Origin of the sequence: Nonomuraea sp. NPDC049695, from assembly GCF_040674955.1 — a bacterium.
In the GTDB taxonomy this organism is placed as follows: Bacteria; Actinomycetota; Actinomycetes; order Streptosporangiales; family Streptosporangiaceae; genus Nonomuraea; species Nonomuraea helvata.
Window position 1 is genome coordinate 57,672 of the sequence record NZ_JBFANV010000025.1, and the last position, 57,671, is coordinate 115,342.

Genomic DNA, 57,671 nt, shown 5'->3' on the forward strand with positions numbered 1-57,671 from the left:
GGTCATGGCCGAGGCGCACCGGCGGCGCAGGCCGGGCACGCTCTCGGCGGAGGCGGAGGAGGACTCCGCGCTGACGTTCGGGCCGACGGGCGGGCTGCTGGAGGGCCGCAGGCTCAGCGTCGGCTCAGTGCGCGGCCTGACGATCCTCGTCGACTTCCCCGACCAGGCCACGACGGTGACCCCGGCGCAGGTGGACGCGCTGCTCAACGCCCCCGGCTATCACGAGAACGGCAACGCGTGCTCGGTCAACGAGTACTACAAGACCATGTCGAGCGGCCTGCTGGACTTCACCAACGACGTCGTGGGCCCGTTCAGGATGAGCCACGACATCACCTTCTACGCCGACCCCGCCAATTTCGACGTGCTGGTGCCGGAGGCGCTGCGGGCGGCCGTCGACTCGGGCATCGACCTCACCCGGTACGACTCGCTCGGTCAGCAGGTAGTGGACGCCCTGATCGTCCTGTACGCCGGCAAGACGCAGTACATCAAGGACAGCGTGCTGTGGCCGCACAACAGCGTCGTCGAGCTGGAGTTCGGCGACATGCGCACGCACTTCTACCTGGTGACGAGCATGGGCGAGAGCCCCGAGCAGCTCACGATCGGCACGTTCTGCCACGAGAGCGGGCACCTGCTGTGCCGCTTCCCCGACCTGTACGACTACGGCCGCCGCGACGGCGACGACTTCACCAGCTCGGGCCTCGGCCTGTACTGCCTGATGAGCGCCGGCAACCACCTGGACGGCGGCAAGACGCCCGCACCTGTCAGCGCCTACCTGCGCGACCTGGCCGGCTGGTGCCCTGAGAAGACGGATCTCAACCTTGGAGGCGTGTTCCAGGCCGAGCACGGCGACTATCGCAAGGTGTTCCGCTACTCGACCGGGACGGACGAGGAGTACTTCCTGGTGGAGAACCGCTCCAAGCTCGGCTTCGACCTCCACTCGCCGGCCGGCGGTCTGGCCGTGTACCACTGCGACACCCGCGGCTCCAACGAGCTGCAGGACGGGACGCCGCTGCACCACTACCAGATCGCGCTGCTGCAGGCCGACGGCCACCTCGACCTGGAGAACAACCTCAACTCGGGCGACAGCCGCGACCTGTACGGCCGGGTGGACGGCACGGCGCTGTCGCACTCGACCGTGCCCGCCAGCCTGCTGTGGAGCGGTGCCGAGTCGGGGTTGACGCTGTCGGCGATCAGCGACCCCGGCCAGACCATCCGCTTCAGGGCGGGCCCGGTGGGCGTGAACGGCGCCGCGTTCAGCTCGGTGTCGCGCCCGGCACTGCGCATTCCCGACAGCGATCCGCACGGCGTGGCCGACACGATCACGATCGAGGCCGAGGGGACCGTACGGACGCTGAAGATCCTCATCGACCTCGACCACAACCACCCCGAGGACCTGCGGATCGTGCTCCACTCGCCGACCGGCCGGCGCATCGTCCTGGCGCACCGGGAGGCCGCCCTGGACACCTCGAAGCTGCTGGAGTACGCGACCGAGCCGCCGTCGGCCGTCACTCCGCTGGTGGGCCAGCCGGCAGGGGGCGGGTGGACGCTCCTGGTGAGCGACCTCGCCCCCTCGCACGCCACGGCCGGGATCCTGAGCGCCTGGCGGCTGGACATCGTCACGGGCACCTGACCACGTACGGTCCCGGAGCGCGCGTCATGGGCGGCCTGACGCGCGCTCGACAGAGTGACCTGAGATATTCCTTGACGAGAATATTCGTCATAGTGAATACTTCTGGGCATGGACGCAATCCTCACCGCTCTGGCCGACCCGGCCCGCTGGCGGCTCGTGGGCCTGCTGGCTGAGCGGCCCCGGCCGGTCGGCGTTCTCGCCCAGCTCGCTGAGGCGCGCCAGCCGCAGACGACCAAGCACCTGCAGGCGCTTGAGCGTGCCGGCGTCGTCACCTCCCAGCGCTCCGGCCAGCGCCGCGTCTACGCGCTCCGGGCCGCACCCCTGCGGGAGCTGGCGGCCGCGCTCACTCGGCTGGCCGACACAGCTGAGCAGGCCGGTGGCCCGCGCGAGACCTACGACCGCTACGAGCTCAGCCTCCACGCGGAGCGGCTCGCCGCCGAGAAGCCGGGCTGGGCCGACGGCCGCTCGTTCCGGTTCCACCGGTCGCTGGCGGCGGGACCGGAGAAGGTCTGGCGCCACCTGACCGAGGCCTCGCTGCTCGCCCACTGGTGGACGCCGGATGACCTGCGCGTCTCCGAGCTCGTCTTCGAGGCACGACAGGGCGGGCGAATCGTGCATGAATACCGCGATGCCGAAGATGTCGACGGCTCCGACCTGATCGCCGGGCGCGCGCTGGGAGTCGTCGAGGACGTACGCCCCGGTGAACGCCTGGTCTACCGGCTCTCCCCGCAGCTCGCCGACGGCAGCCCCGCCTTCACCGCCCACCTCGCCCTGGACCTCCGGCCCACCGAGACCGGCACAGAACTCGACGTTCACTTCCGCATCACCGACAGCACGGTCGAGTCCGCGGACTTCATCGCAGGCGTCGAGATCGGCTTCGGCCAGAGCCTCGACAAGCTCGCGGCGACCCTCGCCGCGGACACGCACACCACTCACACCAGGAGCACCGAATGACCAACTCGACCGGGCGCAGGGTGACCGCGAACCTGAGCCTTACCCTCGACGGGCGTTACAACGGTCCCGGCGGACCGGGCGATTTCGCCGCGTTCGCCCCTTATGTGACCAGCGAGGTCGCCCGAAACCACATGAACCGCATCTGGGAGAGCGCGACGACGGCGCTACTCGGCCGACTCAACGCCGAGGGATTCATGGGCTACTGGCCATCGGTCGCCGACAACGACAACGCCGACCCTCGTGATCGCGGATACGCCACATGGCTGGTCAACACGGAGAAGGTGGTCTTGTCGACCACCTTGACCGAGGCCCCGTGGGAACGCACCCGCGTGGTGAACGCCCCCGCCGCCGACGTCGTCGCCGAACTCAAGGCCACCGGTGAGGGCGACATTCTCGTCAACAGCAGCGCGAGCATCATCAAACCGCTCCTGGCGGCAGACCTGCTCGACCGGCTCTACCTGATGATCTTCCCCGAGATCGCCGGGGGCGGGCGGCGACTGTTCGACGACGGCCTGCCGGCGACCAAGTGGACGCTCACCCACCAGCAGAGCGGCGAACTTGGCGAGATCGCCATGGTCTACGACAGAGCCCGCTGAGCCCGGCCGATGGCGGCGCACGCCCCGATGAGCGGCAACGGACAGCTTCGCCTCATGCGCCGTGAGGCTGCCCGATAGGGTCTCTACAGTGCGATGGATCATACACTTCCGAAAGAGCGGAAAGTAATGCAGGCGTACTACCCCGAACTCATAGCGCCGGTGCGAAGGATCGGGAGGCGAGAGTTCGATTTTGCGCGGCACATCGTCGTGATGGGAATTGTCAATCGCACCCCGAACAGCGGTTTGGATCCGAACCGGTCGATGGCGGTCACCGAGGCGGTCGGGAGAGCGGAGCAGGCGCTACGCGAGGGTGCGGAATGGATAGACGTCGGAGGGCGAGCGTTCCGGAGCGACCAGCCGCCTTTGTCCCCGGCTGAAGAGATAGACCGTGTGGTCCCGGTGATCCGGGGCATTCGGGAACTGAGTGATGCGGTGATCAGCGTGGACACGCATCTGCCAGAGGTAGCGGAAGCGAGCTACAAGGCAGGGGCGGACGTGATCAACGATACACACGGGCTCCGCTCTCCCGGCATGGCGGGGCTGATTGCCGAAACGGGAATGAGCGTCATCATCACGCACAGCCTGGGAGGGCCGGGCGAAAAGGTCGTGAGGCCGACCTATGACGACGTTGTCTCAGAGGTGGCGGACTTCCTGCGACAGCGAGTCGACCATGCGGTCGGGTCGGGAATCGAGCCGGGGAAAATCATCATCGATCCGGGGCATGACCTGAACAAGAACACCGAGCACTCGAACGCGCTGAGTCGCCGGCTCGGAGAGATCACGGCCATTGGCTACCCGACTCTGGTGGCGTGCAGCAACAAGCATTTCATCAGAGAAAGCCTGGGTGCGGAGCGAGGCAGCGAAGAACTGAGAACGGGGACGATCGCCGCCAACACCATGTGCGTATATCAGGGGGCGCGGATCGTGCGCGTCCATGATGTGGCGGGGAATGTCGCGGCAATGAAGGCGGCGGAACTGGTCTTGGGCTTGACGGAAAGGTAGAGCCGGCGCTCGCCTCCTCAGAGCCGGGCGCCGAGGGCGACGGTATCGCCGGTGAGACGGATGTCCGCGCGCAGCGGCCGCTCCTGCGCCGACGGCCCGGCGGTGAGCACGATCGTGCCCGGCTCGACGATGCGGCGCAGGTCGATCCCGGTGTAGGAGAACGCGTGCGCGGGCACGTCGAACGCCACCACGCGTTCCTCCCCCGGCTCCAGCGCCACCCTGGCGAACCCGATGAGCTGGACGACGGGCCTGGCGACCTGCGCGACCGGGTCGGAGGCGTAGAGCTGCACCACCTCCTCGGCGGGCCTGGAGCCGGCGTTGCGGACCGTCACGCGGGCCTCGATCGAGCCGCTGGTGGCGCATTCGGCCCGGTCCGTGGTCAGGGCCACGTACGCGATGGCGGAGTACGACAGCCCGTGCCCGAACGCGTACGCCGGGGTGGGGTCGACCGACGTGATGCCCTCGGTCCTCCCGCCGAGCGGCGGCTGCAGGTAGGTGGACGGGTTGACGAAGGGTGTCTCGGGAATCTGCACGGGCAGGCGGCCCGACGGGTTCACCCGGCCGCTCAGCACGCCGGCCACGGCGGCCCCGCCCTCCACGCCGGGGAAGAACGCCTGGACCGCGGCGGCGACCCGGTCCTTGTACGCGCCGAGCGCGTACGGCCTGCCGGAGACGACGACCAGGACGGTGGGTGTGCCGGTCGCCAGGACCGCCTCGACCAGGTCCGGCTGGAGGCCGGGCAGCCGCAGGTGGGGCGCGTCGCATCCCTCGCCGGACGTGCCGCCGCCGAACAGCCCCGCCCGGTCCCCCACGAACACGAGCGCGAGGTCCGCCTCGGCCGCGGCCTCGGCGGCCCCGGCGATGCCCGACCGGTCGTCGCCCGACACGTCGGCGCCCTTCTCGTACCGCACGTCGGCGTAGGGGAACTCGACCCCGAGGCACTCCCTGATGGACGCGACGGTCAGCCCCATGCCGTGCTCCGGGTAGCGGTCGAGCACGTGGTTGGGGAAGGCGTAGCAGCCCATCAGGGTACGCGGGTCGTCGGCGCACGGCCCGATGACCGCCAGCCGGGCGGTCGTGCCGGGGCCGATGGGCAGCAGGCTGTCGGGGTTGCTCAGGAGCACGACAGAACGTTCCGCGATCTCGGCGGCTGTCTTGCGGTTGCGCGGGCTGTCCAGATCGACGCCGTCCGCGCCCTCGGGGACCAGTGGGCCGCCGTCCAGCAGGCCGAGCTCGATCTTCTGGCGCAGGATCCGGCGTACGGACTCGTCGACCGCCGACTCGGCCACCCGGCCGGCGCGGACGTTCGCGACCAGGTGGGGGCCGTACGAGATCGTCTCGGGCAGATCCACGTCGACGCCCGCGGTCAGCGCGACGGCGCCGGCCCCCGCGGCGTCCTCGGCCACCTGGTGCATGGAGGCCAGGAAGGGGATGGACCAGTAGTCGGACACCACGGTCCCCTCGAACCCCCAGTCCTCGCGCAGCAGCCGACGCAGCAGGTCGGCGCTGGCCCCGACGGGCACGCCGTCGAGGTCGGTGTAGGAGACCATGACCGAGCGGGCGCCGCCCTCGCGCAGCGCGATCTCGAACGGCGGCAGGATCACGTCGGCCAGCTCGCGCGGCCCGATGCTGACCGGGGCGTGGTTGCGGGCCGCGCGGGAGGCCCCGTACCCGGCGAAGTGCTTCAACGTGGCGATGACCCCGGCCCCCTCCAGGCCGCGTACGTAGGCCGTGCCCAGCCGGCCCACCAGGTGCGGATCCTCGCCCAGGGACTCCTCCACCCGCCCCCACCGATAGTCACGCACCACGTCCACGACCGGCGACAGCCCCTGGTGCACCCCCGCCGCCCGCAGGTCCGCGCCGATCGCCGCCGCCATCCGCTCGACCAGATCGGGGTCGAACGTCGCCGCCCACGCCAGCGGCGTCGGATACGCCGTCGCCCCGAACGTGGCGAACCCCGTCAAGCACTCCTCGTGCGCGATCGCCGGAATGCCCAGGCGGTTGGCGGCCACCACCCGTTCCTGAAGCTCCCGCAGCCGGGCGGCGCCCTCGGCGACGGACACCGGCGCGGTGCCGTAGACGCGGGTGAGGTGGCCCAGGCCGTGACTCAGCTGCTCTTCCAGCGTCTCCGCGGCCTTGAACCGGTCCTGCAGGGGCGCCACGTTGCCGTCTCCGCCGACCTGGAGCCAGATGGAGCCGAGCTGCGCGACCTTCTCCTCCAGCGTCATCTCCGCGAGGAGTGCCTCCACGCGTTCGCCGACCGTGCGTGCGCTGTCCCGCCAGGGCGCGAGGCCCGGAGCGTTCACTGATGTCATCGCATTCCTTCTGAAACTTTCGAAGGCCCAAACCGATCACTGATTTCGGACTCTAGATGTCCCTCTCAGAGGCCGTCAAGAATATTTCGGAGAGCTACCGAAACTTTCGGACACTACCGGGCCGCCCCGGTCATGCGGAGGCGCCCGCTCCACTGCGCTGAGAGCGGGCGCCTTTCGTGCAGCGGAGAAGGTCAGGCCACGTGCTCCTCGGCCTCCCGGTGGAGCGCCTCAAGGTCGAACGCGCCCGACTTGACCGCTGCGGTGAACGCCACCCAGTCGCGGCGCGGGACCTCCAGCACCAGGTCCGGGTTGTCCTCGTGGATGATCTCCACGTGGTCGTTGATCCGCTTGGCCGCGACGCGGCCGGCGTCTTGAGTCATGCCGCACTCCCTTCCAGTGCACTGCGGGTTTCCGCCCCTGTCTCCTTCGCAGGACGACCGAGGCGGCTTCGGGCAGCCTTCCATCCCGACCGTGGCCTCGGCCACTGGTGGGGGCGGGAGTGCGGATGGAAAAACCCACTCGCGGGGGTCCATCTCTTGACCTGGGATGCAAGATTGACGCACCCGCGCGGCCGGTGACTGCAAGAGCCTTGAAAGCGGGGAGTTAGTGGCGGGGCCTAAGTTACGCATAAATCGAAGACCGGCACCCTATAAAAGGACATGTCATGAACTTGACCCCAGAGCGGCAAACGCGGGTTTTCGGAACGCGGAGCGTCCGCATCACGTAGGCATCCACTTCCCGGCCGATCACGCGCGAGCGACGTGCCGGGCGATCAGGGCGAAGCGGTGGGCGTTCGCTCGCAGCGGGCGGCCGCCCGCCATCTCCGCGTGCAGCGCGCGGAGCCGGTCCTCGTACTCCTCGACGGTGAAGCCGGGAATCTGCCACGAGACGACGCGGAGGTAGAGGACGAGCGCGCCCACGTCGTTGATCGTGACGGGACGGCTCGACTCCCGGCGCCAGGTGACGTCGAGCCCGGCCTCGGTGAGGGCGGCGGACGCGGTCGCGAGGTCCCAGCCGTGGTCCTCGTGCGGCGGCGCGTCCAGGGCCTGGTTGATCTCTTCCAGGTCGCGCCCTCCCACCTGCTGGGTGACGTACGTGCCGCCCGGGGCGAGGAGGCGGCGGATCTCGCGCGGTTCGTACGCCTCGTGCCGGTTGACGATCAGCTCGAACGAGCCGTCGGGGAACGCGGAGCTCACCTCGGCCACCTCGACACCCAGGGGCTCCAGACGGCGCCGGGCTATCGGGACGTTGGGCGCGTACCCCTCGGTGGCGGCGGTACGGGGCGGGAGCGGGGCCAGGGACGACAGCAGCTCGCCGCCTCCGGTGCCGAGGTCGAGCAGGGACGCCGCCTTCGGCAGCCGCTCGCGCACCAGCTCCTCGTAGTCCCACGGCAGGTCGTCGGCGGTGGTCATCCGACCGCGGAAGACGGCCCAGTCCCAGCCTTGGAACGGCGTGGTCAGCGCCTCGCGGATCAGCTCCTCATAGCCCATGCCGCGATCATGCTTCGTGGCGGGACCGTCTCGCACGCCCTTTTCCGTGGCGGGGCGGGGTGCTCTCGCGCAGGACGACCCGTGCCGGGAGCGGCACGTCCGGCGCACCCTCGTCGTCGGAGAGCGCGAGCCGCACGGCGGTCAGGCCCGCCTCCTCCAGCGGCACGGACACGGAGGTGAGAGCGGGCACGACGTCCAGCGCCGAGCCGATGTCGTCGAAACCCGCCACCGCGATGTCCACTCCCGGGACCACCCCGGCGTCACGGAAGGCCGCCATGGCGCCGATCGCCATCACGTCGTTGACCGCGAACACCGCCTCCACATCGTCGAAGCCCCGCTCCACCAGCCTGCGGGCCGCGTCGTAGCCGCCCGCGCGGGTGAACGCGGTCTCGATCGCCACCGTCTCGGCCACACCGGCACCGGCCAGGCCCGCGCGGAAGCCGTCGTGACGCTCGCGGGACGTGCGGATCTCGCCAGGGGCGTGGAAGACGGCGAAGCGCCGGTAGCCCGCGTCCAGCAGCGCACGGGCGAGGTCGCGCGCACCGCCGTGGTTGTCGATCGTGACAGTGCCGAACGGCAGGTCCCGCTGGCTGATCATCACGACCCGGCCGCCCGCCGTACGGTACTCCTCCAGCTCCTCGATCAGCGCGTCCCTGGTCGCGGAGCCCGCGACGCGGCTGCCCGCGACGATGATGACGCGCGGCCGCTGCCCCCGGAGCGTCCTGACGATCTCCAGCTCGCGCTCGGGCGACCCGTCCGCCACCGCCATGGTGACGATGAGCCGCGCCGCCTCCGCCGCCCGGGTGACGCCGGCGGCGATGGAGGCGAAGTAGGGGTCGGCCACGTCGCCTATCACCAGCGCGACGGTCCTGGTCGAGCCCTTCGCGATGGCCTGCGCCGACAGGTGCGGCTCGTAGTTGAGCTTGGCCGCCGCCGCGCGCACCCGGCGGGCGTTCTCGGACCTGACGTTGCGCGAGCTGCCGTTGAGCGCGCGCGAGGCGGTCGCGATGGACACGCCCGCCTCACGGGCGACGTCATGGAGGGTGGGCGGGGCCTTGCCGGGGCGCACCGGCCCGCTGTCCATGCCGGTCATCCTGCCGTTACGGTCAACGGGTCGCTCCTGGTCACGCCCGCCGCGTTCGCCAGCTCCGCCACGTACGTGTGCCGGCCCGCCTGCCGGCCCGTGAGCACGGTGGCGGCGCTCTGCGCGGCCGGGGTGGCGGCGTCGAGCGGCTGGGAGTCGACGAGCACGCCGTCCTCGTAGAGGCGGTAGGAGGTGGCGTTGGTGCCCCACCACATGTTCATGCGGATGGTGTAGTCGCCGTCGCCGTCCCAGTTGTCCGAGCTGAGTACGGGCCTGCCGGGATTCGCGTCGGCCACGACGACCTGGGCGGACGTGGTCGCGGTGCGGCCGGCCTGGTTCAGCAGCTCGCCGGTGTAGACATAGGTGCCGTTCCGGCGGCCGGTGACCGCGACGGTGGCCTTCTGGGCCGACGGCGTCTTCGGGGTCAGCTCCCGCCTGGCGATCTCCTTGCCGTTCTCGTACAGGACGAACACGCTGGCGTTGACGCCGTACCAGAGGTTCATGGTCACGTCGTACGTGCCGTCGTGGAGGCCGTTCTTCCAGCCGCTCGTCGTCGAGAGCGCCGCACGCGCGGGCGGCGCGGTGGCGCCGTCCTGCGGCAGCTCGGGCTCCGGACGGGTGACCTTGACCGTGTACGTGGCGTCCGCCGTGCCGTCCTCGGACACCACCTTGATCGCGACCTCGGTGTCACCGACGGGCACCGGGATCGGCGGGGACGCGGCGCCGCTCGCCACCGCCTGGCCCTGGACGGTGATGGCCGCCTTCGGGTCGAGCGCGGTCGGCGTGAACGCGACCCGGTCCTCCGGGGCGGTCAGGGCGTATGCGTGGACGTCGGGGTCGAAGGCCGGTTCGAGCGTGCCCGCGCCGGGGACGAGGCCGGTCAGGGTGGTGTCCTGGGCGAGCGGGCTGCGCCTGATCCGCAGGGTGTGGGTGGCCTCGGTGCCGTCCTCCGCCGTGACCACGATGGGCACCTCGGCCCCCGCCGCCCCCAGCGTGATCGTCCGCGTCGCCTGCGCGCCCTCCGTACGCTCGCCGGAGATGCTCACCGACCTGGCGAACGGGCTGCGCGCCACGGCGGTCACCTCCACCTCGGTCACCCGGGCGGGGACGTCCAGCACGCCGTCCGCCGGCGCGCCCTGACTGGTGTCGACGCCGAGCAGGCCGGTGTCGTCGCGGGCGAGGCCGACGCCCTGGGCGACCCGGATGTCGTCGAGGTGGATGCTGCCGTAGTTGGTGCTGTTGGCGTAGTAGTCGATCTGCGCCACGCCGTCCATGGCGGTCCTGAACGCGGCGACTTGGAGCACCTTCCGGCCGTCGATCAGCAGGTCGAAGCGCTGGTTGACGGTGTCGATCACGGCCGAGACGTGGTACCAGCGGCCTGGCTCGTACGCGCCCACCGTGCGGGTCGTCGTGCCCGCGTAGGCGACGATGGTGTTCTTGGTGAAGGCGAGGCTGACGGCGTTCTGACCGGCGGCGTTCCTGACGTAGGGAACGGCCCACCAGTGGTTACCGGAGGTGTAGGGCTGCTCGCTCATGACTCGTGCCTCGACGGTCACGACGCCCTTCAGCGCGAACGCCTGGGAGACGCTGGTGCTGCCGCTGTTGGCCGTACGCGTGAGCTTCAGGCTCCTGCCGCCCGGCGTCTCGACCACCTCGACGCTCCCGCCCGCACCGCTCACCACGAGCCCGTCGCCGCCGGTCAGGGGTCCTGCCGGCAGGTCGTCGAAGTCGTGCACGGCCACGTAGTCGGGGACCGGGCGGACGAGCAGCAGCGCGCCCGCGTCGGTCGCCGTGGCCGCCGTCACGGTCAGCCCGGACCGGGTGGCGGCCACGTATCCGCCGGACGAGGCGCGGATCTGGTACCCGTCCCCGGCCGGGACGTTCTCGACGGTGAAGGCGCCGTCGGCGCCGGTGGTCGCGGTGCCGAGCGTCTGGTCGCCGTCCTTGACGGTGACCGCCGCGCCGGGGAGCGGGCGGGCGGCCTGGTCCAGGACGCGCCCGGTGACCGTGCCGACCGTGCCGGCGGGGGCCATGGCCAGGTGGACGGTGGCGGTGTTGCCCGGGCGCACGTCCACGGTCTCGGTGGCCGTCGCATAGCCGTTCCTGGTGGCGGTCACCACGACGTCCTCGGCGAAGGGGAGGTCGATGATCGCGAAGCGTCCGTCGGCTCCGGTGGTCGCGCTCCTGCCCGCCGCCGTCACGGCCGCCCCTGCGACGGGGGTGCCCGCCGGGGTGCGTACGGTGCCGATGACGGACTCGGTCGTGGCGCCCTCGGCCGTGGTGTACTCGAAGGCCCCGATGTCGGGGCCGCCGTTGTAGAGCGGGGTGCCGGCGAAGTCACGGCCGCCGTTCCCGCTGATCTCCGCGCCCGCGTCGATCGCGTACGAGCCCGAGGAGACGCGCAGGCCGTACGCGGTGTCGAGCCGGGGGCCCGACTCCGGCGTGCCGTACGGGCCGTCGAGCGGCGCCTTGGCGAACAGCGGGTCGGCCACCACGGCGTCGGCGTCGCCGGCCGGGACCGCGAGGTCCGCGCCGCCGTACAGGTTGTGGCTGTAGGCGATGGTCGGGCTGGTCGTCAGCGTCGCTGGGCGCGTGGAGTACAGGAGGTTGTTCGTGATGTCGTAGCGGGCCTCGATGTACGTGCCGTACCCGTAGATGAGGTAGTCGCTCTTGTCGTTGTAGATCGTGTTGTTGTAGACCTTGGCGGTCGCGGCCCGGTCGGAGTGCAGGTAGATCTGGTAGCGCGTGTTGCTCGCGATCACGTTGTTCCTGACCACGGCGTCGCCGAACGCGAACTGGCACAGCAGCACGCCGTCGCCGTTGCCGTGCAGGTAGTTGTACTGCACGACCTGCCGGGTGGTGCCCTTGTCCGGGTCGATCCCGTTGGAGTCGGCGCCGCCGGCCTTCTGCTGCGTCTCGTACACCTCGTTGAACTGGAACGTCACGTCGTCGGCGTAGTACGACTCGATGCCCGAGGTGCCCGCGCGGTAGACGACATTGTGCTCGACCAGCGCGCCCCTGACGTTCGTGAGGTACATGCCGTTGCAGCCGTACGCGGTGTCGGCCTGGGTGATGTGGTTGTTCCTGACGACGATGTTCGTGTGCGGCGTGAACTTCGGGTCGTCGGCGCTCTGCCGGGTGCCCCAGCCTGTGGCCGTGGCGATCGTCTCGCCCGCGTCGTTCTTGCCGTCCCCGGTGTACTGCTTGACCACGATTCCGGCGAACGAGGTGTTGGCGATCGTGGAGTTCTGGACGACCACGTCGTTCAGCACGGTCGCCTGGTCCGGCGGCGCGTGGATGTCGGGCACGGTCGTGTCGAACACGATGCCGCCCGTCTTCTTCGAGCCGTCCCAGCCGGTCTTGAAGCGCACGCCGGGCGCGTTGTTGTCGGTGCTGCCGCTGATCCAGTTGACCTGGCCGGTGACGTCGTGCACGGCCACGCCGTCGATGACGAAGCCGTCGAGGGTCTGGCTGTTGTCGCCGGAGACGTGGATGCCGCGCAGATCGCGCAGGTTCTCGCCGGGGGTGCCCGTCGGCGGGACCTCGTTCGTGACCTCCAGGTTGCGGATGGTCCAGAACTCCTGGTTGAACAGCCGGACGGCGTCGCCGACCTGGCCCGCGCCGTCGATGCGGGGCTTGGCGCCCGCGCCGTACCTGTCGACGGTGATCGGCGCGCCGCTCTCGCCCGAGCCCTTGGGCCAAAGCTGGCCCGTCCACCGCTGGCCGGCGCGCAGGAGGATGCGGTCGCCCGGGCGGAAGGTGGTCTCGTTGACCTTGCCCAGGCTCTTCCAGGCGTGCGCCTCGTCGAGGCCGGATGCCGCGTCGTCGCCTGCGGTGGCGTCGACGTAGTACGTGGTGCCCGCAGAAGCCGAAGCCGAAGCCGAGACCGAGGCCGAGGCCGTGGCGGGTTGGACGAAGGTCGCGATCATGGCAGTGGCCGTCAACAGGGTGCGTAACGTGGGCATCGCCGGGCTCCTGGGGGGTGTTCGGCGCGCCTCGCCGCGGAGGCGCGCCGGTCGGGCGATCAGCTCGGTTTACGGGGTGTGGACGATGGGGTTGGCCACGTCGTGCGCACGCAGGTGGCCGCACATGCCCCACCGGTCGTGCGCCGGGCTCTCCATCAGGGCGGACCGGCGCAGGTGCGTGCCGTCGCCGAGCTCCAGGGCGTCGAGGATGCCGGCCGTGCGGCGGGCCTGCTCGGCGACGGTCTCCTCCCAGATGGCACGCCAACCCGCCGCCTTGGGGCGGACGAGTGCGATGGCGTGGTCGTAGAAGCGGTGGAGCGGGGCCAGGTCGCCCTTGGCGGCGGCATCCGCGAGTTGGAGGAACCCTTCGACGGCCAGTTCCCGCCGCCGCCGCACGGCCTCCTCCTCTCCCTGGGTGGGGAGGGTGGCGGCCTCGCGGTAGCGGTCCGGGTCGGCGACGATCTCCGGGGGGAACGTCATGACCGCGTCGCCGGCCTCGGGGAGACCGGCGTTCGACATCACGACCACCACCTCCAGGCCCGCGCGGTTGACCGCGCGGTGGATGGTGCCGGGCGTGAACCAGACGGTCGTCCCGGCGCTCAGCTCCGTCTCGCGCAGCCCGTTCACGTCGAGCGTCTGGAGCGTGCCGTGCCCGCCGACGACCACGTACGCCTCCGTGGAGGCCGTGTGCACGTGCGGCGTGCCGCCCTCCAGCCCGTCGGCGCACGGGCTGCCGGAGTAGACCGACAGCCGGCTGACCGAGGTGCCTCCGGGGAAGGTCATGCCAGCGCCGCCCGGCCCTGCTTGGCCAGCAGTTCGGTCCCTTCCTCGCCCCGGTCGCCATCGGCGATCACGACCGCGTACCGGAACCGCAGCGACTCCCCGTCCGGCAGCTCCACCTCCTCGCTGAAGAACGGCGCCGGGCACAGGCACGCGAAGTCCTCGCTCCGGGCGAACCACTGCGGCGGGTGCTGCGGGTTGGAGGCGGCGTCGACCACGACGATCGTGGAGTGGTCGCCGGTCTCGTCGTGCCTGCCGCGGAAGCCGAACCACTCGGCGCGCGTGCCGCGCAGCTCGTCACCGCCCGCCCCGGCCGGCGACTGGATGGTCCCGTTGGTGAACGACCTGGGGCCGCGCCAGAACAGGCCGCCGTACCCGGCGTTCTCGCGGCCCTTCGTGGTCGGGGAGCCGAACGCGAGCGTGCCGCCCGACACGTTCGTCATCTCCGTCTCGAACACCAGCGCCCATGTCGCCTCGTCCAGCACCTGCGCGGACAGCGACCGCCGCTCCTCGATGACCGGGGCGCCGGCCTGCGAGGTCCAGTCGAGCGTGTGCGCGATCTCGGCCCGCCCGCCGCCGGCCGTCAGCGCGGTCATCTCGCGGTGCGTGGCGCTGCCGTTGTTCTCGAGCTGCACGTAGAACTTCCCGTGCACGTACGTCGGCCCGCCCCAGAAGTTGTGCTCCCCCACGTGCGGCAGCGACCAGGCGATGCCCTTGTGCCAGACGTGGTCGTGCGGCCTGAACAGCGACACCAGCCGGCCGCCGAGGGTGCGGATCGGGTGCAGGTACGGCTTGGGCGACTCCAGCACCGGCGTGTCGGGACGGTAGACGTACGTGAACAGGTCGACGTCGCCCGCCGCGACGGTCACTTCGCGGTCGAGCAGGTGTGTGGCTTGCAGGGTCACGGATTCCTCACTTCCCCCAGGGAGCGCCCGTGCCGTCCATGCGCAGGGCGAACGGGCTGTCAGCGGTGATCTGTCCGGCTCGTACGCGCTCGCCGGTGAAGGCGGAGGTGTACAGCGCGGCGATGAACTCCATCGTCCGGCGGGCGTCCTCGGTGGTCACCGGAGGCGCCTCGCCCCGGTCGAGCGCGTCGTAGACGGCGGCGAGCCAGCCGTCGTGGCCGCTCGGCACGGTGCTGTGCCCCTGCGCCCACAGGTCCGACACCGTCTCCTGGCCGGGCGCCGGGGTCACGGTCCAGTCGTCGTCGGTGTAGCCGTACAGGTGCTCCACCTCGACGGTGGCGCGCTCGTAGTCGAAGCGGAGCCGAGAGGTCTGCCTCGGGGACACGACGGAGTTCACGACCGTGGCGACGGCGCCGTTCTCGAACGTCACCAGCGCCATGGAGACGTCCTCGGTGTCCACCGGGCGTGACTGGCGGGCGGCCACGGCCGTGACCTCGCGCCACGGGCCGAGGATCGAGAAGAGCAGGTCGAACTGGTGGATGCCGTGCCCCATGGTCGGCCCGCCGCCCTCCGACTCCCACGTGCCGCGCCACGGGACCGCGTAGTACGCGTCGTCGCGGTACCACTGGGTGTCGCACGTGGCCAGCAGCGGGCGGCCCAGCTCGCCGGCCTCCTGCAGGCGGCGCAGCCGGAGCGCGCCCGCCCCGAAGCGGTGCTGCAGGACGGTCGCGACGTGCGCCGTGGAGTGGCGCTCCGCCTCGATCAACGCGTCGAACTCGGCGAGCGAGAGCGTCGGCGGCTTCTCCACCAGCGCCGTGACCCCGGCCTCCAGGCACGCGATGGCCAGCGGGGTGTGCAGCTGGGGCGGCGTGCACAGGTGGACGAGGTCGACCTCCTCCTCCCGCAGCAGGTCGTCCAGGCTCGCGTGGGTGCTCGTCACGTCGTACTTCTCGGCGAACGCCGTCACCCGCTCGGCGTCCACGTCGGCCACGGCCACGAGCTCCGCCCGCCCGGACCCGAGGACGGCCTGGGCGTGCGCGTGGGCGATCGCACCGGTTCCGACGATCGCGGCCCGGTACTTCCGTTCTGTCAAGATCATGCTCCTCTATGGGAAAGCGTTTTCCAAGGAAAACGTATTCCGCAGATTTGCACGGGTATTACCTGGGCGTCAAGGGTGCTACCGGACGATCACCCGAGCTGAGGCCGCATGGTGGGGCTCTCCCACGCCCACGCCGCGATCTCCGTCCGGTTGCGCGCGCCGAGCTTGGCCTGGATGCCCGACACGTACCCCTTGACCGTGCTCAGCGAGATGACCAGCTCGTCGGCGATCTCCCGGTTGGTGCGTCCCCTGGCGAGGGCCCGGACGATCTCGACCTCCCGCGCGGTCAGAGGCTGCGCGGGCACGTGGGCTCTGCGGGCGCCGGCGACCTGGCGCAGCAACCGCAGGGTGATCGACGGTGAGATGAGGGCGTCCCCCGCGTACGCGGCCCGCACCGCTTCGACCAGCAGGCCCGGACCCGCGTCCTTCATCACGAACCCGGCCGCGCCGCACCGCAGCGCGCCGTGGACGTACTCGTCCAGGTCGAACGTGGTCACCATGACCACCCGGGGCGGGGCGTCGGCCAGGGCCCGGGCGACCTCGATCCCGTCGAGGCGGGGCATCTGGATGTCCACGAGGCACACGTCCGGGCACGTCCTGCGGGCCTGCTCGATCGCCTCGACGCCGTCGCACGCCTCGGCGACCACGGCGATGTCGGGCTCGTTCTCGAGGATGATCCGCAGGCTGGCCCTGATCATCGGCTGGTCGTCGGCCAGCAGCACCCGGATGGTCATCGGCGTGCGCGGGTGGGAACGGTCGCGCGGACGGCCCAGCCGGAGCCGGGGCGGGGGCCTGCCGTCAGGGTGCCGCCGAGGGCTTCGAGGCGTTCGCGCATTCCGACGAGTCCGTACCCGGCGCGGCGGTAGCGGCGGGCGGCCACCGGCGGGGCGTCGTCCTCGACCTCCACCGTGACCACCCGCTCGTCCTGGGTGATGCCGATGTCCACCGCGCGGGCGCGCGGGGCGTGCTTGGAGACGTTCGTCAGCGATTCCCGTACGACCCGGTACACGGTGCTGCTCACCTCGGCAGACCAGCCGGCCGGATCGGCGTCCAGCCGCAGGTGCGCCCGCGGGCCGTGGCTCTGGAAGCCCTCGATCAGCTCGCCGAGCCGTTCGCCGCCCGCCGGGGCGGGAGCGGGCTCGCGCAGGAGGCCGACCACGCGGCGGGTGGCGGCCAGGGCCTCGGAGCCCGCGGTCTCGATGTCGGCCAGGGAGCCGGCCGTCTTCTCCGGGTGCCTGGCGGTGACGAGGCGGGCGGCCTGGGCCTGGAGCACGACGCTGGTGATGTGGTGGGCCACGACGTCGTGGAGCTCCCTGGCCAGTTCGAGGCGTTCGGCACGCCGTACGCGCTCGGCGACGGTGTGGCGGCGGGCGGCGAGGAGACGGGGGGCGAGCCCGATCGTCAGGGCGGCGAGCCAGGCCAGGCCGGCGAGCACCGGCACGGGCGAGGCGGGGTCGACGAGAAAGCCGCCCGCCACCACGGCCAGGCCCGCGGCCGCGACGGCGCCGGCCGCGCGGGCGGGGAGCGTCCTGACGGCGGAGCCGACGAGCACCGTCAGGCCCAGGGACATGGCGGGGCCGGGCTCGGCGGGCAGGTGGACGACGAGGGTGGCGAGGACGGCGAGCGCCGCCGCGACCAGGCCCGCGACCGCGGTCCACAGCCGGTCGCGGCGGCGCACCAGGGCGAGCACGCACACCACCGCGCCGGCGGCCGCCCCGAACAGCCAGTAGTCGCCGCCCCAGCTGCCGGCGACCCGGTACGCCTGGTAGGCGACGGCCGCCGCGAGCACGACGCCGAGTCCGGCGTCGGCCGCCACCTTGAGCCGATCGGGAACGCGCACGGCGTCCAGGCTAGGAGAGACACCCCGCCGTCTGGTACCGGCCGAAAGTACTGTCCTGGTCCCTGCTTTCCGCCGATGTGGGGAGCCGGTCGCGGTCCGCAGGATGAGGCCCCATGTCATACGAAGTTCGTCAACGACGTTCGCGGATCGCGGCGCTGGACGTGATCCGCGGGTTCGCTTTGTGCGGGATCCTGCTGGCCAACGTCCAGCCGATCGCCAGCATGGGCGCGCCGCCCGTGTCAGGAGGGCAGGCGGGTGCCGCGGAGGCCTGGCTGGGCCTGTTCGTCGAGCAGCGCTTCTACGCGATCTTCTCCTTGCTGTTCGGCGTCGGGTTCTCCCTGCTGCTGGAGTCGGCCGCCGAGCGGACCGCCCGGCCTCGGCTGCTGCTGTCGCGCAGGCTGCTGGCACTGCTCGCGATGGGGCTGGCGCACCATTTCCTGCTCTGGGAAGGCGACATCCTGGCCATCTACGCCGTCGTCGGGCTGGTGGTGCTGCTGCCCTCGACCTGGCTGCCTCGTTGGGCGGTGGCCGGGCTCGCGTTCGTGCTCCTCGCCGTCGCGCTCGCCATAGTTCCCAGCCCGTTCACGATCGTGCCGGGGCTCTTCCTGCTGGGCTCGGCACTGACCCGGTACGGAGTGATCGACCGGATCGAGCGCTCCACCCGCGTTCCGGCGATGCTCGGCCTGGTCCTCGCCGTACTGGCGGTGCCCGTGGTGATGCTGCAGGTCGAAGAGGTGCGATTCAGCCTCACGCTGGCCGGGGCGGGCCTGCTGATCGCGGGCGTGTACATCTGCGGGATGCTCGTGCTGCTCAGGACGCCGCTCCGGCCGGTGCTGGAGTCGGTCTTCGCGCCGCTGGGACGGATGGCGCTGACCAACTACCTGAGCGCCAGCGTGCTCGTGCTGGTGGCCACCCGGCTGGTCGGCGGGGTGCCGCACGAGTGGTCCTCGGCCACGGTCCTGGTGATCGCGGGCGTCATCCTCCTCGTCCAGTGGGTGTGGTCCACGCTCTGGCTCAACCGCTACCTCCAGGGCCCGATGGAGTGGCTGTGGCGGTGGGTCACCTGGGCCCGCCGTCCGGCCCTGCGCGCGCGGTGACGGGTGCGCTCATTCCCGGGTGCGGGTGCTTCCGCGGACGATCAGCCGCCCTTCCAGCGCGAGCCGCTTACCCGTGCCCGCCTTCTCCAGCGCGAAGCGGATCGCCTCCACCCCCGCCTGCGCCAGCGGAAGCGCCACCGTGGTCAGTCGCGGCGTCACATCCGCGGCGAGCGGAATGTCGTCGATTCCCGTCACGGAAACGTCGTCGGGAACCGCCACACCGGCCGCGCGAAATCCTGACATCGCGCCGATGGCGAGCATGTCGTTGACCGCGAGAACCGCCTGCGCGCCGGCCATCCCCTCCTCGGCCAGCCGCCGCGCCGCGTCGAATCCGCCCTGGCGGCTGACCTCGCCATGAACGACCCGGATATCCCGCTCGGCAAGCCCCCCGGCCCGCAGTCCCGCCACGAAACCGGCGGTGCGAAGGGCCATGTTGCGCAATTCGCGGACGCCGCCGAATATCGTCACCCGCCGGTGCCCGGTTTCCGCGACGAAGGCGCCTGCCGAGCGCCCGGCGCCGTAATCGTCGAAGCCGATCGAATCGAAACTCAGGTCGGTCTCGCCGACGATGACGACCCGTCCGCCTTCGCGTTCGTACGAGTCGAGCTCCTTCAGCAGCCGCCCGTCGAACGCGTTCGCCATGAAACGGCTGGAGGTCAGCACGAGCGCGCGGGGACGCAGCGCGCGGAGCAGCCGCACGGTCTCGAGCTGCCGCTCGGAGGCCGCCATCGTGGACGAGACGGTGACGAAGGCGCCGGCCGTACGCGCTTCGCGTTCCATCGCGGCGACGACCATCGCCATGGACGGCGTGGTGAGGTCGTCGGCGACGAGCGCGATCGAGTCGCTCGCCCGGCGCATCGCCCTGGCCGAGGCGTCCACCGTGTAGCGCAGGGCCGCCGCCGCGGCCAGCACGCGCGCCTCGAACTCGGGCGCGACCTTCCGTGTGCTGCCGCCCAGAACCCTGGACGCGGTCGAGACCGAGACCCCGGCCGCCGCGGCCACGTCGTGCAGCGTGACCGTGGGCCGCGCCGCGTGGGGCATCCGACGTGTCCTTTCCTCGGGCGGAATCGGTAGTGAAGCGTACCTGGCGGCCGGTCCGCAACGGCATGACCCGTGTCATGAGGAGCCGATGACACTGCACACTGACGGCGCGTGCCCCGCTTGGTCGATGCTGCCTCCATGACATCTCGCCGATTCAGAACGCCGGTCGCGGGCCGCGCCGTGCGGCTGGCCGTCGCGACCGCGGCAGGCGTGTTACTCGCGGCAGGAACGCTGACCGCCCCCGCCTTCGCCGGGGCCGCAGCGGCCACCGGAACCGGGCCGGAGCTCCAGCGGTCCCTGGACGCCGTCCACGAGGCCGGCATGTTCGGCATCTACTCGGAGGTCCGCGACGGTGATCAGACGTGGCGGGGCGCGTCCGGCGTGGCCGATGTGGACACGCGCCGCCCCGTACGTCCCGACATGCTGCAGCGGGTGGGCAGCATCACCAAGACGTTCACCGCGGTGGCCATCCTCCAGCAGGTCGAACGCGGCACCGTCGAGCTGGACGCCCCGATCGGCCGCTACCTGCCCGACCTCGTCCCCGGCGAGCGCGGCCAGAAGATCACCGTGCGGATGCTCCTCAACCACACCAGCCACATCGCCGACTACATCGGCCCGGCGTTCCCCTCGCTGCTGCAGGGCTCGACCAAGAGCCTGGACGACAACCGCTTCCGCACGTTCGCCCCTGAGGAGCTGGTCAGGCTGGGCCTGGCCGCCACCCCGACCGGCGAGCCGGGGGCGGTGCCCGGCTCGTACTCGAACACCAACTACGTCCTCGCGGGCCTGCTCCTGAAGAAGGTGACGGGCACGGACGCCGAGCGGTACATCACCCGCAACGTCATCCGCAGGGCCGGCCTCCACCACACGTCCTTCCCGCGCACGCCGCTGATCCCGGGCCCGCACTCCAAGGCGTACGAGTCGTGGTTCGGCCTCATCGACCCGCCGCGCGACTACAGCGTCTACAACATGTCCTGGGCCAGCACGGCGGGGGCGATCGTGTCCACGATGGACGACCTCAACCGCTTCTACCGGGCGCTGCTGCGCGGCGAGCTCATCGGCGCCGCTCAGCTCGCCGAGATGCAGAAGACGGTGCCGGTGGTGGTGGGCGGGGGGTCGGTCGCGTACGGCCTCGGGCTCTACTCCCTCGACCTGCCCTGCGGCCGCTTCTGGGGGCACGACGGGGCCGTGTTCGGGATGGGCACGCAATCGCTGTCCACCGCGGACGGTGCCCGCCAGGTGTCGTTCGGGTTCAACCTCATGAAGTATCAGCGGATCGACGAGAACGGCCAGATCGTTCCGAGCCCCATCGACTACGCCCTGGCCGACCACGTGCTCGCGGCCCTGTGCGGCGACACCGCGGCCCAGGCCAAGGCGTCGCGACCGCTGTTCCTCCCGCTCCCCGCGGACACCGCCGTAGTCCGGTGATCGCCAGGCAGGTGTGTCGCCGATCACCTCCCCAGTGCGGATTTGTCCACAGATGATCGCTCCAGGTCTCCGTAATGTCCGTGCTGCCGGAGAAACAACCGGCAGCACGGACAACGGGGAGGAAACCCAATGCGTAAGGCTCTTGCGACCATCGCCCTGGCAGGCTCGATGGCCATCACCGGTGTCGCCATGACCCCCGCGGCTCAGGCCGCCACGCAGTCCCACTCGACTGTCAACTGGGGCAAGTTCTTCTCCAGCGACCACAAGGCGTACACGTTCGGCAAGACGTGGAAGAGCGGTGGCAAGGTCTTCACGAAGTGGTACGGCGTGGACAAGGTGGGCGGGAAGAAGGGCTGGGTGTGGTTCGAGTACTACCAGAACGGCGGCTGGCACAAGTTCAACCGCTCGTTCGACGGCAAGGTGGTCGGCGCCTGGCAGGGCCGGGGGATCAAGAAGATCTACACGTTCACCTGCTGGGCGGGCAAGTTCGACAACTGCGGCCGTAAGTACCGCATCTACTAAAGACTGACCGCTCGAGAGGCCCGGCGCCCACCGCGCGCCGGGCCTCTCACTCGGCGGGAAAAGCATTTGACACGCCCGCGCATTTTCTCCGGCAGCACGATAATGCGGCCGCGGAAAATGGGTGTCTTTCTGCGGGACGAAATTCCTAAACTCGTGATCGTGGACACCCCGACTCTTCTCCAGCATTTCCGGACGCACGACACCCCTTTGGTCCTGTCCAGGGGCAGCGATCTGGCATGGGACGACGCGGAGCTCCACCGGCGTGCCCAGCTGAGCGACCCCGAGGGATACGCGCTGCTCGCGCTGGTGCCCGGTGCGCTCCCCTGGCAGCGGGCCCGCGTGCTGCTGCGCACGCTGGCCGCCTCGCAGGACGGCCTCGACGAGGGCGTCCGCGCGACGCTGGCCAAGGTCACCAGGGCGCTCATGTTCGGCCTGCCGCCGGCGCACGCCGTGACCGTGCTCCTCGCGCTGCGGCGGATGCGCGTCAACCACAAGCACGCCACGCGGGCCATCGTCGCGTTCGTCCTGGAGCACCCGGACGCCGCCGCGCTCATCGAGGCACGCAGGACCGCGCTGGCCGACTGCTTCGAGCACGCGCTGGGCAAGGCGACCGCCCGCGCGTGCGCCCGGCTCGTCCGCGAGGGCGACACCGGCTCCGGCTACCTGCGCAGGAGCCTGCTGCGGTTCACCTCCGACCCGGCCGTGGCGATCGAGCGGGTACGCGCGCTCTACGCGCCCGGCACGTACGGCGCGGTGGCCCCGCACGAGCCGCCCGCGCCGCTCGACCCGGTCAGGGAGCACCCGCCGATCGTGACGCCGACCAACCGGGGCGACATCGCGGCCACGCTGGTGCACCTCTACCGCGGCGGGCCGGACGCCGAGCTGCGTCCCGCCCTGGCGGGATACGTGGCCGAGGCGACGCGCGGGCTGCCGCGCATGACCGGCCACGTGGCCATGGTGCTCGACACGTCGGGCTCCATGCGGGGGTACGGCGAGCGCGAGTGGGCGGTCATGTCCCAGGCCGCGGCGCTGCGGCTGGTCCTGGGCAAGATCTGCGACCGCCTGACGGTGGTCGAGAGCGGCACCGCGGAGTCGGTTCCCGAGGGGGCTACCGATCTGGCGAGCGGGCTGCTGGACGCCCTCGACACCCGCCCCGACCTGGTGGTGATCGTGACCGACGGCTACGAGAACGCCATGCCGGGCGACCTGGCCCGGGTCGCGGCCACGCTGCCCAGGGTGGGCGTCACGACGCCCGTGGTGCTCTGCCAGGCCACGTTCACCCGCGGCGACGACCTCACCCTGCGCGACCCCGCGCCGGACCTGCCGCGCCACCCGTTCTGGCACCAGGACGACTTCGCCGGGCTGCTGCCGTGGATGTTCGGCCACTGCCCGCCCGGCCGGGACTGGATCCGTACGGCCATGCTCGGCCGGCTGGAAGGAGCACGCACATGACCGGCCTCGAGCCGACTGGAAGGAGCACGCACATGACCGGCCTCGACACGCTCCTGCCCGCGCCGCTCGACCTCGACGGCTACCGCGCGGGCACGCCGCAGCGCGCCGGGGCGCTGACCATGGTGCCCCTCTGGGGTCCCGAGCGTCCCGGCATCGTGCCGCCCCGCTCCGGGCTGAAGCTCAAGCGGGTCGTCGGGTACGGCCAGGTCGAGCTGCACAACGGCGCCCGCGAGGGCGTGGCGATCGTGCCGCTGCACCTCGGCTACATCCAGGACGCCGCCCAGAACCACGCCCTGTGCTCCTCGGCGCTGCTGGGCGCCGGGCAGACCAGGCGGTTCGACGACGCCTGCTGCGTCCAGGCCGGCCAGGGCGGCTATCTCGAGGGCCGCGACCAGTGGTTCTTCGTGCTGCCCGTCGAGCTGCGGGCCAAGGCGCTGCGGCAGCGCGGGCGCCAGGACTACGCCAAGCTCTGGCCGGACATCTCCGAGCTCAACCGCGCGTACGGGCTGCCGTCCCGGGGCCACCTGGAGCAGATCCTGTCGCGCAAGCGGGCCACGCTGACCCAGTTCCAGAGCCGGCTGGAGCTGCTGCCGGGCCAGCTCGGGGCGCTGTTCTTCGTGGACGGCAGGTTCGCGGGGCTGGAGCTGGCGCCCGACCCGGCGTACTTCGCCGAGATGTGGATGGCGCTGGTCTGCTTCGCGTACGGCGTCGCCGCCTGGCACGCCGAGCCCGAGCGGACCCCGGCGGAGCCGTACGACGCGGGGAGCCTGGCGGAGCTGCGCGCCGAGCTGGCCCGCGACCGGGCGGCTCAGCGGGCCGAGGTGGCCTCCTGGCTGCCCGCGCCCGACGGTGACGTGCGCGTGGTCGAGGAGGAGCGCTACCTCGACCTGCGCCTGTCCACCGTGACGGGCGGCGGTCTGGCCGGTCAGGTGGTCAGCGAGCACGGCCGCCCGGTGTACGCGTCGCTCTTCGCCGACCGGTAAATCGGTTGCGACGCGAACAGGACACCGGTTGAATGATCAGTGCGGGAACTGCGCCGGGCGCGACGGATGAAACCCTCATGCCATGTAAGGGATGTCGTTGCGAAAACGATCTCAAGCATCCGTCGAGGCGCCGGCCACCTGTCCCGCACTGAGATCTTCTCAGCCCTTCCCCGCATCAGGGGAGAATCGCCGTGAGGAGCTCCGCGGCCTTGCGGACATCGGCGTCCAACGGGCGGTCGGGATCGACCGGAGGGATCGCCTCGACCAGTGCGTCCAGGAGCGCCGCACAGCCCGGGGCCGAGGGGCGGCGGGCGCCGACGTGCGCTGCTTGCCGCAGTCCCACCGCCAGCGAGCCGCAGAGCAGGCGCAGCAGGTCGGCCATGTCGTAGGCGCGAAGGGCGGCCTGGGTGCCGAACGGCACCACGTCCTGGTTGTGCAGGTTGGTCGGCAAGCTCTGCATACTGGCCGGCAGGGCGGCGCGGCGGATCTCGGCGACGAACGCGGTCGTGGCGAGCTGTACGCCCTGCATCCCGTGTTGGCGGCCGGGCCCGGCGGCGAGCATCGGCGGCAGGCCACCGTTGCGGACCGGGTCGACGAGGAGGTCGAGCTGCCGCTCGGCGAGGTTGCCGAGCTGAGCGGTGACCATCGCCAGGACATCGGAGGCGAACGCGGCCGGCTGCCCGAAGAAATTGCCGCCATGCACGACCAGGTCGTCATCGGGGAAGAACAACGGGTTGTCGCTGACGCTGGACAGATCGGCCTCGACGACACCGTCCACGTACCGCAGGGCGTCCTCGGCGGCGCCCAGCAGTTGCGGGGAGCAGCGGATGCTGTACGCCTCCTGCAGCGCACGCGTGCCGGACGGGCTGATCCCGGCGAGGGTCTTGCGCATGCCGGCGGCGACATCCGCTGCGCCGCGATGGCCGTACGCGTCCAGTAGGCGCGGATCGAGGAAGCCCGGATCGCAGCCGAGCAGATCGACCAGCAGACAGGTGAGCGCCTGCGTCGCGCGGTGGGAGGACCGGATGCTGTCCAGGGCCAGGGCGGTTGCGGCGGTGGTGAGAGAGGTGCCGTTGACGAGCGCGAGGGCGTCCCGGCCGTCGAGCGTCAACGGGGTCAGGCCGGCAGTGCGGAGCGCCTCGGCCGCGGGCATACGCCGGCCGTGGACATACGCCTGTCCCCGGCCACGCAGCGCCTGGGTGGCATAGGCGAGCGGGATCAGGTCTCCGCTCGCGCCGACCGAACCGTAGCGTGGGATCGCTGGGACGAAGGTCGTCGCCAACATCGCGGCGAGCCCGTCGACCACGTGTGCGGAGACCCCGGACACCCCCCGCGCGAGAGACCACATGCGCACGAGAATCGCCGCCCGGCTCACGTCATGGGGCAGATCCGGCCCCTGCCCGGCACCGAGGTGGGCCAGGGTGTTGTCGCACTGGTCCGTCTCCTCGTCCCGGCCGGGGAATCCCACCAGGGCGCCGAAGCCGGTGGTCGCCCCGTAGACCTGACGTTCCTCCTCCCGCAGCACGTGACGGAGGTGGTCACGGCCGCGCTCGACGCGGCTGCGGACGGCCGCGTCGACCACGACGGACACCGGCGTCGCGGCGCGGCGCAGGTCAACTGGGCGCAGCGGAACGCTGAGATCGATGGAGCCTTCGGCGGCGAGCATGCCCGGACCATAGGCAGACGATTCTCAGAATCTTCTGAGAATTCGTCCGTAGCTTCCAGATCATGGCGCATGACTACCTGATCATCGGGGCCGGACCGGCCGGGCTGCAGCTCGCCGCATCGCTGGAACGTAGCGGTCATGACTATGTCGTCCTGGAACGCGGAGCCGGGCCGGGCACCTTCTTCACCCGGTTCCCCCGGCACCGCCAACTGATCTCCATCAACAAGGTGCACACCGGGTACGAGGACCCGGAGCTGCGGTTGCGGATGGACTGGAACTCGTTGCTGAGCGACGATTCCGGGCCGGCGTTCACCCGCTACAGCGAGCGGTACTTCCCGCAGGCCGACGATCTCGTGCGCTACCTGGCGGACTACGCGGCGGCGACCGGCGTCCGGGTGCACTACGACACCGACGTCGTCCGGATCAGCCGGGACGACGACGGGTTCACCGCCACCGACCGTAGTGGACACTCATGGCGGGGCCGGCGACTGATCGTGGCCACCGGCGTGTCCCAGCTGTACGTCCCGCCGATCCCCGGCATCGAGACCGCAGAACGCTACGACACGTTCGAGACCGACCCGGCGTCCTTCGTCGACCAGGAGGTCCTGGTGATCGGCAAAGGCAATTCGGGATTCGAGACCGCAGAGTCCCTCATGGAGAAGGCCGCGGTCATCCACGTCGCCGGGCCGCACTCCGTCAGGATGGCCTGGCAGTCCCATTACGTCGGGCACTTACGTGCGGTGAACAACAACTTCCTCGACAGCTACCAGCTGAAATCCCAGAATTCGGTCCTCGACGGCACGGTGGAGAGCATCGAACGCCGTGACGACGGTCGCTACCGGGTGATGTTCCGCTACGCCCGGACCGTGGAAGCTCTGCGCGAACTGTTCTACGACCGGGTGATCGTGTGCACCGGTTTCCGGTTCGACGCCTCGGCGTTCGACGACAGTTGCCGGCCCGCGCTGGTCATCAACGACCGTTTCCCGGAGCAGACGCCGGCCTACGAGTCCGCCAACGTGCCCGATCTGTACTTCGCCGGCACGCTCACCCAGCAACGCGACTTCAAGAAGGGCACCAGCGGCTTCATCCACGGCTTCCGCTACGGGGTGCGCGCGCTCCACCGGATCCTGACCACCCGCTACCACGGCGAGACCTGGCCGGCCGAGAAGGTCGAGCCCGCCCCGGACGCGATCAGCGACGCGATCATCGCCCGGATCAACCGCTCCTCGGCGCTGTGGCAGCAGTTCGGCGTGCTCGGCGACGTGGTCACCGTGGACGGTGCCACCGCCCTGTACCTGGAGGAGGTTCCGGTGGCGTACGTCTCCGACGGCGGGCTGGGCCATGCCCGGCACACGTTCGTCGTCACTCTGGAGTACGGAAAGGATCACGACGCCGTTGATCCGTTCGACATCTCGGTTCCAAGGGTCGTCGAGAACGACGCCGCCCATGCTCACGACGCGAGCTACTTGCATCCGGTAGTGCGGTACTACCGCGATGGCGCGACAGCCGGCGTCCACCACCTCGCGGAGAACTTGTACAACCAGTGGGACCTGCCGGCGGTGCACCAGCAGCCGCTGGCCGTCTTCGTCAAGGAGTGCCTTGCCGACGCCGGCTGAACCGTACCCGCGGTCAGTTCTGGACCTTCTTGCAGCGGCCGGGAATCGCCCCGTCTTCGAGCACGGTGCCCGTACCGTCACCGGCGCGCAGATGCTCAGCCTGGTCCGGCGGATCGCGGCGGGCCTGCGGGGCGCGGCCATCGGGCCTGGGGACGGCGTCGCCATGATGCTCGGCGTCGACCCGGAAGCGTTCGCCGCGATGATCGCCGGCTACGTCGTGGGAGCCAGAGTCGTCGGTGTACGGCCAGGGATGTCCGACAGCCAGTTGCGCCATGTGCTCCACCAGGACATCGCCGCCGTCGTCACCGATGCGGCCACGCCGGGGCATGCGCCGCGCACGCTGACCGTTTCCGAACTGCTGGCCGCACCCGACGCGGGCGGCCCGCTGCACCTGTCCGGCCGGCCGCACGACGTCGCCCGGCTCGTCTACACCAGCGGCAGCACCGGCACGCCGAAGGCGTGCGCGCAGACCTACGCCGCCATGGACGCGGCCTGGACGGCCCGGCCCGCGGCGTGGCCGCCGGCGATCAGGGAACTGGCATCCCGGCTGCAGCGCTACCTCGTGTTCGGGTCGCTGAGCAGCCAGGTGATGATGGAGTACGGCGTCCTCACGCTCGCGGCGGGCGGCACCATGGTCGTCGCGGACCCGCCGACGTTCCCCGACGCGATCACCAGACTCCGAGCGTCCGCCAGCGTCATCACCGTGCCTCGCCTGTACAAACTCATCGCCGCCCAGCGCAGCGCCCCGGCTGACCTGAGCAGCCTCCGGGCGCTCATGGTGTCCGGGTCGCCGATGGAGGCGTCCCGGCTCCGCGAGGGACTCGACGTCCTCGGGCCGATCGTGTTCCAGGGCTACGGGCAGACCGAGACGGGCACGATCTCCATGGCCACGCCATCGGATGTCCCCCCGTCGGTCGGGTTCCCACCCGACGTCATCGATGTCGTGATCCGGGACCCGGACGGCAGGCAGGTCCCGGCCGGTGTCGACGGCGAACTGTACGTCCGCACACCCGCGCAGGCCATCGGCTACTGGGCCGACCCTACAGAGAGCGCGGACGTGTTCGTCGACGGATGGGTACGCACCCGGGACCTTGGCCACTTCGACGAGGAGGGGCGACTGTACCTGGTCGGGCGGACGCGGGACGTCATCATCGTCAACGCGAACCTCTACTACGCCGGTCCGATCGAGCGGGTCATGGCCGCTTCCCCTGATGTCACGGAGGCGTACGTGGTCGGCGCCCCGGACGAGGACACGGGCGAGGCGGTCCACGCGTTCGTGGTACCCGCGCCGGGCAGGGCCGTCGACCTTGGTTCGCTGCGGACACTGGTCAGTGAGCGGCTCGGTGCCGCGTGTGTGCCGGCGACCATCACCGTCATCGACGAGGCGCCGCTGACGCCGAACGGCAAATGCGACAAGCGCCTTCTGAGGGCCGCCATACCGCGAGCCCACAACGGCTCTCCGTGATGACCGTCCAGCCGCCATGGCCGGATTCTTTCGGATAGTGGCTCACCGGCCACTCGCGACGACTCCAGAGCGCTCGCAATAATTGCATGCGCCGCATAAAGGCGGATGCATTGCAATTGGAGGATCTGGACATGCCTATCGGGCTTCTCGCCCTGGCGCTGGGCGGTTTCGGCATCGGGCTCACCGAGTTCGGGATCATCGGCCTGCTGCCCCAGGTGGCGGCGGACTTCGGGGTCACCGAGCCGGTGGCCGGATATCTGGTCTCGGGTTACGCGCTGAGCGTGGCGGTCGGCGCCCTCGCGCTCACCGCGGCGATCGCCCGCTTCGACCGCAAGAAGGTGCTGCTCGCGCTGATGGTGCTGTTCATCGCGGGCAACCTGATCTCGGCGATCGCACCGGTCTACCCGGTGCTGATGATGGGCCGGATCGTCGCGGCGCTCTGCCACGGCGCGTTCTTCGGCGTCGGGTCCGTGGTCGCCGCCGACATGGTCGCGCCGAACCGGCGGGCCGGGGCCATCGCGTTGATGTTCGGCGGGCTGACCGCGGCCAACGTGCTCGGGGTTCCGCTGGGCACGCTGCTCGGCCAGCAGTTCGGCTGGCGCTCGACGTTCTGGGCGATCACGGTCATCGGCGTCGTCGCACTGGCCGGCATCCGGCTGCTGGTGCCGCCGACGCCGGCGCCCACCGAGGCGAGCCTGCGCGGCGAACTGGGCGCGTTCCGGCGGCCGCAGGTCTGGGTCTCCGCCGCGGTCACCGTGCTGGCCTTCGGCGGCATGTTCGGCGCGTTCACCTACATCGCGTTCACGCTCACCGAGGTCAGCGGGTTCGCCGCCACCACGGTGCCCTGGCTGCTGGTGCTGTTCGGGGCGGGCACGTTCGCGGGCAACTTCGCCGGCGGCAAGCTCGCGGACCGCGCGCTGAACACCTCGCTGGCCGCGATCCTGGCGCTGCTCACCGTGGTGCTCGCGGTGTTCGCGCTGACCGCGCGGAGCCAGGCCATGACGGTCGTCTCGCTGGCGCTGATGGGCGCCGTCGGGCTGGCCACCGCGCCGGGGCTGCAGCTGCGGATCATGAGGTACGCCCAGGACGCGCCCACGATGGCCTCCGGCGCCAACATCGCGGCCTTCAACCTCGGCAACGCGCTCGGCGCCTGGCTGGGCGGGCTCGCCCTCGGCGCCGGATTCGGCTTCGTCTCACCGTTGTGGGTCGGCGCCGGGATCACCGCCGCCGGACTCGCCGTCCTGCTGGCCGGCTCGGTAAGGCTACCCCGCCGCCACAAAACCCTAATTTCCTACCAGTTGGATTGACTTTAGGGTGCGGGCGATCTACGTTTGTGGCGTGACAACCACGGCTCTGACCATCCGGGGCCACGTGGACTTCTGCCGCGTGGCCAGCGCGCTGTGTCCCTCCTTCCGACCGCAGGCCAACCCTCTTACGGAAGGAAAAGACCCATGTCATCCCTGTCCATCGTCCCTGTCGCCGGTCGTATAGGCGCCGAGATCTCCGGCGTACGGCTCGGCGGCGACCTGCCCGCCGACGTCGTCGCGGAGATCCGCCTGGCGCTGCTGGGCCACAAAGTGATCTTCTTCCGCGGCCAGGACCATCTGGACGAGCAGCGCCAGGTGGCCTTCGCCCGGCTGCTCGGCGAGCCGACCGCCGCACACCCGACGGTGCCCTCGCTCAACGGGAACGACCACATCCTCGACCTCGACTACAGCAACGGCCAGAAGGTGGATCGCTGGCACACGGACGTGACGTTCGTGGACCGGCCGCCGCTGGCGTCGGTGCTGCGGGCCGTCGCCGTTCCCGCCGCCGGCGGCGACACGCTCTGGACCAACACCGTGAGCGCGTACGAGCACCTGCCCGCCGAACTGCGGGATCTGCTCGACCGGCTGCGGGCCGTGCACACCAACCAGTACGACTACGTCCGTGTCTCCACCTCCGAGGACCCCGAGCGGGCCCGGGAGTACGCCAAGGTGTTCGCCTCCACAGTGTTCGAGACCGAGCACCCGGTGGTGCGCGTGCATCCGGAGACCGGCGAACGGTCGATCCTGCTCGGCGACTTCGCCAAGCGGCTGGTGGGGCTGCCGGCGCACACGTCCGCCTCCCTCATCCGGCTGGTCCAGGAGCACGTCACGGAGGTGGAGAACACGGTGCGCTGGCGGTGGGCGCCCGGTGACGTGGCCATCTGGGACAACCGGGCGACGCAGCACCGCGTGGTGCACGACTTCGGCGACCGGCCGCGGCGGCTGCACCGGGTCACGATCGCAGGCGACGTGCCGGTGGGCGTGGACGGCCGTCCCAGCGTGGTGCTGAAGGGCGACGCGGCGGCGTACTCCCCCATCGCCGCCTGATCGATCCCTCCCTGCGCAGGCCCCGGCCCCGATGAGGTGGCCGGGGCCTTTCGCATGTCACCACACAGACGAGCGGCCGCCCGGCGGTGCGCCGGGCGGCCGTGTGTGCTGAGCGGTGCTCCTTACGGATGGGCGATGAAGCGGCCGAAGCGGCCCTGGTGATAGAGGAGGGGGCGGCCCGCGCTGTGCACCCTGGCCTCGGCGACCAGGCCGACGACCAGGATGTGGTCGCCGACGTCCACCGTGTCGTGCGGGAGGCAGACGAGGTGGGCGGAGACGTCCTGGAGCAGGGGCGCGCCCAGGGGGCCTGGACGCCAGCGGGTGGGCTCGGCGAACCGGTCGATGTCCTTGCGCGCGAACCTGGCGGCCAGCTCGGCCTGGTCGCTGGCCAGGACGTTGACGGCGAAGTGGTCCGCGGCGCGCATCGAGGGCCAGGTGGTGGAGGACCGGTCGACGTAGAAGGAGACCAGGGGCGGGTCCAGGCTGACCGAGGCGAACGACGTGGCCGTGAGCCCGGCGGGGATGCCGTCGCTCTGGGCGGTGATGATGACGACGCCGGCGGCGTGCACGGCGAGCGCCCGCCGGAAGCCGTCGGCGTCCACGGGACTGCCCGGCAGCGTCTCCACGGCCGGCCGCACCTCGATCGCCGGCTGCGATCCCGCCGCCGACAGGCCGTCCGTTACCGACAGACCGTCCCTTACCGACAAGCCGTCCGCCACCGCACGCGGCTCCACCGCCAACCGCGGTGCCGGTGCCCGGCGGGCCTCCGGCGCGCGCCGCGCGTCGCGGGCCTGCCGGGCCTCCTTGGCCCGACGGGCTTCACGAGCGGCCACCGTCTCCGTCATGAAAGCGCCCCTTCCTTGAGCACACCGGCCACCTGCGGCGTCACCCGATCGGCCCATCCGGCCAGTACCTCCTCCACCTGCGGAATCTGCGACTCCAACAGCGCCAGCCCGGGGGTGGGCACGAAGGCCCCCAGCTCCACCAGCAGCGGCCGCAGGTGCACCTCCACCGCCAGCGAATGCTTGGGATCCCCCATGACCAGCAGCGGCAGCGCCGCCTTGCCCGCCAGCGCGTCCGGCGGCAGCCGGTCAAGGAGCGACTTCAGCAGGCCGGTATAGGTGCCCTTGTAGGTGGGGCTGGCCACGACGAGCAGGCTCGCCCCTGTCACCAGTTCCAGGGCCGTGCCCACGTCGGGGTGCTTGTCGGGCGTGAGCAGGTGGGGCCCGAGCTCCGACAGGTCCACGACCTCGTACGCCTCCGACGAGGCCCCGAGGCGGCCGCCGACCGCCCGGGCGGCCGCGGTGGCGACGGCGAGGGTGCGGGAACCCGCCCGGGGGTTGCCGACCAGCGTCACGATGCTCATCGCGCCACCGCCGCTTCCTCACGCCGGTCATCCGCGTACCGGGACGCGGGTCTGGGCAGGCCGTAGTTCTCGCGGAGGGTACGGCCCTCGTACTCGTACCGGAACAGGCCCCTGACCTGCAGTTCCGGCACCACGTGGTCCACGAAGTCGCTCAGCCCGCCGGGCAGGATCGGCGGCATGATGTTGAACCCGTCGGCCGCCCCGGCGAAGAACCACTCCTGGAGCTGGTCGGCGATCTGCTCGGGCGTGCCGGCGAGGACGCGGTGGCCGCGGCCGCCGGCGAGGCGGCCGAGGAGCTGCCTGACCGTGAGGCCTTCGCGCCTGGCCAGGTCGATGACGAGCTTGCGCCGGCTCTGCGCGCCCTCCGTCTCGACGGACACCTCGGGCAGGGGCCTGTCCAGCGCGTCCTCGGCCAGTTCGATGCCGGTCAGCTGGGAGAGCTGCGCCAGCCCGTACGCGGGAATGATGAGGTCCTCCAGCTCCTGCTCCAGGCGCAGCGCCTCGCGCTCGGTCGAGCCGATGATCGGCGAGATGCCCGGCAGGACGAGCACGTCCTCGTGCCGCCGGCCGTAGGCGGCCAGGCGGCGCTTCAGGTCGGCGTAGAACTCCTGCCCCTCCTCCAGGGTCTGCTGAGCCGTGAAGACGGCCTCGGCGTAGCGGGCGGCGAACTCCTTGCCGTCCTCGGACGACCCGGCCTGGACCAGGAGCGGGTGGCCCTGGGGCGAACGGGAGGTGTTGAGCGGCCCGCTGACCGCGAAGTACTCGCCGGCGTGCTCGATCGCGTGGATCTTGCCGGTGTCGGCGTAGAGCCCGCCGGCGCGGTCGCGCAGGATCGCGTCGTCCTCCCAGCTGTCCCAGAGCTTCCGTACGACGTCCAGGAACTCGGTGGCCCTGGCGTAGCGGTCGGCGTGGGAGGGCCGGACGACGCCGAAGTTGCGGGCCTCGGCCTCGCCCGCGGAGGTGACGATGTTCCAGCCGGCCCGGCCGCCGCTGATGTGGTCGAGCGAGGCGAACTTGCGGGCCACGTGGAAGGGCTCGTTGTACGTCGTCGACACGGTGGCGATGAGGCCGATGTGGTCGGTGACGGCCGCCAGGGCCGACAGCAGAGTGAGGGGTTCGAGGCCGCCGAGCGCGTTGTGCCTGACGTTCCCGTGGAGGGCCACGCCGTCGGCGAGGAAGACGGAGTCGAGCTTGCCGCGCTCGGCGATCCTGGCGAGCTCCTGGTAGTGGCGGACGTCGGTGAGGCGGGCGGGCTCGGTCCGGGGGTGTCTCCAGGCCGCCTCGTGGTGGCCGACGCCCATGAGGAAGGCGTTCAGGTGGAGCATTCTCGTCACGTGGTCCTCCAGGTGGAGAAGCGGCGCTCGACGGCGACCAGGAGCAGGTTGAACAGCACGCCGAGCACGGAGATCGTGATGATGCCCGCGTACATGTCGGGGATGCGGAAGCTGGACTGGGTGTCGAGGATGAGGTACCCGAGCCCGGCCTTGGCGCCGACCATCTCGGCGAAGAGCAGGACGAGGATCGAGTACGCGCCCGCCAGCCGCACCCCGGTGAAGATGGTGGGCACGGCGGCGGGCAGGATCACCTTCTGGAACAGCCGGACCGGGCCCAGGCCCATCGACCTGGCCGACTTGATGAGCAGCGGCTCCACGGTCTTCACGCCGCTGACGGTGTTGAGCAGGATCGGCCAGGAGCACGCGTACAGCACGAACGCGACCTTCGTCGTCTCCCCGATGCCGAGGATCAGCGTGAACACCGGCAGCAGCGCCACCGCCGAGGTGTTGCGGAACAGCTCGAGCAGCGGGGTGAGGAAGTCGGCGACCGGTTTGTACCAGCCGATCAGCAGGCCGAGCGGGATCGCCAGCACGATGGCCAGGCCGAAGCCGGCCAGCGAGCGGGCCAGGGACGCCTCCAGGTGCTCGGGCAGCCGGCCGCTGACGAGGAGGTCGTACCAGGCGACGAGGTTCTCCGAGAGCGGCGGGACGAAGACGGGGTCCACGACGCCGAGCCTGGGCAGCGCCTCCCAGGCGGCGAGGAGGAGCAGGATGGCCGTGGAGTTCGTGACCGCCCGCCGGAGGCGCCCGCCGAGGAGCCGCCGGCGCGGTCTCTCCTGCGGGACGTCCTCCCCGGCCTCGGCCTCGGCCTCGTCCTCGGGCAGGTCGTACCAGTGGATGTCGCCGGGGAGCAGGCGCTGTTCAGCCATGAGCCGTCGCCACCTTCCGCTCCTGCACCTGCGCCGCCGCGACCTCTTCGCGCAGCAGGCTCCACACGCGGTGGCGGTACTCGCCGAAGGCCGGGTCCGCCCTCAGGTCGCCCTCCCGTGAGTCGAAGCGCACGTCGATGACCTCCTTGATCCGGCCCGGCCTCGAGGTCATCACCGCGACGCGCTGCCCGAGGTAGACGGCCTCGTCGATGCCGTGCGTGATGAACACGACGGTCTTGCCGGTCTGCTCCCAGACGTGCACCAGCTCCTCCTGCAGGGACTCGCGGGTCTGCGCGTCCAGGGCGGCGAAGGGCTCGTCCATCAGCAGCACGTCGGGGTCGAAGGCGAGGCTGCGCGCGATGGCGACCCGCTGCCGCATCCCGCCGGACAGCTCGTGCGGATACCGCTCCTCGAACCCGGCCAGCCCCACGAGAGCGAGGTGCTCGCGTGCCCGCCGCACCCGCTCCTTCTTCGGCACGCCCTTGGCCTCCAGGCCGAACTCGACGTTGGACTGGGCCGTGCGCCAGGGGAACAGCGCGTACTGCTGGAAGACGATGCCCCGGTCGAGCCCGGGCCCGGCCACCTGCTCGCCGTCGATGAGGATCCGGCCGGACGTCGGCACGGCCAGTCCGGCGATCAGGTCGAGCAGGGTGGACTTGCCGCAGCCGCTGGGGCCGACGAGCGTGAGGAACTCGCCCTCGCGCACGTCGAGGTCGATGCCGGAGAGCGCGGTGAACGGCCGCGGCTCGTCCCTGACCTGGAACGTCTTGGTCACGTTCCGGATGCTGATCTTGGTCATGAGCCGTTCCCTCCGGCGAAGGGGTTGTACTGGTTGGTGTAGAGGTCGGAGACCTTGACCTGGCCCGGCTTGATCTCGCCCTCGCGTTCCAGCCAGTCGATCCAGGTCTTGTACTCCTGGTCGGCGAGGACACCGCCCTTGGCGGCGATGCCGGTGCTCTTCCAGAAGCGCACGGTGTCGGCGCTCTCGTTGCGGCCGCGCTTGGCGATGATCTGCTCGAACTCGGCGACGACCTCGTCGCGCGAGTGGGTCTGCGCCCACTCGATGGCCTTCGCGAACCCGGTCACGAACGTCTTGACGGTGTGGGGGTTCTCGGCGATGAAGTCCTCTCTGAACACGACGGACCCCGCCGTGAACGGCCCGAACAGGTCGATGTCCTTGAACAGGGGGCGCAGCCCGCCGCGCTCGAGCGCCTTGTCCCTGAGCACGCCGCCGAGGGTGCCGACGTCGAGCTGCCCCTGGCGTATCGCCTGCTCGGTGTTGACCGGCGGGATGACGACGAGCTGGACCTGCTTGATCTCCTCGGGCGTCAGCCCCTGGCGCTTGAGGTACTCCTTGATGACGGCCTCGTGGTGCGCGCCGAGGGTGTTGACGCCGATCTTCTTGCCGATGAGGTCGCGGGCGGTCCTGATCGGGCTGTCCTGTTTGACGTAGTAGCCCTGGTAGGTGTCCTTGTCCGAGCCGTAGTAGCCGATGACCGCCTTGATCGGGGCCTTGGCCGCCTTGAGCTTGATGACGGCGCCGTTGAACGCGCCGCCGAAGTCGGTCTGGCCGGTGGCCGCCGACTGGATGTCCTGCGGGCCGGACGTGGTGTTGCCGACCCACTTCAGCTTGACGTCGCCGAGATAGCCGAGCGCCTCGGCCAGCTCGGGGAAGGTGACGGTGCCCGCGTTGCCCTGGTAGCGCAGCACCTTCACCTCCTTGTCCGGGTTCGCCTGCGCGGTGCCGCAGGCCGCCAGGAGGGCGGGCAGTAAGGCGGCCAGGAGGGCATGTCTGAACTTGATCACGATGGGTCCTCTGATGGACGGGAGAGAGGGTGTCAGCGGTACGTGATCAGCGACACTGCGCGCTGGCGACGTGGCCGAAGTCCACGTGCGGGCGCGTGGTCAGGTAAAGGCCCATGACTACGAAACTACGAGCCCGAAGGCCTAAAGTCAATATTTCCTACTGGATATACATGGATTAGCGCCAAGCCCGCGAGAGCAGCTCGTACGAGCCCCGGTCAACGGAGCACGGACATGGGCAACGGGATCGCCGGGAACGGGTTGTCGGGCAGCAGGATGACGCGGCGGGGACGGTCGGCCTGACCTGCGGCGTCGAGGTGCAGGAGCGCCGCGCCGATGCCGGCCGCGCCCACCATGTAGCCGGTGTCGGCCGTCACCTCGCCCGGGCGCAGCCGCCGGTACGCCTGGTACCAGCGGTAGCCGCGCCCGTCATGGTCGGTGGCCCGGCCGATCAGGTCGACGGCGAGCCGGCGGGCGTACTCCAGGTGGGCCTCGTCGCCCGTGGCCGCCCACAGCCCCACGAACAGCTCGATCAGACCGGCCGTGCCACAGCACTGGCAGGCCACGTTCCAGTAGCCCTCGGTACGGCGCCGCAGCACGCCGCTCTTGACGATGCCGCGGGCCAGCCGCTCCACCCACTCCAGGTCGCCGGGGTCGCCCGCCACCCGGTACAGCTCGTAGAACATCCTGGCCACGCCGGCCGAGCCGGAGCAGAAGCCCAGGTAGTGCAGCTCACGCGCATGCGGCACGTGGTGCGGGACGACCGCGCAGCCACCGCTCACGACGCTGATCTCGCGGACGAAGGCCGCCCCGCTGCGGGCGGCGAACAGGAACCGCTCGTCGCCGGTCACCCCGTACAGGCGGGCCAGCAGGAACGCCGTGCCGGACGTGCCCGCGAGGAAGCCGGGCGTGACCGCGTCCACGGGCAGGTCGGCGCAGTCGCCGAAGCGGTGCCCGGGGACGGGCAGGCGGGCGATCCGCAGCCCCGCCTCCACGGCCGCCTCCTCATAGGCGGGCACGCCGAGATGGGCCGCCGCCCGCAGCAGCCCGAGGATGATGCCGCCCTCGCCCCGCTGGGCGGGATCCCGCGACCACCCGACGCCGTGCTCGGACTCCCGGCCCCTGCGCACGATCACGTCGGCGATGGCCGCCGCCTCCGCCTCGAAGTCACCCTCGCCGAGCACCCAGCCCGCCTCCATGAGCGCGACCATCGTGCCGGTCAGCCCGTGGTAGAGGGAGAGGTCGTCCTGCTCGCGCCAGGTGGCGGCGAGCCTGCGGGCCCCGGCCCTGGCGTCCTCCAGGTACGCCTCGTGACCGGTGGCGGCGGCCAGCTCGAGGAAGAACAGCACGATGCCCGCCGCGCCCGAATAGAGGGACCCGGGCTCGGCGGTGACCGCCGACCCGGCGTGCGGGTCGGGATTGGCCGCCCAGTGCCGCCCGTGCCCGTCGTCGGCCGCGGCGGACCTGATCCACCGGCCCGCCAGGATGGCGGCGGTGAGGGGGGAATCGGCTCGGGCGCTCGAAGCGCGGATCCTGTCCAGACTCACAACTCGATTATCCCACACATCTGGTAGGAAATTCAGGAAAGTCGCGGAACCGCCTCGACCGGCTCCCGCGTGTGCCGGCGTCGCGAGAACACCTCCGTGACCTCTCTCTGCTCTACCACCTTGCCGTCCTTCATGACCAGGACCCGGCCGATAGTCTCGTGCTGAAGTGCCGCCGAGTTTCGATGGAGCCAGTCCAATGATCTTCATTACCGCGAAGTTCCGCATCCGGCCCGAGGACGCCGACCGCTGGCCGCAGCTCGCCGCCGAGTTCACCGAGGCGACCAGGGCCGAGCCTGGCTGCCTGTGGTTCGACTGGTCGCGCAGCGTCGAAGACCCGGCCGAGTACGTGCTGGTGGAGGCGTTCCGCGACGAGGCGGCCGGGGCGGCGCACGTTCAGTCGGCCCACTTCAAGCAGGCCCGGCAGGCGCTCCCGGCGCACCTCGCCGAGACGCCCCGCATCATCAACGCCTCCGTCCCGCAGGACGACTGGTCCCTGCTGGGCGAACTGGCCGTCCCGGACCGCGACTGACAGCGATGATGGAGATGAGCGCCTCTTGCCCGGTTCGCGGCTCATCCCACAGTTCTTGACGGCACCCTGGTTGCCCCGGCCTTCGACGCGCCACCCGGCAATGTGTACGGCTCGCCGCAGAAGTAACGGTTGAGCGCGTCAACGGCGGCCAGCAGCATGTGCGCGACCGCCGGATCGTTGCGCTGCACGTTGACCGAGAGCGTCATCCGGCGTACGCCTGTGGCGTCGGCGAAACTGAAGGTCTGATAGCCGGGGATCGAGCCGGTCGCGCCCCACATCTCGCCGCAGGTGAGTCCCACCGACTCCAGCCCGAGCCCGTACCGGGGGAAGCCCGGGGCCTGCGGAGTGCTGACGCCGGTGCGCATCTGCGCCAGCGAGTTCTGGCTGACGAGCCGGCCGCCGAAGAGCGCTCGGTAGAAGCGGTTCAGGTCGCGGGCGTCGGACACCACTCCGTACGCTGCCCAGGCGAAGGACGGGTTCAGCCGGGTGATGGGCCGCAGCGAGCCCGGCCGGGTCGGGTCGGCGCCCGTGGGCAGGTGGTAGCCGGTGGCGTGCGGGCCGCGGATGCCGTCCCAGGTCTTGGGCAGGTAGGAACGCGTCATGCCGGCCGGGCGGAAGATCCTCCGGTCGAGCTCGGCGCTCAGCTCATGACCCGTCACCTTCTCCACGAGCAGCCCGAGCAGGATGTAGCCGGTGTTGGAGTAGGCGAAGCGGCCCCGCTCGGGCTGGGGCAGCCGCTCGGCCTCATCGATGAGCCGCTGCGGCGGGTAGGTCAGCTTGCCGTACTGCTCAGGGTCGGCGAACTCGGCGGCACGGTCGTAGGTGGCCAGGCCGCCGGTGTGGTTCAGCAGCTCCCGCACGGTGACCTGGTCGCCGTCGTGGATCTGGCCGGGCAGCCGCTTGCCGATCGGCTCGTCCAGGCTCAGTCTGCCTTCCTGGACGAGCTGCAACACGATTGCGGCGACCATGCTCTTCGTCACGCTGGCGACGCGGAAGCGCGCCTCGCGCGGCACGGGCTTCCGGGTGTCGAGGTCGGCGGTCCCGCTGGTGCCGATCCAGGTCCCATGGTCGTCGTCGATCCGGACCAGGACACCGGGGGCGCCGGCGGCCACGGTCGCCTCGAGCGCCTGCCGCATTCCGGCGGGCTCTTCGTACCGCGCCTGCGCACTGGCCGGGACGGGCGACAACAGGCCCGCGGCGACAAGCACGGCGACCGCCATGCGTTTACCGCTCATCGGCGACATACGTCTTTCCTTCGGTGGAGGTCGTGGAAACGATCTCCATCCTGGCGGCGCCCGCAGCCGTCCTCCTCCACACTCGTGACGATCTCTACCTGCGACCGCAGTCGCACCTCTGTGCTACTCCAGGATTGATCGGTACGCAGGAGACGGGCCACGTCGCGCACGCCGGCGAAGTCGTACACGCCGGCTTTCGGCGAGCCAGGAACACCGCGAGAGGAGCCTTTATTTTTTCCGGGCTCTTGACGAAAAACACGCGGGGTCGGCACACTTCGCGTTATGTCACACCCCCGTGGCCCTCTGGCGCAGCTGCGGCGCGGGCACGAAGAGCTCGTGCTCGAGCTGCTGCGCAAGCACGGCCCGCTCAGCCGGGGCGAGCTGGGCAAGCTCTGCCAGCTCTCCCGGACCACCCTGTACGACATCCTCGCCGAGCTGCTCTCCACCGGCGCGGTGGTCACCGCCACCCAGCCGGACGCCCCACGCGGCCGCGGCAGGCCGGCCGAGACGCTGACCCTCAATCCGGGCGCCGGCCAGGCCATCGGCATCGACTTCGCCCGCCGCGCGGTGCACGTCGCGGCCGTCAACCTGGCGCACGAGATCGTCGGATCGGCCAGCGAGCCGCACCCCGCCGACCTGTCGTGGGAGGGGCGGGTGGACCTGGCCGAGCGGCTCGTCGCCTCGCTCACCGACGGCGGCCTGCGGCTGGGCGCGCTCAGCGCGATCGGCGTCGGCGTGGTCGGCCCGGTCGGCGGCCCCGACTCCGAAGACGCCCCGGACCCTACGGACGCCCCGGACCCAGGAGAAACCCCGGACCCCGGCGAGCCTGCTCACCCCGCACAGGTGCTGCTCGGCCGGCGGTTCGGCGTGCCGGTGCTGCTGGACAACAACACCCGGCTCGCCGCCCTGGGCGAGGCGATCTGGGGCGCCGCCGCCGGCGGCCGGGACGTGCTGTACCTGCGCCTGTCCCACGGCGTCGGCGGCGGACTGGTGGTCGGCGGATCGCTGCACCGCGGCGCGTACGGCCTGTCCGGCGAGTTCGGCCACATCACAGTGGACCCCGAAGGAGCGCCCTGCGACTGCGGCGGCACCGGCTGCCTGGAGACCGTGGCCTCGATAAGAGCCGTGCTGGACGCCTACCGCGCCGCCGGCGGCCGGGCCGAGGACGTGCCCGAGCTGGCGAAGGCCACCAGGGCACGCGACGAAACGGCGCTGACCCTCCTGGAGGGCGTCGGCGGCAGGATCGGCGGCGTGCTGGCGGCCGTGTGCAACGCGATCGGCCCCAGCGTGATCGTGATCGGCGGTGAGCTGGCGGAGACCGGCGCCGCGCTCATCGAGCCGGTCGAGCGGGCGCTGCGCGCCCAGGTCATGCCCGTCTCCAGGCACCGCCTCAGCCTGCGCCGCGCGACGCTCGGCGAGGCGGCGGGCGCCCTCGGCGGCATCGCCCTGGTGCTGCACGAATCCCCGCTGCTCTCCCGCTACCCGGCGGGCCCCGACCTCGCGGCCGGCCCCATCGACGTCACCGAGCCGGCCCCGAAGGAGGGCACATGACCTCGCTCACCACGCTGGACAAGGCGCCGGCGGCGCGGCGCAGCTCCGGCGGCCGTCCCCAGCGCGCCGTCACGCTCAACCTGATCGCGGTCGCCGCCGGGCTCGCCCTGTGGACGCTGCTGGCCGTGGTCGGCGTGCAGGCCCTTCCGACCCCGCTGCAGGTGGCGGCCAAGGCCGGGGAGCTGATCGCCGACGGCACCCTCCTCGACGACGCGCTGGCCAGCCTGCGCAGGGTGCTGCTGGGCTTCCTGCTCGGCACCCTGCTGGCCGTCCCGATCGGCTTCCTGATGGGCTGGTACCCCACCGCACGCGCCCTGCTGGAGCCGTACGTGCAGTTCTGGAGGACCGTGCCGCCGCTGGCGATCATCCCCCTCGCCATCGTGATCCTCGGCATCGGCGAGGTGCCGAAGGTCTTCGTGATCTTCCTGGCGGCGTTCCTGTCCAGTGTCGTGGCGACCTTCCAGGGCGTGGTGGACGTGGACAAGACGCTGATCAACGCCGCCCGCGTGCTCGGCGCGTCCGACCGGACGATCTTCCTCAAGGTCGTGGTGCCGGCGTCCACGCCGTTCATCCTGGTCGGCATGCGGGTCGGGCTCGGCTCGGCCTGGGGCACGCTGGTCGCCGCCGAGCTGATCGCCGCCCAGGAGGGCCTCGGCTTCCGCATGCAGCAGGCCCAGCTCTACTACGACCTGTCCACGATCTTCGTGGGCCTGATCGCCATCGGCCTGCTCGGCCTGCTGATGGACCGGCTGCTGCTGCTGGCCGAGCGCCACCTCACCGACTGGCAGGAGCGCCGATGAACAGCAAGATCTCGTTCAGGGACGTGGTCAAGACGTACCCGATGAAGGACACCACCTTCACCGCGCTCGACCACGTGTCGCTGGACATCGCCGACCGCGAGTTCGTCACGGTCGTGGGCCCGTCAGGGTGCGGCAAGAGCACGCTGATGAGCATGGCGGCCGGGCTGGTCGAGCCCACGTCGGGCGAGGTGCTGGTGGACGGCGTGCCGGTCACCGGTCCTGGGCCCGAGCGGGGAGTCATCTTCCAGCAGTACGCGCTGTTCCCGTGGCTGACCGTGCGCAAGAACGTCGAGTTCGGGCTGAAGCTCATGGAGCTCCCGCCCGACGAGCGCAGGCGTCGGGCCGAGCGGGCGATCGAGCTGGTCGGGCTCTCCCACTTCGCCGACGCGCTGCCCAAGACGCTGTCGGGCGGCATGAAGCAGCGCTGCGCCATCGCCCGCGCGTACGCGGTGAACCCGCAGGTCCTGCTCATGGACGAGCCGTTCGGCGCGCTCGACGCGCTCACCCGGGTGCAGCTGCAGGACCAGCTCCTCGACACCTGGAGCCAGGAGCAGCGCACGGTCATGTTCATCACCCACGACGTGGACGAGGCCGTCTACCTGGCCAGGCGCGTGGTCGTCATGGCGGCCAGGCCCGGCCGCATCCAGCAGGTCATCGACGTGGACCTGCCGTACCCGAGGACCGAGGAGATGCGGCTTTCGCCCGAGTTCGGGCGGATACGCAACGAGGTCTGGCACTCCGTCTACCACCAGGCACCCGCGGCCTGACACCTCCCGGAAAGGAACTACCGCCATGCGTTCTCTTCGCCGCGCCCTGACGGCCGCCACGGCGGTGAGCGTCATAGCACTCTCCGTGACCGCCTGCTCCGACGGCGGCAGCACGGTCCGCTTCGGCTACATCAGCGACTACAACGGCGCGAGCCTGCTCGCCATCGCGAACAAGCAGGGCCTGTGGGACAAGCAGGGCCTCACGCCGGAGATCAAGGTCTTCACCAACGGGCCGCTGCAGATCCAGGCGCTCGGCGCCGGCGACCTCGACTTCGGCTACATCGGCCCGGGCGCCATGTGGCTGCCCGCCTCCGGCAAGGCGAAGGTCGTCGCGATCAACACGCTCGCGTACGCCGACCGCGTCATCGGCCGGCCCGGGATCAGGACCATGCAGGACCTCAAGGGCAAGAAGGTCGGCGTGCCGCAGGGCACGTCCGGCGACATGGTGCTCAGCCTGGCGCTGCAGAAGGCCGGGATGACCGAGAAGGACATCCAGAAGGTGCCGATGGACCCGGCCACCGTCGTGTCGGCGTTCTCGGCCGGGCAGATCGACGGCGCCGGCATCTGGTACCCGCTGATCGACACGATCAAGCAGAAGGTGCCCGGCACGGTCGAGATCGCCAGCACCAGGGAGTTCCCTGACCGCTCCTTCCCGACCGCGTTCGTCGGCGGCACCAAGGTGGACCAGGAGCTCACCAGCAAGGTGATCAAGGTCCTGCAGGAGGCCAACGACTGGCGGGCCGCCCACCCCGACGAATCGATCACCGAGGCGGCCGCGCTGCTCAAGCTCGACCCGGCCAAGGTCAAGGCCGACGCGGCGAACGTCCAGACGATGCCGACGGCCGACCTGGTGGCCAAGACCAAGGACGGCACGGTCGCCAAGTGGCTGAACAGCCTGGCCGACTTCTTCGTCGGCACCGGCCAGCTCAAGTCGCGGCCCGACCCGGCCACGTACTACACCGGCGACCTCTACGAGAAGGCCTCCAACAAGTGAACCTGCTGTTCCTGATGACCGACCAGCACCGCGTCGACACCCTCGGCTGCTACGGCAACCCGCACGTCGCCACGCCCAACCTGGACAGGCTGGCCGCGACCGGCACCCGGTTCGACCGGTTCTACACGCCGACGGCCATCTGCACGCCCGCGCGGGCCAGCCTGCTCACCGGGCAGGCCCCGTTCAGGCACCGGCTGCTGGCGAACTACGAGCGCAACGTCGGCTACCTGGAGGACCTGCGCGAGGACGCGTTCACCTTTCCCGGCGCGCTGCGGGAGCGCGGCTACCAGCTCGGGCTCATCGGAAAGTGGCACGGCGGCACCCGCCGCAACGCCGCCTCCTACGGCTTCGACGGGCCCGACCTGCCCGGCTGGCACAACCCGGTCGATCACCCCGACTACCTGGCGTACCTGGAGGAGCGGGGGCTGCCGCCGTACCGGATCTCCGACCTGATCCGGGGCACCACGCCCAACGGCAACCCGGGCAACCTGCTGGCGGCGCGGCTGCACCAGCCGGTGGAGGCCACGTTCGAGCACTACCTGGCGACCAGGGCGATCGAGCACCTCGACCGGTACGCCGCCGACGGCCGGCCGTTCTTCCTGGCCACCCACTTCTTCGGGCCGCACCTGCCTTATCTCCTCCCGGACGAGTACTTCGACATGTACGACCCGGCGCTGGTCGAGCTGCCGCCGTCGATCGCGGAGACGTTCGAGGGCAAGCCACCCGTGCAGCGCAACTACAGCGAGCACTGGACGTTCGACACGATCCCGATCGAGGTCACGCGGAAGCTGATCGCGGTCTACTGGGGCTACGTGACGCTGATCGACCAGCAGATCGGCCGGATCCTCGACCGCCTCGACGAGCTGGGCCTGTCGGACCAGACGTCGGTGTTCTTCACCGCCGACCACGGCGAGTTCACCGGCGCCCACCGGCTGCACGACAAGGGCCCGGCCATGTACGAGGACATCTACCGCATCCCCGGCATCGTCCGCATCCCCGGCGAGGAACCGCAGGTCAGGAACGAGTTCGTGACGCTCACCGACTGCACCGCGACGATCCTGGAGCTGGCCGGCTGCGACAGCGAGCCCGCGGTGGACAGCCGCAGCCTGGTCCCGCTGGTACGCGGGCAGCACCCGCAGTGGCCGGGCGAGCTGCTCGCCGAGTTCCACGGCCACCACTTCCCCTACCCGCAGCGGATGCTCCGCGACGACCGCTACAAGCTGGTCGTCAACCCGGAGTCGGTCAACGAGCTGTACGACCTGCACGCCGACCCGCACGAGCTCAGCAACCGGTACACCCACCCGGAGCTGGCCCCGGTCCGCCGCCGCCTGATGCGCAGGCTGTACGACCTGCTGCGCGAGCGCGGCGACAACTTCTACCACTGGATGACCCCGATGTACGACATCGGCTCCTCCGACTACGACCCCACGCTGAGCTCCTTCGAGAAGGAGGACACCGCCACGTCAACTACTACCGACTGAACCGGTGGTTTGCTCTCACGGGCCCGTCTGGCTGAAGGGAGGCCGGTAGCGTGTGGCTGGTTGCGTACCACCATGACGCGGTGGACAACGAGAACGAGGTGCGCGCGGCGACCAGCCGGGACGGGCAGCGCTGGGTGCGCAACGGCGTGTGGACGCTTCCGGCCAAGGGCAAGCTCAAGATCGGTCTGATCTCCATGAACCGGTCGGGTGCCGTCGCCACGTTCGACTACGTCCGGACTTATCGCGACTGATCCTCGGGTGGGCGCCCGCGACGGTGGGCGCCCACCCGGCCACGGTACGAGCGGTCAGGTACGCATTGACTCCAGGCCCTTGACCACGGTGGTCGTGAGGATGCCGACCTCGCCGATGCCGATCGTCACCGCGTCGCCGTCCTGCAGGGTGAACGGCAGGTCGGGAACCAGGCAGGTGCCGGTGGCCAGCACGGCGCCGTCGGGGAAGAGGTCGGCGCGGAACAGGTAGCCCGCCAGGTCGTCGAGCCGGCGGTTCAGCTGGGAGGTGGACGCCTTGCCGTCCCACACCGTCTCCCCCGCCCTGGCGATGCTCAGCGAGATGTCCAGCGCGTACGGGTCGGGCACCTCCCACGCCGGCCTGATCGCGGGGCCGACCGCGCACGCGCCCAGGTAGATCTTGGCCTGCGGCAGGTACAGCGGGTTGACGCCCTCGATGGTCCGCGAGCTCACGTCGTCGACCACCGTGTAGCCGGCGATCTCCCCGGCCGCGTTCAGCACCAGGCCCAGCTCCGGCTCCGGCACGTCGATCTCCGAGTCCGACCGCACCGCGATGCGTCCGCCGTCGCCGGAGACCTTCCAGGCCACCGACTTGAAGAACAGCTCGGGGCGTTCGGCGTCGTAGACCAGCTCGTACACGTCGGCGGCGCGCTCGCTCTCAAGCACCCGGGCCTCGCGCGAGCGCCGGTACGTCACGCCCGCCGCCCAGACCTCCATCAGCCCGTCCACCGGCGCGAGCCGCCGCACGGACCCGGAGGGGTGCTCCGGCCCCTCCGCCCCGGCCAACCGCTCCCGCAGCCCCTCGACCGGCAGCCGCAGCAGCTCGGCCACGGTGGTGAGGCCGGACAGCTCCACCACCCGCTCGCCGTCGTCGACGCCGACCGCGGGGGCGTCGGTCAAGGGGCTGACGAACCGTACGATGTGCATTGCCTGCTCCTCATTCTCATCAGTACCGGTCTGGTGAGAGTCTCCCCTATCGGGTCAGATGAGCAGTTTGCCGGGGGGTGGGGCTAGCCGTTGATCGGCTTGCCGAGGGCGCTGCCCGCCAGCCAGTCGTCCCACGACTTCGCCCAGGGCGTCGGCCCGTTGCCGAACTGCAGCTTCCGCGACGTCCCGGTCACCTCGATGATGTCCCCCCGCTGCGTGAACTCGTAGAACCAGCGGGCGTTCTCCGGGCTGGCGTTCACGCAGCCGTGGCTGACGTTGCGGCTGCCCTGCGCGCCGGTCGACCAGGGCGCGGCATGGAAGAACGTGCCGCTGTAGGTCATCCTGACGTTCCACTTGGTACGGATGCGGTACTCGCCGGGCTTGCCGATGGTGGCCGAGTCCATGATGGTCTCCGCGGCCTTCTCCTGGGCGATCATGATGCCGGAGTAGCTGTCGTCGCCGGGCTTGCCCAGGCTGATCGGGATGGTCTTGACGACGTCGCCGTTCTCCCGCACGACCGCCCGATGGGTCGAGTTGCTGACCTTCGTGATGTGCTCGGGCCCGACGGTGAAGGTCAGGCTGCGGTCCTTGGTGCCCCACAGGTCCCGCCCGGCACGCAGGCCGGCCAGGTGGGCGACCACCGTGACCTTCTCGCCGCTCGGCCAGTACTCGCGCGGCCGGAACTGGACCTCCCGGTCGCTCACCCAGCTCCAGGCGCCCTCGACCGGCTTGGACATCCGCACCTCCAGCGACCGCTCGACCGCTGCCCGGTCGTCGCGCGCGGTCACCGGCCGCGACAGCAGGAGCTGGACCGGCATCCCGACGCCGACCTTCTCGCCGTCCAGGGGCGACATGCCGCTCTCCAGGACCCGCTTGGGCTTGAGCGTGGTGAACTCGCTCTGCGCCGTGACCGGCTTCCCGTCCGTGCCGGTCGCCTCGGCGCTCACCGTGTACGCGGTCGAGGGCTTGAGCGGCCACTTGGGCCGCCACGTCCCGTCCGCGGCCGTGCTCCCGCTCACCTCACGGCCCTTGGCGTCCGCGACGGTCAGCTTGGTGACCTTGCCGTCGGTGACCTTCACGCCGATCCCGGTGTCCGGGGGGACCTTCTTCGTGCCGTTGGCAGGGGTGATCGACAGCTTGGCCACCGGCTGCTGCTGCTCCTGGTCCTGTGGTTGTGCGGCGGGCCCTCCCGAGCCGCCCGAGCTGCAGCCGGCGGCGAGGAGCAGGGCCGCCGTGAAAGCGCTGGCCAGTGTGGTCCGGCCGTTCCGCATCGTCGATGCCTCCCAAGCCTGACAAATGGGGCAGATTTCACAGTAGGTGATCCCGACGGCTCCTGCCCCCGAACCGGGAGACCATGCCAGGCGCATTGACCGCCGTATTAGGGCGGTTTAACATCCGCTTTACTCGGCTTCTGAAATTTTCCTCCTGATAGCGAAAGTTTCATATGATCGCCAGACTTCTGATAGCGGTCGCGATGGTGGCCGCCGCGACGGCCGCCGTCCCGCCGCCCGCCCAGGCCCGGGCAGGCAGGCCGCCCGGCACGTACGTCTCCGCCTCCGGCGGCCCCGGCCGCTTCCCCCTTGTGGCCGCCGGCCGGGCCGCGCCCATCGTGGTCAGCGCGGGCGATCACGCCGGCGTCGTCCGCGTGGTGGGCGATCTGCAGGCCGACATCGAGCGCGTCACCGGCGTGCGACCGGCCGTGGTGATGGACGGGGCGAAGGACGCCGTCCCGAGGCAGGACGACGTGGTGCTCGTGGGCACCATCGGCAGGAGCCCGCTCATCGACCGCCTGGTCAGCGCCGGCAAGCTCGACGTCTCGGGCATCGCGGGCAAGTGGGAGACCTCGCTGGAGCAGGTCGTCCAGAACCCCATGCCCGGGGTGCGGCGGGCGTTCGTGATCGCCGGGAGCGACCAGCGGGGCACGATCTACGGCGCGTACGACATCTCCAAGGAGATCGGCGTCTCCCCGTGGTACTGGTGGGACGACGTGCCGGCCCGCCACCAGGACGCCCTGTACGTGCTGCCGGGCCGCCACACCCAGGGCACGCCGAAGGTGAAGTACCGGGGCTTCTTCATCAACGACGAGAACCCCGACCTCGGCACCTGGGCGCCCCGCTACTTCGGCCCCGGCCTGGCGCAGGGGTACCCCTGGGGCTTCAACAGCAAGTTCTACGCCAGGGTCTTCGAGGTCATGCTCAGGCTGAAGGCCAACTACCTGTGGCCGGCGGTCTGGGGCCGGGCGTTCGCCGAGGACGACCCGGACAACCACCAGGTCGCCGCCGAGTACGGCGTCGTCATGGGCACCTCCCACGAGGCCCCCGTGATGCGGGGCATCGAGGAGTGGAACCGGCACGCCGTCGCGGCCGTACGCGACTCTCAGGGCGAGATCGTCACCCCCGGCCACGACCCGTGCGGCGGGACGGGCGAGTGGAGCTTCCGCCGCAACGGCGAGGCCATCAAGAAGTACTGGGCCGACGGCATCCGCAGGATGAAGGAGCAGGGCTTCGAGGGCGTCGTCACGCTCGGCATGCGCGGCAACGGCGACGTGAGCCTGCCGGACGGCGACGGCATCGAGCTGATGCGGAGCATCCTGGCGAGCCAGCGCGAGATCCTCGCCCGCGAGAGCGGCGAGTCGCTGGAGAGCATCCCGCAGGTGCAGACCCTCTACAAGGAGGTGCAGCGGTACTGGGACCAGGGCCTGCGCCCGCCGGACGACGTGACCGTGGTCTTCTGCGACGACAACTGGGGCAACCTGCGCAAGCTGCCCGACCAGGCGCTCCCCGCCCGATCCGGCGGCTACGGCATGTACTACCACTTCGACTACGTCGGCGGCGGCCGCAACTACAAGTGGGTCGACACGGTCAACCTGGCGAGCACGTGGAGCAGCTCAACCTGGCCTACACCTACGGGGTGGACCGGCTCTGTGTGGTCAACGCCGGCGGCATGTAGAACGAGGAGCTGCGCTGCGGTTCCTCCTGGACTACGCCTGGGACCCTGACAAGCTGCCGCCCCAGCGGGTGAACGTCGCCACCGCCACCGGCGCCAACGACACCACCATGAACCGCCAGTGGGAGCGGGGCACCTCCGACAACGTCAACATCACCACGACCACGCACACGATCGCGACGCCGGGCGTGCACGTGCTGAAGTTCTGGATGGTCGACCCGACCGTCGTGCTCCAGCGCATCGTGGTGGACACCGGCGGCCTGCTCCCCAGCTACCTCGGCCCGCCGGAGAGCCGCCGCCTCTGAACACCGGCTGCGTTGCCTGGTCCACCCACCCCGCAGGATCATGGGGCGGGTGGACTACTACCTGATCTCGGACGGCCCGCAGCGGATCCTGGTGGAGGAGTTCGTCCTCAGCGAGGACCACACCGCCGCGGGCATCGACAGCGCCGCGTGGAGCCCCGGCGGCGGCTCGTGGTCCGCCTCCCCGGCCCTGAGCCGTGAACTGCGCTCCGACGCCCGGCTCCGCGCGCGGACGACCCCGGTGGACCGGCGCTCGGCGGCGGAGGCGTACGCCCGGCTCGGCGGCGGCGAACTGCCCGATGAGCAGCGGCTGCGCGCGCTCTTCCGGCAGCGCCAACCCCTGCCGGCGGCGGCACCGCTCAATCTGGGCGCCTCACCGGATACGCGCCGTTACCGCATCCTGTTCGCCGGTGACTTCGGCCCGGACGGGCTGGCGAACGCCCGCGCGGCCCTGCGGCTCGAGCCCACCGGCGACCCGCGTGTGGTGGGCCGGTCGTCGGGCGGCGGCTTCGCCTGGGAGCTGCGCCGGATCGGCGCGGGCATCGCGTGGTGTGTGGACGTGATCGCGCATCTCGAGGCCGCGCCGGCCGCAGCGCTCGGGGCGCTACTGGAGCATCACCGGCAGGCGATCCGCGAGCAGGGCCTGATCCCGGTCACCATCGAACGCTTCGCCTGATGTCACATTTCGGGGCTTGATCCCGTCATGTCTATGACGTACCAACCCAGTCATAGGCGGGGACACGATGAAGGTCAGCTCACTGGCCATGGCACTCGATGATCGGATCGGCGGGGCCGGGTTCCTGAAGAAGGCGATGCGGAAGGTCTTTCCCGATCACTGGACCTTCCTCCTCGGGGAGATCGCGCTGTACGCGTTCGTGGTCGTTCTGCTCACGGGCGTCTTCCTGACGTTCTTCTTCAAACCGACCATGGAAGAGGTGCTCTACAACGGCGCCTACGCGCCGCTGCACGGCGTCAGGATGAGTCAGGCCTACGCCTCGACGCTGGAGATCAGCTTCGAGGTGCGCGGCGGCCTGCTGATGCGGCAGATGCACCACTGGGCGACGCTCGTCTTCCTCGGCGCCATCGTCATCCACATGCTGCGCAACTTCTTCACCGGAGCGTTCCGCAAGCCGCGCGACCTGAACTGGCTGATCGGCGTGGTGCTGTTCGTGCTGGTGATGTTGAACGGGCTGTTCGGCTACTCGCTCCCCGACGACCTGCTGTCCGGCGCGGGGCTGCGCATCCTGCACGGGGTCACGGTGTCGATCCCGCTGGTGGGGACGTACCTGGCGATGTTCCTGTTCGGCGGCGAGTTCCCCGGCGAGGACATCATCTCCCGGCTGTTCGGCATCCACGTGCTGCTGATCCCTGGGCTGCTGCTCGTGCTCATCCCGCTGCACGCGGTGGTGCTGACGTGGCGGCAGACGCACACCCAGTTCCGGGCCAAGGGGCTGAGCGACCGGGTCGTGCGCGGCGCGCCGTTCTTCCCCACGTTCCTGGCCAAGACGACGGTCTTCTTCCTGTGGGTGCTCGCGACGGTGGCGCTGCTCGCGACGGTGTTCCAGGTCAACCCCGTCTGGCTGTACGGCCCGTACGCGCCCAGCACGGTCAGCGCGGGCTCGCAGCCCGACTGGTACATGGGCTTCCTCGAGGGCGCCCTGCGGATCATGCCGCCGTGGGAGCTCACGGTCTTCGGGTACACGGTGACGATGAGCGTGCTGATCCCGGCCCTGGTGGCACCGGGGCTGCTGTTCACCGGGCTGGCACTCTACCCGTTCGTGGAGCGCTGGATCACCCGGGACCACGCCGTGCACCATCTTCTCGACCGGCCGCGCGAGGTGCCGTCACGGGTGGGCCTCGGGGTCGCCGGGATCGTCTACTACGGCGTGCTCTGGTTGGCGGGCGGCAACGACCTGATCGCCTCGACCTTCCACATCTCGCTGTACACGACCACCTGGATCTTCCGCGTCCTGTTCGTCGCCGGGCCCGTGCTCGGGTATGTGATCGCCCGGCGGATCGCCCTCGGGCTGCAGGGCCTGGACCGGCACACGGTCGCCCACGGGGTGGAGACCGGCCTGATCGTGCGCGGCCTGGACGGCGCGTTCGCCGAGATCGAGCGGCCGGTGAGCGAGGAGGAGTCCGCCGTGCTCGTGCCGGCCGCGCCGCCCGCGCTGCCGGTGGCGGCCAACGGCGACGTGCCACCCCCGGCCCGGCGCCGCGTGCGCGACGCCGTACAGCGCTCCTGGTCCCGCTGAGGGGCGGTCGTCTCCACCGGTTTCCCTCATCCGGAATGCGATCTTCCGCGAACCAGGTGTGCGTGGCGGTTGTCGTACTTGTTGGAACGATCCCCATCCGGGATCGTCCCTATAGGAGGACGCACCGGGCGCGCTGCGCACAAAGGGGGATTGATGGAGATCTGTGCGAGGGAGCACCCACCGTTCCTGACCGGGGTGAAGCGGGTGGCGGCGGGGGTGCTCGCCACGGCCGTGCTGGTCACCCTCACCGCCGCCACGGGGGCTGCCCAGGCCGCCGCGCGGTCCGACACCCGAGAGGCGCGGTCCGACGCGTTAGGCGTGGCGCTGTTCGGGACGTCGGAGGCCTCGCTGCCGGCCGCCTCCCGCGCGGTGCTGTCAGGAGCGCCGGAGGCGGCCCTGCTGCAACCAGCCCTGCGGGAACCGCCGTCCTCCGCGCCCGGCGACGCCGCCGCCGAGGCCCGGCCCCGGGTCGACTGCCGCCGCGTCAAGTGCGTGGCGCTGACGTTCGACGACGGCCCCGGCCGCTACACCGACACCCTGCTGCGCCATCTCGCCAAGTATCGCGCCCGCGCCACGTTCTTCGTCGTGGGCAGCAACGTCGTGACGTACCCCCGCGTGCTGCGCCGCACCGTCGCGGCCGGGCACGAGATCGGCAACCACACCTGGTCGCATCCTCTCCTGACGAGGCTGCCCGCCGCCCGGGTGCGCTCCCAGCTCGCCCGCACCGACCGGGCGGTCAAGGCGGTCGCCGGCGTCGTGCCCCACCTGGTCCGCCCGCCGTACGGGGCCTTCAACAGGGCCGTGCGCAGGCAGATCTCCCGCCCGATCGTGCTCTGGAACGTGGACACCCTGGACTGGCGCTACCGCAACAGCGCCACGGTGGCTCGCAGGGCGCTCAGGTCGGTACGGCCGGGCAGCATCATCCTGTTCCACGACATCCACCGCACGACGGTGGGGGCCATGCCGCGCGTGCTGAAGAGCCTGGCCCAGCGCGGCTACCACTTCGTCACCGTCACCGAGCTGTTCGGCGGCCGCCCGCCGCACGTCGCCTTCGGCGCCGCCCCACCGAAGAAGGTCTGATCTGAACCCTTCTCGCGTTCCCGGCGTATCTCCCGGTGTGAGCGGTGATCGCGCGTGAACGCCGAGCGGAAGGGATTGCGACACCGGCAGCAGGGACACCGTGCGGGCCGGCCGGGCTGCCGGCCCGCACGGGCTGCGGGCCGTACCTGATCATCCCGGCGGGGGTAGTCCTGGCACCACCTCTCGGACGGGCCGTGGCGCGATGGATATCCGCTCGCGTGGGCGCGAACGTGGAAAGCATGAGCCTCGCAATGGTCAGCGCCCTGCTGGGCGCGCTCATCGTCGTCCCCCACGCCTCGGGCCTCGAGTGGCGGGCCTGTCAGGAGGCCGGGCGGCCGAAGGAGATGGAGTGCGCGTCCGTCGAGGTGCCGCTCGACTGGGCCGAGCCCGACGGCCGGAAGATCAGCGTACGGATCGCCCGGCTGCCCGCGACCGGGCGTAAGACCGGCACGGTGTTCAGCATCCCGGGCGGGCCCGGCGGGTCCGGGATCGACGATCTCACGTCGTACGGCAAGAGCTTCGCGGGTCTGCGGGAGCGGTTCGACGTGGTCAGCCTCGAGCCCAGGAACGCCACCTCGTTCGGGATCCTGCCGCAGGAGTGCTTCGCCACCGGGCCGTGGCTCACCCGGCCCGGCAGCCCGCGCGAGTACGCCGCGCTGGGGGCGACCGTCCGCCGGAGCGCGGAGGAGTGCAGGAGGCGCGCCCCGGTGTTCTTCGACCACCTCGACTCGGCGTCCGTCGCACGGGACATCGACGCGATCCGCTCCGCCATCGGGGAGGAGCGGCTGAGCTTCGTCGCCACCTCGTACGGAGGCGTGCCCGCCGTCGCGTACGCCCGGCTGTTCCCCGGCAGGGTCAGGGCCATGTACCTGGACGGGGCGGTCAACCAGCTCCGGGATCCCCTGACGGAGGCGCGGACGAGGTACCGCACGTTCGAGGCGCAGTTCGGGCGGTTCGTGACGTGGTGCGAGGCCGCGGGGGCGTGTGAGGCGGGCGTCGCGGAGCGGTGGCAGCGGCTCGTGGCAGCGGCCGACCGGACGCCGATCCCCGTCAAGGGACAGGCGGTCACGTACAGCGGTTTCGACCTGCAGGTGGCCGCGATGCCGCACCTCGTCTCGCCGGGACCGGCGCCGGATCACCCGCGGTGGCGGCAGCTCGCCCAAGCCATGCGGCAGGCCGAGGGCGGGGACGCCGCCGGGTTCGCCGCGTACGTCCAGGCGGGGATCGGGAGCCTCAAGCCGCCGTCGTTCGTGGGCATGAACGCCACCCAGTGCGCCGACGGGCTGCGCTTCGGCGGCTATCGCGAGTACCGCGCGGTGCGGGCGCTGGGCGAGCGCGTCTCCCCGAACCTCGCCGGGATGGGATTGTGGCACCGCCTCGGCTGCGTGGGCTGGCCGACGCCGGTGACGAATCCCCGCGCGCCGCTGCCCGCCGGCCTGCCGCCGTTGCTGGGGGCGGGCTCGTGGACTGACCACGACGACACCGCCGACATCGTGCGGCGGGTGCCGGGGTCGGCGACGGTCCGGTACGACGGGCACGGCCACGGGCTCTACCTCACGGGCAACGCCTGCGTCATCGCCCATGCCGACGCGTACCTCATGGACCTGCGGCTGCCCCCGACCGGCACCGTCTGCCGCCCCTGACCCCTGCCCATCAGGGAGTCCATCGCCCCGGCCGCCCATGTCCGGCCGCCCCGGCGGTCGTGGCGGGTGTCGGCGGCCCCGGGGAAGGGGGCCGCCGACAGCAAGAGACCGCAGAGGCTGGTCAGGCGAGCAGACCGGCGACCGCCAGAGCGGGCTCCGGGTGGCCGGCCAGGAGCACGGCCACCTCCGGGTGGCCGTGGCCGGCCGTCGCCGGAGCCTGCCACGAGCCCTCGCACCCGAGCAGCCCCGCCACCGCGTCGCACGCCGCCGGATGCCCCATGAGCAGCTCGGCCACCGGCCCCGAGGCCACCGGTGCGGCGGGCGCGGCCGCGGCGGGGCGGGCCGACCAGGGCGGCACCCAGCTGTCCACGGCGCCCAGCGTGCCGGGGAACGTGCGCCCCGCCTCGCGTACGAGCACCGGCACCAGCTCCGCCGCCTGCTCGCGCAGCGCCGTGATCAGCTTCGGCAGCCAGGGCAGCAGCACCCGGTCGGGCAGCCGCCCGAACGCCTTGGAGACGACCTCCACCACGAACCCCGACAGGGCGGGAACGGGCTCCATGGCCTGGACGAACCCGATGATGTAGTGCGGGAACGACGGCACGACCAGCGGGTTGGCCAGCAGTTCGTCGCACCGCTCCCGCAGCTCGGCGTGCGACAGCAGCCCGAGCTGGGACCGCGCCGCCCACAGCAGCGCGACCTTGGCCGGCGACTCGGGGTGGGACTGCTGCACGGCCAGCTCGAGCTGGGCCCGGTCGCAGCCGAGCGAGATCGCGAGGCTCTCCATCGAGAACAGGAAGCCCAGCATGGCCGCGACCTGCCGCACCCCGGTGTCGTCGTCGACGAAGGCGGTCGGCAGCAGCGTGCAGTAATGCGCGTATCCGGAGGTCGCGAACTCCTCGCACCAGGCCGGCAGCTCCGGCTCGTGGGCGCGGTAGTACGCCATCAGCCGCCGGATCCTGCGCAGCACCTCGGGCGCGTCGTGCACGCTCCGCTCGGAGGCGAGCAGCTCCACCGCCCGCGCCCCCAGCTCGTCGGCGAAGCGCCGGCTGCCGAGGAAGATGACCGCGTCCTCGACCGCCGCCAGCGCGACGGCCGCGGTGGCCTTCGGGTCCCACACGGAACGGCGCAGCCGCTGCTCCACCACCTGCTCGATGGTGACGCCCTCGTAGCCCAGCTCGATGATCGAGCGCTGGTGCTTGCCGAACGCCAGGTCCCAGCTCTCCTGGATGGAGCGCTCCCCCAGCCCGCGCTGGCCCATGATGGGGCGTACGGCATCCGAGGGCAGCAGGTAGCGCAGCTTCCACAGCAGGTCGGAGCAGGGCCGCAGTTCGGGGTTGGCGTTGAGGTCGAGCAGCGCCCGCTGGATCGTCCGTTTCTCCAGGTCGAGCCCGAGCGGCGCGAGCCGGTCGTAGACGTCGCGGGCCAGCGGCGGCATCGCGTCGTAGCCGACCTCGCCCACGCGGTCGCCGCCGAGCAGGATCTCGCACAGCCGCCGCACGTCGCGGCGGCCCGGCACGACGTCCTTCTCGATGCACGTGACGGCCGCGTCCTGGAAGTCGTACGGGGTGGGCCTGACCCGGTTGCGCATGCCGGCCAGCAGGATCGACGTCTCGAAGACGGCGATGGCGTCGGCGGTGCTGGACAGGTAGCCGTTGCGGCGGGCCAGCCGGACGATGTCGACGCTCCAGCCCAGCAGCTCGGCCTCGTCCAGCTCGTCGAGCGCGGGCGGCTTCGACAGGAACCCGGTCAGCCGGTCGGTCACCTCGGCAGGAGCGACGGGCGCGGGCAGCTTGGCAGCGCGCTTGCGCGTACCCTTCTGCCCGGCCAGCTGGAACGGGGTCAGCTTGCTCCGGGTCAGCGACTTGGCCCACGTCGCCGCCGCGATCGACACCGAGCCCGAGGCGAGCCCGAACTGGGCCTCGATGGCCGAGTGGCTGGACGGGATGAGCCCGTACAGCCATTTCGTGCCGGTGCGCGGGCTGATCTCGAAGGTCGCCGTGGACCTCACCCCGAACTGCTCGACGCGGCTGGCGGCGTGGAAGGCGCCGCACACGTACAGGCAGTCGGCGGGGTCGGCCCCGGACGCGGCCAGGTGCTCGCGCATCCTGGTCCACATGTAGCGCTCGCGGTCCTCGTCCACGGACACCCGGCCGCCGTCGCGGTCGAGGCGGCGGAACAGGCTGCCGATCAGCACCATGACCTGGCGGTATGTGTCGTAGTCGGCCCCGGCCAGCGGCTGCTCGACGTACTGGTCCCACCACTCCGACCAGTGGCGCACCTTGCCGTGGTGGAGCAGGTGCTCCTCCAGCTCGGCGAAGCGGGGGCGCAGGTCGCCGATCTCGACGCCCACCGCGTCGCCGTGCAGGCCGGACTCCTCGGCGTGGTCCTTCTTGTCCGGCTCCTCCTTCGGGGCCCACTGGAAGACGTGGTCGGTCGACCTGTCGACCAGCACCAGCTCGACGCCCGGGGTCTCCAGCGCGTACGAGATGGCCTGGTATTCGGCGGACGCCTCGGTGATGGGCGCCACCACGCTGAGCGGCGCCCACGTCGGGGGGAAGCCGTCGATGTCGGTCGCGAACGCCTGCACCGCCACCGGCAGCCGGCAGTTGCGCAGCTCGGTCAGCAGCGGCTGCAGGTCCTCGCAGAGCTCCAGGTAGATGACCTTCGGCTGCTTCTCCCGCAGCCTGCGCACCATGGCCAGCGCCGAGGCCGG

At 71.0% G+C, this 57,671-nt stretch carries 49 protein-coding genes (2 of these 49 cut by a window edge); 26 read left to right on the forward strand and 23 right to left on the reverse strand.

What is annotated here, in order from left to right; genetic code table 11:
- From AB0J64_RS22570 to folP, 4 genes are all read left to right on the forward strand, one after another.
- Positions 1-1,630, forward strand: partial view of a M6 family metalloprotease domain-containing protein gene (locus AB0J64_RS22570; protein WP_364029748.1) — the 3' portion only. Its footprint begins 251 nt before the window's first position; 1,630 of the gene's 1,881 nt are visible here — the last part of the coding sequence; its start codon lies beyond the left edge, outside the window; the stop codon is at positions 1,628-1,630.
- Between the two features lie 108 nt (positions 1,631-1,738).
- A complete protein-coding gene (locus AB0J64_RS22575; protein WP_364029751.1) occupies positions 1,739-2,584 on the forward strand; it encodes a metalloregulator ArsR/SmtB family transcription factor in 846 nt (281 codons plus the stop codon).
- Entirely contained in the window at positions 2,581-3,180 is a 600-nt protein-coding gene (locus tag AB0J64_RS22580) for a dihydrofolate reductase family protein (RefSeq protein WP_364029754.1), read from the forward strand. The genes AB0J64_RS22575 and AB0J64_RS22580 overlap by 4 nt, the downstream gene beginning before the upstream one ends.
- A 126-nt stretch (positions 3,181-3,306) precedes the next feature.
- On the forward strand, positions 3,307-4,182 hold the full coding sequence (gene folP / locus AB0J64_RS22585) for a dihydropteroate synthase (protein ID WP_364029757.1): 876 nt from the start codon (positions 3,307-3,309) through the stop codon (positions 4,180-4,182).
- A 17-nt stretch (positions 4,183-4,199) separates the two neighbouring features.
- Here folP and AB0J64_RS22590 read toward each other — a convergent pair whose 3' ends face one another.
- From AB0J64_RS22590 to AB0J64_RS22635, 10 genes are all read right to left on the reverse strand, one after another.
- Positions 4,200-6,497, reverse strand: coding sequence for a glycoside hydrolase family 3 N-terminal domain-containing protein (locus AB0J64_RS22590; protein ID WP_364029760.1), 2,298 nt, complete (start codon positions 6,495-6,497; stop codon positions 4,200-4,202).
- A 191-nt stretch (positions 6,498-6,688) separates the two neighbouring features.
- Positions 6,689-6,877: a hypothetical protein gene (locus AB0J64_RS22595; protein WP_344985981.1), complete on the reverse strand. Its 189-nt coding sequence runs from the start codon at positions 6,875-6,877 to the stop codon at positions 6,689-6,691.
- A 366-nt stretch (positions 6,878-7,243) separates the two neighbouring features.
- Positions 7,244-7,987, reverse strand: a complete 744-nt coding sequence (locus AB0J64_RS22600) for a methyltransferase domain-containing protein (RefSeq protein ID WP_364029764.1) — start codon at positions 7,985-7,987, stop codon at positions 7,244-7,246.
- Between the two features lie 7 nt (positions 7,988-7,994).
- Positions 7,995-9,071 carry a LacI family DNA-binding transcriptional regulator gene (locus tag AB0J64_RS22605; protein WP_364029767.1) on the reverse strand — a complete coding sequence of 359 codons (1,077 nt, stop codon included), beginning with the start codon at positions 9,069-9,071 and terminating at the stop codon, positions 7,995-7,997.
- A gap of 5 nt (positions 9,072-9,076) precedes the next feature.
- Positions 9,077-13,036 carry a carboxypeptidase regulatory-like domain-containing protein gene (locus AB0J64_RS22610; RefSeq protein WP_364029770.1) on the reverse strand — a complete coding sequence of 1,320 codons (3,960 nt, stop codon included), beginning with the start codon at positions 13,034-13,036 and terminating at the stop codon, positions 9,077-9,079.
- 69 nt (positions 13,037-13,105) lie between these two features.
- Positions 13,106-13,819, reverse strand: coding sequence for a cupin domain-containing protein (locus AB0J64_RS22615; RefSeq protein ID WP_364029773.1), 714 nt, complete (start codon positions 13,817-13,819; stop codon positions 13,106-13,108).
- Entirely contained in the window at positions 13,816-14,721 is a 906-nt protein-coding gene (locus AB0J64_RS22620; RefSeq protein ID WP_364029776.1) for a PmoA family protein, read from the reverse strand. The genes AB0J64_RS22615 and AB0J64_RS22620 overlap by 4 nt, the downstream gene beginning before the upstream one ends.
- 7 nt (positions 14,722-14,728) lie before the next feature.
- Entirely contained in the window at positions 14,729-15,814 is a 1,086-nt protein-coding gene (locus tag AB0J64_RS22625) for a Gfo/Idh/MocA family oxidoreductase (RefSeq protein ID WP_364029779.1), read from the reverse strand.
- 95 nt (positions 15,815-15,909) lie between these two features.
- A complete protein-coding gene (locus tag AB0J64_RS22630; protein ID WP_364029782.1) occupies positions 15,910-16,554 on the reverse strand; it encodes a response regulator transcription factor in 645 nt (214 codons plus the stop codon).
- Entirely contained in the window at positions 16,551-17,660 is a 1,110-nt protein-coding gene (locus tag AB0J64_RS22635) for a histidine kinase (protein WP_364029785.1), read from the reverse strand. The genes AB0J64_RS22630 and AB0J64_RS22635 overlap by 4 nt, the downstream gene beginning before the upstream one ends.
- A gap of 113 nt (positions 17,661-17,773) precedes the next feature.
- On the opposite strand from AB0J64_RS22635, the gene AB0J64_RS22640 reads away from it, so the two are divergent.
- Positions 17,774-18,757, forward strand: a complete 984-nt coding sequence (locus AB0J64_RS22640; protein ID WP_364029788.1) for a DUF418 domain-containing protein — start codon at positions 17,774-17,776, stop codon at positions 18,755-18,757.
- Between the two features lie 9 nt (positions 18,758-18,766).
- Here the strand turns inward: AB0J64_RS22640 and AB0J64_RS22645 are convergent, their stop codons facing one another.
- Positions 18,767-19,759: a LacI family DNA-binding transcriptional regulator gene (locus AB0J64_RS22645; protein WP_364029791.1), complete on the reverse strand. Its 993-nt coding sequence runs from the start codon at positions 19,757-19,759 to the stop codon at positions 18,767-18,769.
- A 177-nt stretch (positions 19,760-19,936) separates the two neighbouring features.
- Between AB0J64_RS22645 and AB0J64_RS22650 the strand changes: the two genes are divergently transcribed.
- From AB0J64_RS22650 to AB0J64_RS22665, 4 genes are all read left to right on the forward strand, one after another.
- Positions 19,937-21,223, forward strand: a complete 1,287-nt coding sequence (locus tag AB0J64_RS22650; protein ID WP_364029794.1) for a serine hydrolase domain-containing protein — start codon at positions 19,937-19,939, stop codon at positions 21,221-21,223.
- A gap of 129 nt (positions 21,224-21,352) precedes the next feature.
- Entirely contained in the window at positions 21,353-21,745 is a 393-nt protein-coding gene (locus AB0J64_RS22655; RefSeq protein WP_364029797.1) for a hypothetical protein, read from the forward strand.
- Between the two features lie 159 nt (positions 21,746-21,904).
- Positions 21,905-23,197 (forward strand): vWA domain-containing protein, encoded by a 1,293-nt coding sequence (locus tag AB0J64_RS22660; RefSeq protein ID WP_364029800.1) that lies wholly within the window; start codon positions 21,905-21,907, stop codon positions 23,195-23,197.
- A 32-nt stretch (positions 23,198-23,229) separates the two neighbouring features.
- A complete protein-coding gene (locus tag AB0J64_RS22665) occupies positions 23,230-24,180 on the forward strand; it encodes a DUF6569 family protein (RefSeq protein ID WP_364029803.1) in 951 nt (316 codons plus the stop codon).
- A 175-nt stretch (positions 24,181-24,355) separates the two neighbouring features.
- Here AB0J64_RS22665 and AB0J64_RS22670 read toward each other — a convergent pair whose 3' ends face one another.
- Entirely contained in the window at positions 24,356-25,846 is a 1,491-nt protein-coding gene (locus AB0J64_RS22670; RefSeq protein ID WP_364029806.1) for an aromatic amino acid ammonia-lyase, read from the reverse strand.
- Between the two features lie 62 nt (positions 25,847-25,908).
- On the opposite strand from AB0J64_RS22670, the gene AB0J64_RS22675 reads away from it, so the two are divergent.
- From AB0J64_RS22675 to AB0J64_RS22690, 4 genes are all read left to right on the forward strand, one after another.
- On the forward strand, positions 25,909-27,462 hold the full coding sequence (locus AB0J64_RS22675; protein WP_364029809.1) for an NAD(P)-binding domain-containing protein: 1,554 nt from the start codon (positions 25,909-25,911) through the stop codon (positions 27,460-27,462).
- The gene (locus AB0J64_RS22680; RefSeq protein ID WP_364029812.1) at positions 27,446-28,927 is read left to right on the forward strand and encodes a fatty acid--CoA ligase family protein; all 1,482 of its coding nucleotides are present in this window, start codon (positions 27,446-27,448) and stop codon (positions 28,925-28,927) included. Before AB0J64_RS22675 ends, AB0J64_RS22680 begins: the two co-directional genes overlap by 17 nt.
- A 131-nt stretch (positions 28,928-29,058) precedes the next feature.
- Positions 29,059-30,234 carry an MFS transporter gene (locus tag AB0J64_RS22685; protein WP_364029815.1) on the forward strand — a complete coding sequence of 392 codons (1,176 nt, stop codon included), beginning with the start codon at positions 29,059-29,061 and terminating at the stop codon, positions 30,232-30,234.
- A 144-nt stretch (positions 30,235-30,378) separates the two neighbouring features.
- Positions 30,379-31,281: a TauD/TfdA family dioxygenase gene (locus AB0J64_RS22690; protein ID WP_364029818.1), complete on the forward strand. Its 903-nt coding sequence runs from the start codon at positions 30,379-30,381 to the stop codon at positions 31,279-31,281.
- A 122-nt stretch (positions 31,282-31,403) separates the two neighbouring features.
- On the opposite strand, the gene AB0J64_RS22695 is transcribed toward AB0J64_RS22690, so the two are convergent.
- From AB0J64_RS22695 to AB0J64_RS22725, 7 genes are all read right to left on the reverse strand, one after another.
- Positions 31,404-32,126, reverse strand: coding sequence for a flavin reductase family protein (locus tag AB0J64_RS22695; RefSeq protein ID WP_364029821.1), 723 nt, complete (start codon positions 32,124-32,126; stop codon positions 31,404-31,406).
- Positions 32,123-32,647 (reverse strand): NAD(P)H-dependent oxidoreductase, encoded by a 525-nt coding sequence (locus AB0J64_RS22700; RefSeq protein WP_364029824.1) that lies wholly within the window; start codon positions 32,645-32,647, stop codon positions 32,123-32,125. The genes AB0J64_RS22695 and AB0J64_RS22700 overlap by 4 nt, the downstream gene beginning before the upstream one ends.
- Positions 32,644-33,981, reverse strand: coding sequence for an LLM class flavin-dependent oxidoreductase (locus AB0J64_RS22705; protein WP_364029827.1), 1,338 nt, complete (start codon positions 33,979-33,981; stop codon positions 32,644-32,646). Before AB0J64_RS22705 ends, AB0J64_RS22700 begins: the two co-directional genes overlap by 4 nt.
- Positions 33,978-34,850, reverse strand: coding sequence for an ABC transporter permease (locus AB0J64_RS22710; protein WP_364029830.1), 873 nt, complete (start codon positions 34,848-34,850; stop codon positions 33,978-33,980). Before AB0J64_RS22710 ends, AB0J64_RS22705 begins: the two co-directional genes overlap by 4 nt.
- The gene (locus tag AB0J64_RS22715) at positions 34,843-35,649 is read right to left on the reverse strand and encodes an ABC transporter ATP-binding protein (RefSeq protein WP_364029833.1); all 807 of its coding nucleotides are present in this window, start codon (positions 35,647-35,649) and stop codon (positions 34,843-34,845) included. Before AB0J64_RS22715 ends, AB0J64_RS22710 begins: the two co-directional genes overlap by 8 nt.
- Positions 35,646-36,656, reverse strand: a complete 1,011-nt coding sequence (locus tag AB0J64_RS22720) for an ABC transporter substrate-binding protein (RefSeq protein ID WP_364029836.1) — start codon at positions 36,654-36,656, stop codon at positions 35,646-35,648. Before AB0J64_RS22720 ends, AB0J64_RS22715 begins: the two co-directional genes overlap by 4 nt.
- Before the next feature lie 215 nt (positions 36,657-36,871).
- On the reverse strand, positions 36,872-38,200 hold the full coding sequence (locus AB0J64_RS22725) for a lanthionine synthetase LanC family protein (protein ID WP_364029839.1): 1,329 nt from the start codon (positions 38,198-38,200) through the stop codon (positions 36,872-36,874).
- 196 nt (positions 38,201-38,396) lie between these two features.
- Here AB0J64_RS22725 and AB0J64_RS22730 point away from each other — a divergent pair, with 196 nt between their 5' ends.
- On the forward strand, positions 38,397-38,729 hold the full coding sequence (locus tag AB0J64_RS22730) for a putative quinol monooxygenase (protein WP_364029842.1): 333 nt from the start codon (positions 38,397-38,399) through the stop codon (positions 38,727-38,729).
- Between the two features lie 41 nt (positions 38,730-38,770).
- Here AB0J64_RS22730 and AB0J64_RS22735 read toward each other — a convergent pair whose 3' ends face one another.
- Positions 38,771-39,964 carry a serine hydrolase domain-containing protein gene (locus AB0J64_RS22735; protein ID WP_364029845.1) on the reverse strand — a complete coding sequence of 398 codons (1,194 nt, stop codon included), beginning with the start codon at positions 39,962-39,964 and terminating at the stop codon, positions 38,771-38,773.
- Between the two features lie 282 nt (positions 39,965-40,246).
- On the opposite strand from AB0J64_RS22735, the gene AB0J64_RS22740 reads away from it, so the two are divergent.
- From AB0J64_RS22740 to AB0J64_RS22765, 6 genes are read left to right on the forward strand one after another with little or no spacing between them, the layout of a single operon-like run.
- Positions 40,247-41,515 (forward strand): ROK family protein, encoded by a 1,269-nt coding sequence (locus AB0J64_RS22740; protein WP_364029848.1) that lies wholly within the window; start codon positions 40,247-40,249, stop codon positions 41,513-41,515.
- A complete protein-coding gene (locus AB0J64_RS22745; protein WP_344986008.1) occupies positions 41,512-42,315 on the forward strand; it encodes an ABC transporter permease in 804 nt (267 codons plus the stop codon). The genes AB0J64_RS22740 and AB0J64_RS22745 overlap by 4 nt, the downstream gene beginning before the upstream one ends.
- Positions 42,312-43,082 (forward strand): ABC transporter ATP-binding protein, encoded by a 771-nt coding sequence (locus tag AB0J64_RS22750; RefSeq protein WP_364029853.1) that lies wholly within the window; start codon positions 42,312-42,314, stop codon positions 43,080-43,082. Before AB0J64_RS22745 ends, AB0J64_RS22750 begins: the two co-directional genes overlap by 4 nt.
- A 25-nt stretch (positions 43,083-43,107) precedes the next feature.
- On the forward strand, positions 43,108-44,076 hold the full coding sequence (locus AB0J64_RS22755; protein WP_364029856.1) for an aliphatic sulfonate ABC transporter substrate-binding protein: 969 nt from the start codon (positions 43,108-43,110) through the stop codon (positions 44,074-44,076).
- The gene (locus tag AB0J64_RS22760) at positions 44,073-45,557 is read left to right on the forward strand and encodes a sulfatase-like hydrolase/transferase (protein WP_364029859.1); all 1,485 of its coding nucleotides are present in this window, start codon (positions 44,073-44,075) and stop codon (positions 45,555-45,557) included. Before AB0J64_RS22755 ends, AB0J64_RS22760 begins: the two co-directional genes overlap by 4 nt.
- A gap of 50 nt (positions 45,558-45,607) precedes the next feature.
- A complete protein-coding gene (locus AB0J64_RS22765) occupies positions 45,608-45,808 on the forward strand; it encodes a hypothetical protein (protein ID WP_364029862.1) in 201 nt (66 codons plus the stop codon).
- A 54-nt stretch (positions 45,809-45,862) separates the two neighbouring features.
- Here the strand turns inward: AB0J64_RS22765 and AB0J64_RS22770 are convergent, their stop codons facing one another.
- Together AB0J64_RS22770 and AB0J64_RS22775 are read right to left on the reverse strand one after the other, a co-directional pair.
- Positions 45,863-46,732 (reverse strand): fumarylacetoacetate hydrolase family protein, encoded by an 870-nt coding sequence (locus tag AB0J64_RS22770; RefSeq protein ID WP_364029865.1) that lies wholly within the window; start codon positions 46,730-46,732, stop codon positions 45,863-45,865.
- 83 nt (positions 46,733-46,815) lie between these two features.
- Positions 46,816-48,003, reverse strand: a complete 1,188-nt coding sequence (locus AB0J64_RS22775) for an Ig-like domain-containing protein (protein WP_364029868.1) — start codon at positions 48,001-48,003, stop codon at positions 46,816-46,818.
- A 173-nt stretch (positions 48,004-48,176) separates the two neighbouring features.
- On the opposite strand from AB0J64_RS22775, the gene AB0J64_RS22780 reads away from it, so the two are divergent.
- The 6 genes from AB0J64_RS22780 (at position 48,177) to AB0J64_RS22805 (ending at position 54,958) form a co-directional block, all read left to right on the forward strand.
- Positions 48,177-49,730, forward strand: a complete 1,554-nt coding sequence (locus AB0J64_RS22780) for a glycosyl hydrolase 115 family protein (RefSeq protein ID WP_364029871.1) — start codon at positions 48,177-48,179, stop codon at positions 49,728-49,730.
- Positions 49,731-49,749: 19 nt separating this feature from the next.
- Entirely contained in the window at positions 49,750-49,983 is a 234-nt protein-coding gene (locus tag AB0J64_RS22785; protein ID WP_364029874.1) for a hypothetical protein, read from the forward strand.
- A gap of 49 nt (positions 49,984-50,032) precedes the next feature.
- Entirely contained in the window at positions 50,033-50,656 is a 624-nt protein-coding gene (locus tag AB0J64_RS22790; RefSeq protein WP_364029877.1) for a hypothetical protein, read from the forward strand.
- Between the two features lie 67 nt (positions 50,657-50,723).
- Complete coding sequence (locus tag AB0J64_RS22795; protein ID WP_364029880.1) at positions 50,724-52,235, forward strand: cytochrome b N-terminal domain-containing protein; 1,512 nt, start codon at positions 50,724-50,726, stop codon at positions 52,233-52,235.
- 153 nt (positions 52,236-52,388) lie between these two features.
- A complete protein-coding gene (locus AB0J64_RS22800) occupies positions 52,389-53,315 on the forward strand; it encodes a polysaccharide deacetylase family protein (RefSeq protein WP_364029883.1) in 927 nt (308 codons plus the stop codon).
- 239 nt (positions 53,316-53,554) lie between these two features.
- A complete protein-coding gene (locus AB0J64_RS22805) occupies positions 53,555-54,958 on the forward strand; it encodes an alpha/beta hydrolase (protein ID WP_364029886.1) in 1,404 nt (467 codons plus the stop codon).
- Positions 54,959-55,079: 121 nt separating this feature from the next.
- Here the strand turns inward: AB0J64_RS22805 and AB0J64_RS22810 are convergent, their stop codons facing one another.
- Positions 55,080-57,671: the 3' portion of a DUF5682 family protein gene (locus AB0J64_RS22810; RefSeq protein WP_364029889.1), read on the reverse strand. The gene runs 171 nt beyond the window's last position; only the last 2,592 of its 2,763 coding nucleotides appear in the window; its start codon lies beyond the right edge, outside the window — the gene reads right to left on this strand; the stop codon is at positions 55,080-55,082.

Excerpts from the sequence above, each read along its gene's own strand:
- AB0J64_RS22735 (WP_364029845.1), bottom strand. The coding sequence starts at position 39,964 with ATGAGCGGTAAACGCATGGCGGTCGCCGTGCTTGTCGCCGCGGGCCTG.
- AB0J64_RS22770 (WP_364029865.1), bottom strand. The coding sequence starts at position 46,732 with ATGCACATCGTACGGTTCGTCAGCCCCTTGACCGACGCCCCCGCGGTC.
- AB0J64_RS22665 (WP_364029803.1), top strand. The coding sequence starts at position 23,230 with ATGACCGGCCTCGACACGCTCCTGCCCGCGCCGCTCGACCTCGACGGC.
- AB0J64_RS22640 (WP_364029788.1), top strand. The coding sequence starts at position 17,774 with ATGTCATACGAAGTTCGTCAACGACGTTCGCGGATCGCGGCGCTGGAC.
- AB0J64_RS22605 (WP_364029767.1), bottom strand. The coding sequence starts at position 9,071 with ATGGACAGCGGGCCGGTGCGCCCCGGCAAGGCCCCGCCCACCCTCCAT.
- AB0J64_RS22780 (WP_364029871.1), top strand. The coding sequence starts at position 48,177 with ATGATCGCCAGACTTCTGATAGCGGTCGCGATGGTGGCCGCCGCGACG.
- AB0J64_RS22800 (WP_364029883.1), top strand. The coding sequence starts at position 52,389 with ATGGAGATCTGTGCGAGGGAGCACCCACCGTTCCTGACCGGGGTGAAG.
- AB0J64_RS22575 (WP_364029751.1), top strand. The coding sequence starts at position 1,739 with ATGGACGCAATCCTCACCGCTCTGGCCGACCCGGCCCGCTGGCGGCTC.
- AB0J64_RS22695 (WP_364029821.1), bottom strand. The coding sequence starts at position 32,126 with ATGACGGAGACGGTGGCCGCTCGTGAAGCCCGTCGGGCCAAGGAGGCC.
- AB0J64_RS22805 (WP_364029886.1), top strand. The coding sequence starts at position 53,555 with ATGAGCCTCGCAATGGTCAGCGCCCTGCTGGGCGCGCTCATCGTCGTC.
- AB0J64_RS22655 (WP_364029797.1), top strand. The coding sequence starts at position 21,353 with ATGCGTAAGGCTCTTGCGACCATCGCCCTGGCAGGCTCGATGGCCATC.
- AB0J64_RS22600 (WP_364029764.1), bottom strand. The coding sequence starts at position 7,987 with ATGGGCTATGAGGAGCTGATCCGCGAGGCGCTGACCACGCCGTTCCAA.
- AB0J64_RS22590 (WP_364029760.1), bottom strand. The coding sequence starts at position 6,497 with ATGACATCAGTGAACGCTCCGGGCCTCGCGCCCTGGCGGGACAGCGCA.
- AB0J64_RS22730 (WP_364029842.1), top strand. The coding sequence starts at position 38,397 with ATGATCTTCATTACCGCGAAGTTCCGCATCCGGCCCGAGGACGCCGAC.
- AB0J64_RS22580 (WP_364029754.1), top strand. The coding sequence starts at position 2,581 with ATGACCAACTCGACCGGGCGCAGGGTGACCGCGAACCTGAGCCTTACC.
- AB0J64_RS22690 (WP_364029818.1), top strand. The coding sequence starts at position 30,379 with ATGTCATCCCTGTCCATCGTCCCTGTCGCCGGTCGTATAGGCGCCGAG.
- AB0J64_RS22750 (WP_364029853.1), top strand. The coding sequence starts at position 42,312 with ATGAACAGCAAGATCTCGTTCAGGGACGTGGTCAAGACGTACCCGATG.
- AB0J64_RS22615 (WP_364029773.1), bottom strand. The coding sequence starts at position 13,819 with ATGACCTTCCCCGGAGGCACCTCGGTCAGCCGGCTGTCGGTCTACTCC.
- AB0J64_RS22740 (WP_364029848.1), top strand. The coding sequence starts at position 40,247 with ATGTCACACCCCCGTGGCCCTCTGGCGCAGCTGCGGCGCGGGCACGAA.
- AB0J64_RS22755 (WP_364029856.1), top strand. The coding sequence starts at position 43,108 with ATGCGTTCTCTTCGCCGCGCCCTGACGGCCGCCACGGCGGTGAGCGTC.
- AB0J64_RS22795 (WP_364029880.1), top strand. The coding sequence starts at position 50,724 with ATGAAGGTCAGCTCACTGGCCATGGCACTCGATGATCGGATCGGCGGG.
- AB0J64_RS22715 (WP_364029833.1), bottom strand. The coding sequence starts at position 35,649 with ATGACCAAGATCAGCATCCGGAACGTGACCAAGACGTTCCAGGTCAGG.
- AB0J64_RS22685 (WP_364029815.1), top strand. The coding sequence starts at position 29,059 with ATGCCTATCGGGCTTCTCGCCCTGGCGCTGGGCGGTTTCGGCATCGGG.
- AB0J64_RS22650 (WP_364029794.1), top strand. The coding sequence starts at position 19,937 with ATGACATCTCGCCGATTCAGAACGCCGGTCGCGGGCCGCGCCGTGCGG.
- AB0J64_RS22595 (WP_344985981.1), bottom strand. The coding sequence starts at position 6,877 with ATGACTCAAGACGCCGGCCGCGTCGCGGCCAAGCGGATCAACGACCAC.
- AB0J64_RS22610 (WP_364029770.1), bottom strand. The coding sequence starts at position 13,036 with ATGCCCACGTTACGCACCCTGTTGACGGCCACTGCCATGATCGCGACC.
- AB0J64_RS22700 (WP_364029824.1), bottom strand. The coding sequence starts at position 32,647 with ATGAGCATCGTGACGCTGGTCGGCAACCCCCGGGCGGGTTCCCGCACC.
- AB0J64_RS22675 (WP_364029809.1), top strand. The coding sequence starts at position 25,909 with ATGGCGCATGACTACCTGATCATCGGGGCCGGACCGGCCGGGCTGCAG.
- AB0J64_RS22745 (WP_344986008.1), top strand. The coding sequence starts at position 41,512 with ATGACCTCGCTCACCACGCTGGACAAGGCGCCGGCGGCGCGGCGCAGC.
- AB0J64_RS22775 (WP_364029868.1), bottom strand. The coding sequence starts at position 48,003 with ATGCGGAACGGCCGGACCACACTGGCCAGCGCTTTCACGGCGGCCCTG.
- folP (WP_364029757.1), top strand. The coding sequence starts at position 3,307 with ATGCAGGCGTACTACCCCGAACTCATAGCGCCGGTGCGAAGGATCGGG.
- AB0J64_RS22670 (WP_364029806.1), bottom strand. The coding sequence starts at position 25,846 with ATGCTCGCCGCCGAAGGCTCCATCGATCTCAGCGTTCCGCTGCGCCCA.
- AB0J64_RS22630 (WP_364029782.1), bottom strand. The coding sequence starts at position 16,554 with ATGACCATCCGGGTGCTGCTGGCCGACGACCAGCCGATGATCAGGGCC.
- AB0J64_RS22710 (WP_364029830.1), bottom strand. The coding sequence starts at position 34,850 with ATGGCTGAACAGCGCCTGCTCCCCGGCGACATCCACTGGTACGACCTG.